This is a genomic window from Nocardia sp. NPDC058480 (genome assembly GCF_042720495.1).
Taxonomy (GTDB): Bacteria; Actinomycetota; Actinomycetes; order Mycobacteriales; family Mycobacteriaceae; genus Nocardia.
Genome location: NZ_JBHXMN010000012.1, coordinates 111,615 through 166,204, shown reverse-complemented (window position 1 = coordinate 166,204; position 54,590 = coordinate 111,615). Strand labels below are relative to the sequence as shown.

Sequence of the window (54,590 nt, the reverse complement as noted above, 5' to 3'; positions counted from 1 at the left end):
CCTTGTTCTTGGCCTGGCGGGCCTTGGCTCCGGACCGCACCCAGGCCAGTTCGTCCTTGAGGCGCTTCTGCAGCTTCTGGTCCTTCTTGCCCTGGACCTCGAGTCGCTGCGCCTTCTTCTCCAGGTAGGTGGAGTAGTTGCCCTCGTAGCCGATGGCGCGGCCACGGTCGAGCTCGAGGATCCACTCGGCGACGTTGTCGAGGAAGTACCGGTCGTGGGTGACGGCCAGCACGGCGCCCGGGTAGTCGGCGAGGTGCTTCTCGAGCCAGAGCACACTCTCGGCGTCGAGGTGGTTGGTCGGTTCGTCGAGCAGCAGCAGATCGGGCTTGCTCAGCAGCAACTTGCACAGTGCGACGCGGCGACGCTCACCACCGGAGAGGTTGGTGACCGGCTCGTCCGGCGGCGGGCAGCGCAGCGCGTCCATGGCCTGCTCGAGCTGGGAGTCGACATCCCACGCGTCGGCGTGGTCGAGGAACTCCTGCAGCTTGCCCATCTCGTCCATGAGCTCATCGGAGTAGTCGGTGGCCATCAGTTCAGCGATCTCGTTGAACCGGTCCAGCTTGACCTTGACCTCGCCGAGACCCTCCTCCACGTTGCCGCGGACGGTCTTCTCCTCATTCAGGTCCGGTTCCTGCATGAGGATGCCGACCGTGGCGCCCGCGCCGAGGAACGCCTCACCGTTGTTCGGCCGGTCCAGTCCCGCCATGATCTTCAGCACGCTGGATTTACCCGCGCCGTTGGGACCCACCACACCGATCTTGGCGCCGGGAAGGAAGTTCAAGTACACGTCGTCGAGGATGACTTTGTCGCCGTGCGCTTTGCGAACCTTGATCATCTGATAAATGAACTCAGCCATACGCGGAAGCCTATCGGTGGGAGAAACGGGAACGGGATGCGGAAGGGTCGAGTGCCGCGGAAACGACCCTCATGCGTCGACCTGCTCGGCGCCGTTGGTGCTCGACACCACGTCCGGCGATCGCGCGGCGAGAGGATCCGCCACGGTCGTACAGGCTACGGCAACAGGTTCGGTCGACGCATACCCGGTGGCAGCGTCGTCGACCTTCGGTAGCGCAGCGCCGCGGGGGTCGGAAATATTCCGCACCGCCGCATGCGGCAGCGATCGCATGCCCTCGGACCGGCGAATAACGCTCGCGTGGCATCGCGCCAGATCGGGCCCGACCGCGGCGGCACGCATCTCCAGATCCCGCCGCTCGGTGCCGTCCTTGCCGCGGTACTCATGCGAGCGGAGTTGCCCGTAGGCGATCACCGGATCGCCACGATGCAACGATCGATCCACCCCGGCCACCAGCCTGCGCCAGCACGAGACCGTCAGATACAACGTCCCGTTGTCGGTCCAGTCCCCCGTTTTGGCGTCGAATCGGCGTGAATTGCTCGCCATCCGGAATGTCAGCATCTGCTCGCCGTTGCTGAGATCGCGCCGCACCGGATGGGTGATGACGGTCCCGACCACCGTCGTGTGTGCCTCGTACATCGAAGTTCGCCCCCCGCTCGAATCCACCGTTGTTGCTCTGACCACCCAAGGATGACCTGGCACACGGCGGTACGGGCGATGCCGAGTGAATCTGTGGATGAATCGGGCGGTTGTGGATATCTACCGTGTCAGAGCACGGGGAGCTCGGTGTTCGCCCCGCACAGCACCACAATCGGGCGTACGCCGGGCTCGGGCGTGTACACACCGCTCTGCACGGCGGCCAGCGCGGCGGCACCTTCGAGCTCGACCACCACGCGGAACTCACGCCAGAGGTATTCCCGAGCGGCGGCGACCGCGTCGTCGGCGACCGCGAGCGCGGGCATCTGGTGCCGCTGGGCGATATCGAACGCGATATCGCCCAGTCGAGTCGCGCACAGCAGCTCGGTCGCGCGCGACGGCGCATCGATATCGACCGGCTTGCCCGCCGCGAGCGCCGAGGAGAGAACCGGGATGTGCTCGGATTCGATACCGACGATCTCCCTGCGCTTGCCCAGCGCCGCGCCGAGGCCCGCGATCAGCCCACCACCACCGACCGCGGCCAGCACCGGTGGCCTGCCGCGCACCTGCTCTTCCAGCTCGAGCCCGATGACACCCGCGCCCGCCACCACGGCAGGCATGTCGTAGGCGTGCAGATGGTCGGCCCCGCGCTCGGCGGCCAGGGTGCGGGCCCGACGTTGCGCCTCGGCGTAACTCGTTCCGTGCCACAGCACTTCGGCACCGTGCGCCCACATCGCGGCAACCTTGGTGTGCGGCGCGGATTCGGGCACGACGACCGTGCATTCCTTGCCGAGCTGCGCGGCGGCCAACGCGACCGCGATGCCCGCATTGCCCGCCGAGGCGACAACCACATGGCCGGCCCCGCTGTCGGTGGTGAGCAGGGCGTTGAGGGCGCCACGCACCGTGAATGTGCCGCCGTGCTGCAGGAATTCCATCTTCAGCGATACCGGCACCGGTCCGTCCGGCCCGTCCACACTTGTATGGAACACCGGCGTCTTTCGCACCCGCCCGGCCAGCCGTCGCCGCGCCGCCCGCACATCGGTGCGCAGCACCCGCTCCGGTTCGGCACGCTCGGTCGAATCGTTCGACGGCACACCGAATCGGCTCACCGGCGGACCTCGCCGTCACGACGAGCCAGCTCGGCGTACATCGCGTTGTAGGCGGTCAGGTCGGCGTCGTTGTCGCGATCGGCGGCCCGGTCAGTGCGCTTGGCCAGCTTGGTATCGCTGCGTGACCACTGGATCAGCAGGGCGAGCATCACCACTACCAGCGGAACCTCGCCGCTGGCCCAGGCGAAACTGCCGCCGTTGCGCTGATCGGCGAGCAGGTCGATGTTCCAGCCGAGGTCGAGGGTGCGATAGAACCAGTCACCGAGCACGGTCGTCATGCTCATCAGCGCGATGCCGAAGAACGCGTGGAACGGCAGCGTGCCGAACACCATCGCGAGCTTGGTCAGCGGCGCCACCTCACGCGGCTTGGGATCGATGCCGATCACCACCCAGTAGAACAGGTAGCCGCTGAGCAGGAAGTGCGTGTTCATCATCAGGTGGGCGGCGTGCGAGTCGACATAGGTGTCGAAGATGCCGCCGAGATACAGCGCGTAGAAGCCGGCGACGAAGATCAGCGACGCCACCACGGGCTGAGTGAGGAACCGTGAGACCGGGTTGTGCACGGCCGCCAGAATCCACTCGCGCGGGCCCGGCACCCCGCCGCGCCCGGCGGGCGGGAGCGCGCGCAATGCCAAGGTCACCGCGCCACCGAGGGCGAGCAGGATCGGTGCCAGCATCGACAACGCCATATGCGCGCCCATGTGCACGCTGAACATCGCCGGTGCGTAGCGCCCGACGCCCGACGACGTGGCAAGCAACAGCACCAGGCAGCCACTGCACCAGGCGATGGTGCGCCCGATCGGCCACGCGTCCCCGCGCTTGCGCAGCCGACGGACACCGAGCAGGTAGAGCGCGGCGAGCACGATCGCCAGGGTTCCGAAGATCAGATCGAAGCGCCAGTCGAACAGCAGGCGGCTCACCGTGGGCGGGCCCGCGAGGTTGTAGCCCAGCTCCACCTCGACCGGTGTCGGCACCGCGGTCGGCGGCGGTGGGGGCGTACGGCCGAGGCCGACGGCCAGGCCGATGGTCGCCGCGAAGATCAGCATCTCCACCCCGGCGAAGCGGATGAGCGCACCGCGGTCGCGCGGGTCGGCGGCCAGCGCGGGCAGCGAGGCCCGTCGCTGCAGGTAGCCGATGGCGCCCAGCACCAACAGCGCGGCCGCTTTCGCGAGTACCAGCCTGCCGTACGTGGTGGTGAAAAGGTCCGACACGGGCACCCGCACCCAGGCATTGACCACGCCGCTTATGCCGATCACCACGATCGAGATGGTCGCGGCCACCGAGAACCGCCGGGCCGCGACATCGGTATTCGCGCCGCCGCGCATCGCGTGTGCCAGCACCGCGACCAGCCCGCCCACCCAGACCGAGGCCGACACCATGTGCAGGATCAGCGAATTGGTCGCCACGTCATGTGAGCCACCGGAGGACGAATGCCCGGTCAGTGCCAGCGGCATCATGGTCACCAACGCGCCGACCAGCAGCACCGGCGTCCAGCCCCAGCGCAGCGCGCACCGGCACCCGATTGCCACGATCAGCGCGAACAACACCGTTGTCCGCCAGGCACCCGCCACCTCGACCTGCGTGATCACCGGCCACAGCACTTCGGGTCGCCAGATCGCGCTCACCGGCTGACCGGTCGTATCCGACACCGTCAACGGCACCAGCAACGCCGCACTCGCAGCCCACATCAGCGCGGCGTCCGAGGCCCGCCGCACCGCCCGATACCCACCGACGTCGAGCAGACCGCCGTCCCGCGGGGGCAGCAGAAACGCCGCGAACAACAGCGACCCGACAGTCACCGCGGCAGCCAGATCGGCCACCGCACGCAGCGCGGGCAATCCATATGTTGTCAACGCCCCCGGATCGGGTATACCGAGCAAACTGAGCGCGTGCGCCGCCGACAACCCGACCACTATGGCCGCGACTACCGCGGCGATACACCCGGCCACGACGCTGAGCACACCGAACGACGCCGCCGGACCCGTCTCCGCCGGGGGTCCGCCGTCGATGGCGGGTCCAGCGGAGGGGTCCTGCGATAACGACATGACAACGAGGGTAGTTCGACGTGCCCGGCCACGCCCCGATGGGGCGCCACACCCGAGCCCCCGCTCGACGATCCGGTCGGTCGCTATACTTTTCGAGCTGGACAGCGTGGCCGACTTCGGCCAAGGTGGATGCGACTGCCTCCGTAGCTCAGTTGGATAGAGCAAGAGCCTTCTAATCTCTAGGTCGCAGGTTCGATTCCTGCCGGGGGCGCAAATGGCTCCTGACCTGCATTAATTGCCGGTCAGGGGCCATTCCTGACTTCACCACAATGCTCAAACAGCTAGAAACTTTGCAGGTAGAGTGGTCTCATGGGCCAGGACCTCGACGACATAGACGAGCTGCTCGAGGACTTCACGAGCGAACTGCGGCAGCAAAACAAGGCCAAGGGAACAATCGACCTCTACGCCAGGGACGTCGGATACTTCCGCAAGTACCTGATCAGCGAGAACCTGCCGCCGACACTCGAATCCCTGACGCGTCAGCGGCTCGGCGGATACATCGAACACACGCTCAATCGCCTGAATCAGCGCACAGGAAAACCCGTGACACCGGAGTATGCGCACCGCCAGTACCGCAGCCTGCAGCAGTTCTGCAAGTACCTCGTTCGCGAGGAACTGCTCGAGGTGGACCCGTTCGCGAAGATGTCGCCTCCGATCGTTCCGGAGAAGAAGATCCCAGTTCCTCCCCTGGACGCACTGCGCAAGATGCTCGCCGACTGCGACGGCACAACCTTCGAGGACCGCCGCGACACCGCGATCATTCGGCTTATGGTCGACGCCGGCCCCCGAATCGGCGAGGTGGCCAACCTCGACATCGATGCACTCGACTTTGCCGAGAACACCGTGACAGTGCTCGGCAAGGGACGCCGACCGCGCACACTTCCGTATGGCGACAAGACTCGCACCGCCCTACGGAGATACCTGCGTATCCGGTCGAAGCACACATTCGCGGTAAACGACAACCCCGCCCTGTGGCTCGGCAAGGCCGGTGCGATGACAGCCTCGGGCATTCAGCAAATGATCGAGCGGCGCGCCCAAGCCGCGGGAATCGACCACATCCATCCGCACCAGCTCCGCCACTTCTTCGCCCACAACTGGCTCGCCAACGGCGGCCAGGAGCAAGACCTGATGATGCTGGCAGGCTGGCGATCTCGTCAGATGATTAGCCGCTACGGTGCATCAGTCGCCGATGAGCGCGCCCGAGATGCCCATCGACGCGCCCGGCTCGGTGATCAGCTGTAGCTGCTGATACAGGTCAATCAAGCCCCTACCAGCTGATTCATGCCTCGACAGTGGCGAATCATTCGCCGCGAATTGGTAGCCCTTTTCGCGCCGAGTGCGACAACCACCCAGCACTGCAGGAAGGTCCGGTCAGCGCCGGCGCATGCTTGCACGGTAGGGAGAGACGTCTCGTTCCTCGATGTCCCACTTGGCAGGGGGATACAACTGACGGACAGTGTCGATCTCACCCGTCACGCCCGATATGACCACCGGGCCATCACCGAGCGCGATCTTTGAGGTGAGTCGGTACTCGGTACCGAAATCAGCGAGCCCTTCGGCCGTACCGATCGCGTAGGCGCTGATCGCGCGGCGGATTACGGCGGATAGCGTCTCGCCGTTGCGGCTGGCGGCAGCCATCGCCGCGGCCCATTCCTCGTCGGGCACACGGATTGTGCGCCGCGCAACGCCTCCCTCATCGATAGCCATGGCGCCAATTCTCGCATCCGTCATGACGCAGCCGAGTGTTCACGGCCTGCACGATGGTGCCGTACTCGGCACGAGCCGGAGCAGAAGCGCCGCGGCCTGCCGGTTGTGGGCTGCACGATCGGGGCGGCACATCCTGGTGCCTGGCAACGGGTTTCGTTACACGCCTCGACGGCGGAAAGCTCGGCGATGAGTTGGCGGCCGAGGAATTCGGTGTAGGCAGGTGGGATGGCTTCGGCGAGTTCGACGCGATCGGAGGTCCAGTCGATGCCCATCGCCGACTGCCATTGCCGGACAGTGCCTTTGCCACCTCCCTGCCCGTAAACGGCTACATAGGGGCCGTCGAATCGTTCCCCATGTCGGTAGCCCGCAACCCTGCCGCGGTGCGCGACGTGGGCCGGCTGCGGCATCGACCAGCCGCCCAATTCGAAGTAGCGGTGCCGGATCACCCCGAGTCCGAACATTTCCCCACACAGGGTGAGATCGCGACGCAGCTTAGAGCCCTGCACGTTCTCGATCACGGTCGGAACGTTCAGTCGGGCCAGGGCTTCCTGGGTGTTCGGAATCAGCTGTGGATACTCGCGGCCTTGATTGGTACCAGCAGTGAGGGTGCACGACGCCTGACACGGCGGACTGGCGTGGACAGCGTCGAATTTGCTTCCATGTCTGGCCAGAAACTCAAGCGCGTCGGCCCTGTGGAACTCGAACGGATAGTTCGGCTGCGGTTCGATATCGACACCGACCACGTCGAAACCCGCCCGGTGATACCCCGCCGCTGCACCACCAGCACAACAGAACAGATCCAGCAATCGCGGTCGGCGCCTGTTCCGAACAGACAACGCAGGGACCGAAAAGAGCCGGTTCGTCATGACGTAATTTTACCATCTGTCATGACGGCTCGTGCGGAATCGTGGCGATTCCGAGTCAGATTCACCAGCGATGACAACACAGTTTCGTTACATCAACGAATGCGAGAGTTGCTGGCTCACAGGCATTTCCGGAGCGCTGCGAAAGATCACTAACCGGTAGCTGCCCTCGTGCCGCAAGGTTGCCGACGGACACGACACCCGACGGGGGCGCCACCTCGGGCCGCCTGCTCGTGGCTGCGGTAGACCGCTTATCGGTCCTTGCCTTGCCCACCCTCTTGGGCGGCCTGCCCCCGCGGCGAGCGGATGCCTTTCCGCGGCCACGGCCGCGATCTCCCGATCCTGAGCGCTGCTCGGCCTGTGTGGTGTCTGTCCCTCTCGGTGTGGCCTGATGGCGTCACATCACCACGGCGGCGGGCGTCAAGGGTGGCCCTTGGGCCATCGGCGTGCCGACGCCGAAGGCGCCCTTGATGCTTGTTGCCGTGGTGATAGCCATCGAGCAGGCCGCGCCGAGAGGGACAGACACCACGCCCCCGCGATGGACCGCGCGACCTCCGGTCGCGATACCCGCCACCCGGCGCCAGCCCGCGCCGCACAGCTCCCGCTGACACACGAGCCAGCGCACCACGCACCCACGCACACGCGCTACACCACCACACCCACCACGACAACCGCGGCACTACACCGCAGCCACGCACACACGACGCCACCACCGTCACCGACTCCCAACGCACCACGCACCCAAACCCACCGATGTACTCCCAACGCAACCCATGTCTTTTTCTTTTTTCTTTGTCACTACCTACCACCCACCCTCCCTGACTTCTTTTTCAGATTTTTGATTGATTCCCCCCACCCCCTTCCACATCTCACTTTCGTTTCACGTAGTGAAAGTGAGATGTGGAAGGGGGTGGGGGGAATCGAGCGAAAATCTGGGCGCGAATGCGCAGGTCAGGGAGGGTGGGTGGTAGGTAGTGACCCGCCAGAAACTAGCCACAACTTCTGACACTTATTGTCTCGGCGTTTGCTGAGCCTTTGGCTACTTTTTCGCACCACTGACCTGCACCAAGATCGAATCTCCGTGGCAAGCGAGCGCAGCGAGTGCGGCAGCACCAAGAACCCGACCACGCTCGAACCGACAGCCGAAACACGAGACCCGGCCCTTCCTCGGCTGGACATTGTCCGCCCGACTGCCGGGCCCCTCAAGGGCGCTGCGCGTCGCCTCCGGCGATGGCCCAAGGGCCACCCTTGACCGACCCAACAGCCGGGCTAAGCAATGCCTTCGGAGGAAGGGCCAGGGGAACAGTCGGGGGAGCAGCAGGCCGAGGACAGTTCCACGACTGCCGACCGAATCCGGACACGAAAAAGCCCCCGACCCGTAGGTCAGGGGCTTTTCGTCTGGGCTGCGGTTACGCGGCGGGCGGGATGTAGGCGCCCAGGTCATAGATCCGGCCGTAGCCGCCACCGGCGACCGGGCCGACGTAGAGCAGCCCTTCGAGGCGACCGCCGACAGCGACACCGGCCACCCGCGCCCGGCGCAGACCAGCGCGAACCGCGCGCTGCACGTCACGGTCCAGGGTGACCACGCGCAGCCCTTCGTCCTGATCGTCGACGTAGTTCTCGGGCGCGATCTCCACGACCAGCTGCGAGTCGATCACCGGGTCGCCGGCCTCGGCCACCATCGGCTTGCGGTCGATCCAATACAGAGGCAGACCCTTGCCGTTGCGGCGGTGACGGCGGATCACGGCGATGATCTCGCCCGACACCCCGGCCCCAGCCTCGATGTCCTTTCCGAACGGGTTGGTCGCGCCCGCGCTCATGATCTCGGCGTTGATCTGGTCCAGGTCGGTCAGTGCGTTCGTCATTGTTTCTGTCCTTCGTTCGTGTGTTGGTTGAGGTGAGAAGTAGGCGGGGCAGGCTCGACACCTGCCCCGCAGTAACCGGTCAGCGAATGAACGTGAGCACCTCCGCTCCGGTGTCCACCGGCTCGGTAGACGCCAGGATCTGACCGACCCGAGCTTTGGACAGACCGACCGCGTCAGCGATCTCGCGGTACGACTCGCCCTCGGCATGGCGGCGCCGGATCTCCGCATCACGCTCGGCGAGCGGGTCCAACACCGGGGCGCTGTCCAGTGCGGCCAGTGCGGTCGTCAACCCGCCGTCCAGTGCTGTCCGGTCGCTGTCCAGTGCTGTCCACTCGGCGTCTACCGGTGTCGAGCCGCCGTCTAGTCCGGTCGCGGGGCTGTCTACCGGGCTCGGCGGGGTCCGGGGAACCTCGATCAGCGCCGTCAGGCCGTGCGTGGCGGCCAGACCGAACAGCGGGGCGGCACCGGCAACGGCCGCCGCGATGGCCGCAGGCAGAAGCCGCTGACCTGATTCCGCAGCGTGTAGACCATTTCCGACCACCGAAATCAGCTCGGCGGCGAACAGCTCACCCCAGAAGAACCACTTCGTCGCCACGGGGATCTCAATCTCCAGACGGGCCCGGCGCTGGAGCGAAACCAGCGCCACAGCCGACTGGACAATCGCTCCGTCGACGAAAATCGGGCCCGCCCACGCTAGACGGCTGTCAATCCCGGCCATGACAGCCAGCTCGGTCAACGCCGCGAACGACCACGCGAACGCCCCAAAAGCAATAACGATTGTCATCGCCAGTGCTGTCAGTTCGGCAGCGTCTCGCTTGTCACTAGACACCGGCTTGACCGGCTGTACAGCGGTTGTACGGGTGGTGCTCATCGGTCGTGTCCTTCCCACTCGATCGCGGCGAACGCGTTGACAGGCACGTGCACCAGGCGCTCCTGGTGGTCGTGCAGGGCGTGCCCGGCGAGCTGATCCAGGGCATCGTCCAGGTCGGTGGCCATCTCCCGGTTACGGTCTTCAAGGTCGGCGACCTGCTGCTCCAACACCGCGATCCGGGCGTGCAGATCGGTCTCCGGATCTGCGACGACCTCGGCCTGCGGCGAGCGGTGCAGCGGGATCACCTTGGCCAGCGTCACGGCCTGGCCGTGCTCGGCGACCGCGGTCGCCGGCATCGTCGACTCGACCGCTGCCGCGCTCACCTGTCCATCCCTTCTCGCTCCATACCGGCAGCGAATGCGTTCACCGACTGGGCGGCGTTGCCGAATGCATTCACCGCGCTGGTGCGGTCTGCGACACTGGCCGCGAAGGCCGGGACCGGGCGTGCTGGATCGTTGCGGGAGGCATCCCAGCTCGGTAGCCCAGCCTCGAAGTGAGTCAGCGGGTTCGCGACCGGCGGGAGCTCGGGGATCGGGGAGCTGCTGTCCGCGGTCGCGGTTACACGGTCGATGACCTCGTCGACGTCACGGACGTAGATCCCGCGCGACATGTCGCGACTGTGTTCGAGCGTGCGGCGCTGCAACGGCGTGGTGCTGGTGTCTGCCAGCTGGGCCGCAGCGGCGTCGGGATCGGTGTGCCACAGCTCCTCGGCCTTGTTGATGGCGACCCACTCGTCACCGAACCGGTGGTCTTCGTGATCCAGCCACACCCCCTCGTACTCGTTGGCGTCGAGCTGATCGGCGGGGTCGTACTCCTCCGGGTCGCCGCGGTAGAGCTGCGCGACGCGTTCGTAGTCGGTGCGCATCTGGGCCTCGATCTCGCTCTCGGTCTCGGAATCGAGGACGTGGGCGGCGGGGGTAATGTCGGTCATCGGTTCGTGCCTTTCGAAACTGCTGTTCAGGGAAATGGTTGGTTCGTGGCCGGGCCAGTAGCCCTTGTCGGCCAGCTCGCGTGCTTGCATGTGGGAAGACCAGCGAGTGGTGTCCATGTCGGGCGGCCGCAATCCGCCCGGCATGGTCTTCTCGTGGGCCTGTTTCATCGCTTCCGGCGCGAAGATCCACGCGCTGTAGATCTCGTCGAGCTCATGCCACCGGGGCCCGACCTGTGCATCGGTCGCCCATCGGGCGCGGACCTCGGCCGCCTGCAACTCCGGCAGCACCGGGTCTGCGGTGAGCCGGGCGAAGTCGGCCCGCCACAGCACCTCGTTCTCGTCGGCAACCCGGTCGGCGTAGCGGGCGATGAACGGGTCGTCCAGGTCGTCGGTGCTCATCGCTCATGCCCGTCGCGCTCGGTCTCGGGGGCGAACGCGTTCACCGACGTGCTGGCGTTGTTGAACGCGTTGACCGGCGTCCCGACTTCGGCGGCGGATTTAGTGGGGCGGTCGACTTCCTTTTGCTCCGGACGCGGGCTCTTGGTTACTGAGGTGGTCTCGGCGCCGACCGGATCGGCCAGACCAGCGTCCACAAGCCTGTCGTGTGTGAACACCGCGTCCCGTACTCGGGCCCGGGTCTCCTCGGAAACACCGATAGTCGCCAGCGCGCCGTCCAGGGCACCCCTTCCCGCCAACAGGGCCATGACCTCGTCGATCTTCTTGTTCGACTCGGTATTCGTCCCTTTTGCGGCGGCAGTCGGGGTAGTACTCGCCTGACGCGCCGCGCTACCGAAACGTTCCTTCGCCGGCGTCATCGACGCGACCTTCTGCACCGCCTGGTCCCGCTCGCCACGGAACTTGTCGCGGTCGGCGAGGGCCTGGTCCCGCTCGGCGGTCAGCGCTGAAAGCTGCCTGGTCAGCTCAGCATTGCGGTCGGTCAGGTCGCCGTTGTGCTCGATCGACAGGTTGTGCCGCTGCCGCAAACTGTCGCGGTCACCCGCCACCCGCGCGGCGGCGGAACGGGACTCCTCAACTTCCCGATGCCACAAGGTCACCTGCTCGTTGAGCGCCCGGTTCTGGACACCCGCCGGTGTACCGCTCATGCGGTACAGGCTGGTGCTGCCGGGGTATTCCCAGTCGACCTCGGCATCGTCGATATCGAGCTCGACTCTCTCGCCGGCATTCCATTCGGCGCATTCGATGGTGCGGTCCGCGTATTGGAGTGCACCATGCTCATCGGTGCGCACGAGGACGCGCTCGGCCCGCACTTCGCGGCCGGTGACCGGGTCGGTTCCAGCAATCGAGATCTCGGTGCGGTGACCGGCTCGTGTGGTGCCCGACTCCACCTCGATTTCGTGATCGCCTCGCCACCAGGAGACAGCCTGGGAAGCGAACATGTGGTCACCGTGAACCGACCGGGTGTTGCCCCCGGGATCCTGGCCGTACCGCGGGGCGACCTGCACGCCCACCGATTCAGTCGTGGCAGGCACCCGCGCCACGGCCGACTCGGCGTGTGCCAGCGCCACGGTCTCGCTCGGGTGCCAGCTCGACGACGGCTCCCACCCTGCATAGACCGTGACCTCGTACTTCGAGTTCGCGACGATGTTGTCGCGTTCATGGGCGACCTGCCGCAACGGAAGGCCAGCCGCTCTGACTTCGCGGGCAGCTGCACGCATTTCACGGTCGCGACGTGCCATCGTCACCGCATCCGCGGTGCCGACTCGACGCAACGCCAGCTCCGCACCACGCAGCTGCTGGACCGCGTCCTGCTGTACTGGGTTCATGTCCTCCCACGCCAGCGGCGGGCGGGCGTTGAGGCGGGCCTGCTCGCGGTTGCGCTGCGCGACCAACACGCGTTCGTTGGCCTCGCGGCGCCCCTGAACCCAGGTCTCCGACCGCACCGCCGCGGCTCGCGCGTTGCGCGCCTCGTCGGCGTCCATCGGCTTGAACACGGCCCCCAACGGGCGGGAGGGGTGAGCCTGAACCTGCGACAGCGCCTGCGAGACCTGCCCACGCTGCTCGAACGAGAGCGGCGAAGCGTGCGCTCCGGCCTCGATCGCGTACCGGATCCGCGCCAACCGCTGATGATCGACCTCGGCCTGGTCTGAGGTATAACCAGGCGACTGTCGGCGCTCCTGCTCGGCGAGGACTTCGGCGTGATAGTCGTTGACTCGTTTGGTGCTCCACGCCTGCGCCATGCGCTGCTCGCCGACCTGCGTACGCAGGGTCTCGACCAGTTCGCGGCGCTCCTTGCGCGAGAGCTTCGGCATCTTGGTCTTACCCTGACGGCCACTGTGGGAGGCAATGAATGCCCGTGCAGCGGCCATGATCTGGCCTAGCGCGCGACCGGTGTCGCGGGTGATCTCGTCCTCGGTGGACGGGCCGCCGTTAGCGTGGCCACTATTGCTTTCTGACGTCATGAACATTGGTGAATCTCCTTCTTGGGGTTGGGGTTAGAACTCGTCGCAGTAGCAGTCGCCGTCATGGCCACCGCAGCTGGAGCAAACGGAGTTGGCGTCGCGGTAGGTCGGTTCGGCGCAGTAGCACTCATCGGGTGGGCACTGGCGGCGGCATGAACTCTGGACGTTGTTGTCGGGCATCAGTTCTCCTTCTTGATGGGGTTGGGGTTTGCGCGGCGGGTCTCGTAGCTGGCGCGACGGTGCGCCAGCTGCTCGACATGCCGACGGATCCAGCTGCCGGTATCGGCGACGGCGTAGTAGGCCATGCGGGCGGTCTCGATCGCACCGGGCCGACCTGCGCAGTGCCACCACCCGAACGCCGCTACAGCCAGCACGTACAGCGACAGCGGACCGGGCAGCGGCAGCACCGTCACCGCGGTGGCAGCGACCGCGGTACCGGCCACAGCCGGACCCCAGATCCGCGCCCAGTCATGGACCCGGGTGGCACGCTTCACGTGCGGCTTGGCGACGCGGCCGAACTGGCCACCGTCCTGGGCGACTGGGACCAACTTCGCAGCGAGCTTGGCCGCCGCACTGCCGTCCAGGTCGTCTTCGAGGGCTGCGAGCTGGGCCTGCTGCGGGGCGGTCAAACCGCCGCCCAGCAGGTCTTCGCCGTGCTCGTCGGGACCAGGTAGCGGATTCGGTGTAGACATGATGAATCTCCTTTCAGCTCAGGCGGTTTCAGGCCGGACGGCGCTTGGTCATCGGGATAACCGGCGCCAGTTCGGCGGTGTCCGCCTCGGCCGGAGCGGGAGCCAATGAGGCGGTCATGCCCGGCAACGGGCGCTGACGTTCGAGAGCGGCGTCGTCGAGCATCGACACTCGGCCCCACCGGGTGCGGCCACCGGCGACCCACACGACGTCGCCTTTCTGCATGGCGCGCAACCGGTTCGGTGGGGTGATGTACTCGTCGTTGGCCTGGACGTTGCCTTCGTCGCCGACCTTCGAGCCGCCGATCAACTTGCGGCTGAAGTCGAACTTGCGGCGGGTGCCGTAGATGTTCGCGATCTGTTCGGGATTGGTCGTGCGACCGATCAGCGAGCCACCTGAGGCCGCCGAGACCAGACCGGTGCGGGCGTCGTCGTCATAGCCCAGGCCCTGCCAGGTCTGCGCGATCCACCACGAACCGACACCTGCTTTGCGCAGGCGTTCTACCCATTTCACCGCGCGGGTTTTGCCGTCGGCGACCGCGCTGAATTCATCTACGGCCATGAGGATCTGGCGTCCGTGCTCGACGTCGGCGAGCTGTTCGAGCATGCAGCCGATCGCACCGAACTGGCCGCGGGCGCGGTCCGGGGTCTTGACGCCTTCCAAGACCACGTAGAGGAAGTCGTAGTCGGTGATCGACTTGCCCTCGTCGAATTTCTCGCCCAACGAGCGCCACAGGTTGCCGAACTCGGCACGTGCCGAGTGCAGCACCTTCTGCTTGCCCGCGATCGTGGAAGCGATCTCGTGATCGACACCCGGCACACCAGCCCACGGAATGTCCTGGTCGTAGATGCCGCCCCACAGCTGAGCGAGCTTGCGCTCGTCGAAGCGGGACATGAACTCGAACCAGTCACGCGGCGGGTTCTCACCCTCCGCCGTGGGCACGCCGTCCTTGATCACCACCCGCGCCGGCGCATCCACGATCAGGTGGATCAGCGTCTCGCGGATCTCGTAGAAGTACTTCTCGGTGTCGGTCGTCGGCGTGGAGCCGCCGGAAATCATCGACGACAGGATCGAACGCAGGTCATCGCGCTTTTCGGTGCCCCACATGTTCAGCGACACCTCAGGGAAGATGCCGATGCGCTCGTCGGGCACACCCATCGCCTTGAACCACGCGGCCATGCTGCGGGCGACCTTGAGGCTCTCCGGACCGCCGTTGCAGTCGAGCACCAGCACCTGCGGGCGGCCCGGGCGGTTGCTGCTCCACCACCGACGATGACGAACCCAGGTCGCCACGAACCAGCTGACCAGCACCCGGCGCATCAAGGTCGTCTTGCCCGAGCCCGACGACGCGACGGTGGTCATGTGCTCAGACAATGCGATCCACGGCACGATCAGGCGGGTCTCGTTGCGGCCCAACAGGGTCCGCACCATCGACTTGGTCGGAGCCTGGGTCTGCTCGTGCGCCAGGCGCCCGATCACCACATCAGGGCTGAACCCACCCGTGGTGAAAGGCAAGCGACGCTTGGCCATGCGGGCGGCACCGCGCTGCTCACGCTGGGACTGGGCCCACAAGGCGCGCTCGGTGCGGGCGGGCGACTGCAGACCGACCGTGGACAACTGCACCCGAAAGTGCGTGTACGCCAACGTCGCAGTAAGCCACGCGGCCGGAACCAGGACCACGGCCATACCCAGCAGACCGGCCACATGCTGACCGGCCATGAACTCCCGGCTGGCCTCGGTCGCCATCGTGCCCGGCGCCAGGATGTCCCAGTGCCACAGCGCGGTCGCGCCCGGCATCACCGCCAGCGACCCGAGCAACCAGTTACGCAGCTTCGTCGGATTCCAGGCGTGCAAGGTGGCCGGAACCATGATCATCACGGTCAGCACCAACACCGCGACCAGGCACGTACCGGCCAACAAGGCCGCGTCGGTCACACCGTCGAGGGAAACCTCCGACAGCTTCGGCAGCCACCCGATCGGGTCGGACTTCAGCCCGATCGGCGGCATCGTCGGGTCGACCTGGATTTGTGGTGCCTCGGTCGGTGACGGCTGGGCCGACAGCACCGGTGTCGGAGCGTAAGGGGCGCAGTCTTTCGGGGTGATCATCGGCGTGCAAGTCATGACGACACCGCCTCTCCATGCTCGTTCGGGTCTGTGACCTGGTAGATTTCGTGATCAGCGGCTCCGCCCGCGATCACCCGGAGACCGGGTCGCAGATCGGAAGCGGGCTTGGTGGGCTTGAGCAGCTCTGCGTCGAGATCGGCCAACCGCATCCGGATCGGGTTCTGCTCGAACAGGCCGGCCGCTTTCAGCTCGGCCGCGGCCTTGGTAATGACCTTCTTCACGCGGTCACCGCGGTAGTAGTAGATGAGCCCGGCGCAGTCGGCAGCACGCGCGGCCTGAAAGGCTTGGGCAACAGCGGTTTTCGCTGCCTTGAGGTTCTTGTCGGTCAGCTCGACCTCGACCGCGATCAGCTCGCCCGACGCGTTGATGTAGCGGCCGTCGTGGATATGTGGGCGGGTCTCGCCCAGCACTGCGGGCGCGACTTCCGACCGCAACTGACGCTCTGAAATCCAGCGCTCCAGATCCATCCCGACCAATGCAAGCCGCACCTCAAGGACCGTGCGGGTGTGGTTAGCCATCTTCGGCGACGGCATCCAGTACTTCGTCGACCGGCCCAGCAGCGCGTCAGCGGTCGAGCGGGTCGGGGTGATCCACGACGGGCCCGGAACCGGGCGCATCCCCAGCTCGGAAACCACCTTGGCCTTGCGCAGCTTCTTGACGATCCGGTACGCGCGGGACTCACTCACGCCCAGCATTTGCGCCACCAGATCCAGTGGGGCTCCGTACATGTCCGACAGCACCGTCAGCAGCACCATCTCGCGAGAAGTCAGATTCACCTCTCCATCTCCTCTTCTCGTTCGTGTTCAGCGACGGCCGCAAACGCGTTCACGGAAGCGGTCGCGCCGAACGCGTTGACTGACTCGTTGGTGTTCCATGCCGGACCTGGATCGCCGGTTGGCTCGTCGAACTCGGCACGGTCCACGCCGCGGCGTTCCGCGGCCCGCAGCTGGCGCTCGCGGGTGGCCTTCGCCAGCGCCACGCGCTGCGCCTCACTCGGCTGACGCTTCGGCGCGGCCTTCGCCACGTCGAATAGGTGCGCCACCAGCGGTTCTTTGCGGCTGCCGCGTGAGCGAGTGATTCGGCCTGCAATGTCTTGGCCGTTCGGGCGCAAACCCTCAGCAGCCAACTGGCGACGAGTGCGCAAATGCGCTGGCGCGGAACGCCACTCGTAGGTCGGGATTCCCTCGCTCATCACGGCACCTGAGTGGGCTGCGCACGCTGCACGTGCACGCAATCGGTCCGCGTGGCCTCGTGCGCCCGGCAGATATTCGGCGACGGCACGTAGCTTTGCTGGTCAACCCATGCGATCGAGCAGCCAACCATCCCGATCAGGACACATACGGCCAGCACGATCAGACGCAGAGCAGGCGGCAGGTGGTTCACCGGGGCGTAGACCGCGCCGATACCAGCGAACTCCGGCCGAGACATCGACCCGAGTGCGCTGCGCCCGACCTGGTTGCGGTCCTCGTGAGGCGCCCGGAACACTCCGCCGCTCATCGCTCGACGCCGTCCCGCTCGACAGTGCGGGCGATCGCATCGGCAATCGTGTTGTCTGGCTCGCGGGCGACCTGCTCGCGATTGACCTGCGGATACTCGCGGATCTTCCACGCGCTGTCACGGGCCGACGTCAACCAACTGGTAAGGCCGGGGGCGTATGACACGGCGGCATCGAGACGCCTTGTCGCAGACTCGACGTTCACGCTGCCGTATGTGAGCGAGAGGTAGTCGATCTCCGGGTCGGGCTGGTTGTATCGCTCCGCGTACGGCTCCAATGCCGCGTAGCGGGCCTGCAATGCGACCGTGCGACGCTGCAGGATCTCCTGCTCAGCGATGATCGAGTCCAACTCGTCCAGCAGGTCATCCGGATCGAAGAACGGTTCGTCGATGGTCATCGCCGCACCCCTGCCCGCTTCGACGAACGCCACAGCCACACTGCACCGACGACCATCAGGACGAATCCCAGGACGTCCGGCGCGATCAGCACCATGCAACCGACTGACAACAGCGCGACCGCGGTCATGAATGTCTTGCCGCGCATCACCGCTCACCGCCGTTGGCGTTCCGTGCCCGACGCCGGCGGGATTGAGCCGACTTCAGCGCAAGCCGCGTGTAGTGCGCCTTGCGGGCCTGATCGGATCGATAGGCGCGCTCCTCAGGGCTCAACAACCCATCCGGATCGACGAGGCGGTCGAACTTGCTCAGCATCGCCGCGCGAGCCTTCGCAGTACGCTCAGCGCGATCGCCAGTACGTGCCCAGGACTCGTGAGCTGCGATCCGCGCCTGCAATGTGCGTTCGGTCGGAGTGCTCATGCCACACCGCCCGTGGCCAGCTCTGCCGGACGCACCAGCGCGAGCAGCTCGGAACGCTCGACGCGGAGCAAACGGCCGTTGATCCGGTACCCGGCGATGTCGCCGGAAGCGATCCAGTTCCGGATCGTCTTCGAGTCGACGTCGATCAGCGCTGCAGCCGTCTTCAAGCTGATCAGGTTTCGCGTCTCCGATGCGGATTTATCCACGTTCCATCTCCTTGCAAAGTGGGAAAGTTCCTGTCTTTCACCACTTTTCGGGAATTTGGAGGACTTCTTCACCGCATAGGTGGACGAACGTAGACGTCTGACGTAGATTTAAGACGTCCCTAGACGTCCCCTGGAGGAATCATGGCGAACGAACGACTTCGCGAGGCGCTCCTGCGCAATGGCCTCGACATTTCCGACGTCGCCGAGCGCGCTGGCGTGGACTCGAAAACAGTCGAGCGCTGGATCACCAAGGGGCGCGCGCCGTATCCACGCCATCGGCACGCCGTCGCGGCGCTCGTTCGGGAGACCGAGAACTACCTGTGGCCGGACGCCGTGTCGTCAGAACGACGAGCGGAGGTAGGCGAGTCCGAGGTGATCACCGTATTTCCTCACCGCAACGACATCCCTTCGGACCTGTGGAAGCGGCTGCTGGCCTCTGCGACGGAGCGGCTGGACATCCTCGTGCTCGCAGGACTGTTCCTCGCCGAAGAGCCCGAGTTCACCAAGGCCGTCCGGAAACGCACCCGCGAAGGATTGAAAGTGCGGATGATCTTCGGTCGGCCGACCGCACCCGAAGCCGACAAACGCAGCGCGGAAGAACGCCTGGCATCTGGAACTGTAGGGGCACGAATCAACAACGCCCTCGCGTTGGTGCGGCACCTAGGCGATGTCGACGGCGTGGAGCTCCGCTATCACGACACGACGCTGTACAACTCGATCTTTCGATTCGACGACGAGATGGTCGTCAATATGCACGCCTACGGCCTCCCCGGCGCCCACGCCCCCGCCATGCACATCCGTCAACTGCCCGCCGGCGACCTCTTCGATACGTACATGACTAGTTTTGAGTACGTGTGGGCAACCGCGACGGAGGACGACGGCAATGGGACGAACCGACTACTTCCATGACCCAGCAGCACCGCAGCCGAACGCCATCAAGGTGGCGGTCAGCGCGGTCGTGCTCGACGAATTGGGCCGGATCTTGATGATCCGGCGTACAGATAACGACCTGTATGCCATACCCGGCGGCGGACTCGAAGCAGGCGAGACCGTCAGCGAAGCCGTGGCGCGCGAAGTCCTCGAGGAGACCGGCATTCGGGTGGAGGTCACCGACCTCGTTGGTGTCTTCTCGAACCCGGAGCACGTCATCGCCTACGACGACGGCGAAGTCCGGCAGGAGTTCTCGATCTGCTTCCGCGCGCGACCTGTCGGCGGATCGCTGCGCACCAGCGAGGAGTCCAAAGAAGTGCTGTGGGTCGCACCGACCGCGGTCGAATCGCTCAACGTTCACCCCTCGATCAAGCTGCGAATCAGCCGAGGCATGGAAGACGCAACACCGTACTTCACCTGACCTCTACGCCTGCGAGCCGCACGGCGGCCTCTGTGCGCTCGGCAGCAGCCACCAATTGAGGCGCCGATTCCGCGACAGACGCCGACACGACGTGATCGGGACCATACCGGTCAAGAACCTCCGCGATACGGCTGTGAACGTTGGTCGGCTCGCCCGTCGGCGTTGTGGACATGTCCGCCCACCACAGAGCATCCCGCAGCGGCGTTCGCTCGTCCTCCCAGAGCAGCGGAACCCCGCGGCGTCGGGCTTCCACGCACGCACACGAATGGTTCGCGACAAGCGCGCACAGCCTGTGTGACGCCCCCTGTGCACGTAGGAACTCGGCACCATCGACAGGATGGAACCCCGTCGTCGCCAGCTCGGCGCTGTAGCCGATGTCATGTAGCCAGGCCGCCGCGACAAGCAGCTCCGCGTCGTCGACCGCGTCGGCAACAGTCGCTGCTCGACGCGCCACACCCTCGACATGCTGTAGTCGCCGGGGAAGGTCACGCAGGTACGCTCGCGCGAGTTCCTCAGCTCTGGTAACGATGTCGTCGGTCACAACTAATACGGTATCGAGCAGGGCAAGCTCGGGGTGTTCTCAGCCACGTTGGGGCGGTTTCCACCACCTAGAGACTTTACGATTTTGCTCGCGCCTGACTTGCATATCCACAGGTCAGCACAGTGTTCAGTGCCAAGGAACTTCTAATCTCTAGGTCGCAGGTTCGATTCCTGCCGGGGGCGCAACCCTCCACCTGCATTTTCGCAGGTGGAGGGCTAGTTTTGGCGTCGCAGGTTCGATCCCTATTGGAACCGTGACTTCGTTGACCCCGCCGCACACCGCGTCCATCACCTGAGACTTCCGTGGACCCATAGCTGTCACCCGACATCTAGGGCGTGGTGCCGTCAGGACTCGGTGGGCAGCGCCAAGGCGGCGTCGATGGTGGTGTCCAAGAAGGCGAGGGTGTCGCGGCGGCGGGCCAGCGGGTTGCGGTAGCTGCGATAGCCCTCGGCACCGTTGGTGCGCAGGGACAGGCTTTCGGCGATAACTGGCTGCCAGCGCGGATCGAACACCTTCTGGGCATACCGACCGGCGCCGGATTTGGAGGTCATCGTTCCGGTGGCGAGCAGATGGTGCAGCCGACTCACACCGAGAACAGCCCAGACCGGGAACCACGCGCTGAGGCCGATGATGAGAGGCAGCGGACGCCGCTGCTGGTTCTGTTGCCACCACGGCCGCCAATAGGCGCGGAGGTTATCGATAGTGAACTCGTGCAACGCATTCCGGTCAGCCCAGAGGTCGATATCGGCCGGTTGTGGGCCGCGTACTGCGATCCCGTGCCAGGCCAGCTCGCAGAATGTGACCGGGTTGATGCCAGACCGTCCAGCCGGTGCGAACCGGCTCTCCTGGGCGCAGGGGACGTCGGGGCAGACGCTGGGTCCGGCAGCGAGGTCGGCCCAAGTGAGAACCACGCCATCGAAATTCGGCCGAGGAGAAGCGGCCACTGTCGCGGCGTGCGCCCGGGCCAGCGCCTCCATCTCTCGAGATTCCCTCTCGAGGCGCTGGTCGGTCACCGCGACGAAGTCGATATCGCTGGCCGTAGTGAGCCGGCCGCGCCCGGCCCCGTGTGAATGGAAGTCGCCCAAGGCGACCGATCCGACAAGATAGAAGCCGGTGACCAGGCCCGGTGCCAACTCGTCGATGGCATTCAGGAACAGTTCCACACTCCGACCGACCTCGGCCGGAAGATCGTCGCCAGACATGCCAGACAACCTACCGGCCGACCGCATTTCTTCGAACTCAATCTCATGGGGCAGAGGCCTTTCTGGAGATGGCATCGAATCCCACATCCTCGAACAGTGCGTCTTCGACATCGGCATACAAGCGATCCTCGGCTACACCTGCGGAGACCGCGACGAACGCGAATACAACCCTGAACCCGCCGCGTTCGGCGGACTCATCCTTTTCGGGTGAGCCACGTCCGCTCCCGATATGTGAATCTGAGCATCGTCCTAACCTTCGGCCGTCTGGTCACAGAAGCGAGGCCCCGAGATGCCGGCTCATGAGTTCGCGCGGCCTGTCGAGAACGGTGGCCGCCGGTTCCGGGGGCTGCTCGAGTATCACCGACCCAAGGCCCACTTTCCGGCATCTACAGATCAGGAGAATCCGATGAAACTCAGAAGCAGCATCTGTGGGATCGCATCGATCGCGATGGTTGCGCTGATGACCGCGGCTTGTGGATCCGACGATGACTCCTCCGCCCCGGCAACCACCTCGACCACCCAGACCGACGCCGTGCGCAGCAGTGTCGCCGCGACGGCGTCCTCAGTGGTGAGCTCCGTGCGCGACACCGCGCAGCAAGCAGTTCAGGACGCGATCAACACGGTCTTGGCGGCCGCACCGATCACCTTCGACGCCGGTAGTTCCGACCTTGGCGCAGGCGCCGTCGCGACCCTCAAAGCGGTAGCGGTCCCGTTGCAGGGCAACGACACCGAGATCCAGATCGAGACCTACGCCGAGGATTCGAATGTCGTCACGGCAAAATCGCTAGCCGAGGCCCGCGGTGACAACATCGCGGCCGCGCTCGAGGGCGACGGCATCGACAAGTCGCGGATCACGGTGAAGTCCGATGCGAATCCCTCCGACCCGGCGGTCGATGCCGACGAGGCCACGATCACGGTGGTCAACGAATAATCGATATCAGCGCCGACGGCCCGTTCGCCTTGTGCGGCCTCGCGCGTACGGCGAGCCGCGCGTAGATCTGGAGGAATGCTCGGTGCAGAGCCCGCGACCGCTTCGAAGCCGCGCGGCGTGTCCAGAGGAGGGTTTTCTCGGGCCGTGTGCCGGAGTGAAGCGTCACAGGCTGCAGCGTGCGTCGGCGGGCGGGGTTTCGAGGTCGAGGAGATAGGCGTTGACCACGTCGTCGACGCACTCGCTACCGCCGAGGAGGTAGGCGCCGTGCTGGTTGCCGTCGACGGTGAGCAGGCTTGCTCCGAGGGCTTGCGCCATCGCGATGCCGCCCTCGTGTGGCGTCGCGGGATCACCGGTGGTCGACACGACGAGCGTCTCGGGGAGACGTTCGGCATCTGCGAGCCAGGGCTCGTCACGCGTGGGCGGTGCGGGCCACGCCTCGCACTCGCTGTGGTAGTTCCCCGCCGTGAACACGTCGAGGTCGAACATCGGCGCGATATGCCCGATCTCGCGTGCGAGCGCTGTGTGTTCCGCGGGCGTCAAGCGGGGCCAGTCCATGCACCGCACGGCGATGCTGGTGTCGAGGTCAGGGAAGCCGTCGCGCAGGGCGAGCACTTCGTCGGCGCGCCCTGCCGCGAGCGCTGTCAGGGCGGAGATGACTTCGGGCCATTTCGCCTCCGCGTACAGGCCGCCGCTGATGCCGAGGTAGACGTCCCAGACGCTGGCGGCTCGGCCGCCGGCCGCCTGCGTCTCGATGAGAGGCCGCACGATCTCGTGCAGGCGATCGTTCGTGGCCGCGGGATCGGTGCCGAGTACACAGTCGGGCGATTCGGCGCAGAGCGCGGCGAGGTCGTCGAACCGGGCCTGCAGGCCTTTGAATTGAGACAGGCGGAATTGGCTCGCCGTCAGGTCGGGCGCGACGGCTCCGTCGAGGACGATCGCGCGGACCTTCTCGGGGTAGGTCGTTGCGTACATGGCGCCGAGCTCGGAGCCGTAGCTGTAGCCGAGGTAGGTCAGCTGGTCGTCACCGAGCGCCGCTCGCATGATGTCCATATCGCGCACAACGTTCGTCGACCCGGCGTTCACCAGGTTCGCGATGCCGCCGGAGCCGTCGGTGCAGCGCTGCGCGAGCTCGACTGCCTGCTCGGCGCTCGTGATGTCGTACACCGCGCCGAATCGCGGCCCGTCGCCGGCGTCGTATTCCTCGTCGGTGTAGCAGTCGAGGGCCGGGGTCGACGACCCGGTCCCGCGAGGGTCGAAGCCGACGATGTCGAAGCGCTCGCCGACGGGGCTCGCCTGCCACAGCGGCACGGTCGACGCGACGAGGCTGGTGCCGGATCCTCCCGGGCCTCCCGGGTCGATCAGCAACGAGCCCTCGGCCTCGCCCGTGGCGGGTAGGCGCAGGAGCGCGACCCGTACCCTCTCGCCCGCTGGCTCGTCGTAGTCGAGCGGCACGTCCACCGCGGCGCATTCGAGCGCGGGGTTCGCGAACAGCTCGGCGTCCGCCGCACTCGTCGCGGTGGCCTCGCACCCGCCCCAGTCGAGCTGTTGCCCGCGGTAGGCGCCGAGGTCCGCATCAGCGCCGGAGCCCGGTGCAGGAGAAGCGGACGTACAGCCGGCGAGTAGGAGCGTGGCGGCCGCGACGAGCCCGGCCGTGAGGCGCCGGGATCGATTCGGGAGTCGAAGACGTGATCGCATGCGTTTCCTTTGTCGTGTACGGGGCTGGATCTGGGGCCTCAGCTCCCGATCCCGTCGTGCGATCCCTGCCGCACCGTCCCAGGGGTCGCACCAGTCGCTCACGTCTGGCCTCGTCCAAGGCCGGGACCACCGCCGCGAGCTTTTCTAGCATGACCATGCCAGAAAAAATAGCATGCACATGCTAGAAGCGCTACAGTGAGGTTCGTGCCCAAAAGAGTTGACCCGGATGTCCGCCGGGAGCAGATCGCCGACGCCGTGATCGACGAGATCGCCGAGCACGGGCTCCGGTCGGTGACCCTCGCCCGGATCGCCGCCCGCACCGGCTTGGCCATCGGGAGCATCCGGCACTACTTCGGCGACACCATCCGCGAGGTCATGCGCTTCGCCTTGGGCGTCCTCATGCAGCGCGCCATGGGCCGCGCCGCGACGATGTCCGACGACCCGACGACACGGATCGTGGACGTCATCGCCTTCGCCGCACCCACCAGCGAGCAGGAGCGCAAGGAGAACATCGCCATGGTCGAATACCGCGTCATGGCGCGCACGGACCCCGAGCTCGCGGCCGACGTCGCCGCAACCTCTCTCGCGGGCGCGGAAGTGATCCGCTCGCTGCTGCGTGATGCGCTAGCCGACCGCGCGGTCGACGAGGAAGCGCTGCACCGCGAGGCGCTCCTGTTGTTCGCCCTGATCGAGGGCTTCTCGTTCAGTTCGGCGCTGTTCTCCGCCCCGTTGCGCGAGACGGACATCCGTGCCGTCGTGACGGCCACCATGCACCGCCTGCGCGGCGCTTATCCGGCTTCCGAACAAGACGAAGGAGATCCACGATGACCGTGCACCTCAGCCACCCCGACGGCCTGCTCCAGCAGAAAGACTATGCGCCCGTCGCCACGACCACCGGCTCCCGCCTGCTCCTGCTGGCCGGCCAGCTGGCCGTCACGCCCCTCGGCGAAACGACGGCGACCGACCTCGCGGCCCAGGTCCATGACGCCCTTCGCAACGTCGCGACAGCCGTGAGGGGCGCGGGGGGCGCTGTCACCGACATCGCGCGATTGACCTTCTACGTCGCCGGCTGGACCACCGACATGGCCGACGAACTATGGGAAGGGACCTCACGCGCCCAGGAATCCGACGGCTTCAGCGCGCCTCTGCCTCCTGTCACCGTCATCGGCGTACAGACCCTGTGGAGGCCCGACCTCCTCGTGGAGATCGAAGCCACTGCAGTCCTGGACTGACCCATCGGCCACCAAGCGTTGTCCAGCTCCTCGACGGCGCCCGACGTCGACTATCTCGCATTGATTGACCAATCGAGTTCTGTTGCTGGACAAGTTCTTTCATAGGTCGTCGACAGAGTACAGCCAAAGAACATTACATAGGTTAGGCTAACCTGATTTATTAGGCACCGTGGTGCACTTGCACCACCACGGGTCCGGATTCATGCCCGGCGCGACGCAACTGCTCTATTCGGCGTTGTGCTGGGCCACCGCCAACCAGAGGAAGACATGCTGACAGTCCTCGAATCGGGTACGCCGATCGATATCTCGTTCACCGACCTGATGAAATACCACGGCCCGCACTTCCCCGGCGGGGTGGCGCACGCGTACTGCGCGATGCGGCACGCTGTCGCGGTGCTCGGCCCCGTCGAGCGCCGCGAGGTCACCGTCCGCACCGCGTTCCCCGGTCCCGGCGGACGAGACGCGATCGAAATGGTGTTGCGAGCGGTCACCGGCGACCGTTTCGTCGTCGCGCCCGAACTCGCCGCGACCGACCGTGGCACCACCCTGGCCCGCTACGTCTGGGAATTCAGCTATCGCGACCGGACCGTGTCGGTGCGATTGCGCGACGCGGGATTCGTCACCGACGAATTCATCGCACTCGGCGCCCGGAGCGACCGCACCCCGGCGGACGACGAACGACTGACCGTGCTGAAGCAGGAGATGACCGACCGGTTGCTCGCCGGCGAAGTGGGCGAGGTCTACGAAGAGGTGCCGGGGGTCCAGGCACGATAGATCCGGCGTTGCTGCCACACGACAAGCCTGTTTCGGCAGGTCAGGCCGTGAGACGGCGGTCACGCCGATGCGATGCCGGGCGGAGCCGCGCAGACAGGTAATCTTTCGCTTCATGTGGATCATCCTTGCCAGCTCCGTGGTCAGCTCGGTCGCCATCGCGATCTTGTTCGCGACGGGCTTCCCCAAGGACTGAGCATGTCCCGGTAGCTCTGCGCGCGGCGAGCACCAGCGATCCGAGCCGTTCTCGTCCTGATTCGTGGTGATCGGCCTAGAGTTGACTGATTGTGCGGGGCAATGTGGCGGGGGATGGTGGGCTTGCTTTCGCGGTGCGGCGTCGTCGTAAGCCTGGGGCTTTCCGGGTGTATTGGACGCTGGCGCGGGCGGGATTCAAGCGGCAGGCGCAGTACAAGCTGGCGATGTTCGCCGGGCTGTTCACCAACTGTGTGTTCGGTTTCGTTCGCGCGGCCGTGATGGTCGCGGCGGTGCGTTCCGCCGGCGATTTCGGCGGATACGACGAGGGAACCATCGGCGCCTATGTGTGGTTGTCGCAGGCACTGCTCGGCGCCACCCAGTTCATGGGACCGCAGATCGACCTCGTCGACCGGATCAAGACCGGTGACGTGGCGATCGATTTCCTGCGCCCGATCGACGTGCAACTCGGCTACCTGGCCACCGACATGGGTCGCGCCGCCTGCACGATCCTGCCCCGCGGAGTACCGAGCATCGCCATCGGCGCTGCCACCTTCGGCTTGTCGATGCCGAGCACGCCGGTGGCCTATCTGCTCGGTCTGATCAGTGTGCTGCTCGCGGTGGCGTTGTCGTTTCTCTGCCTGTTCGCGGTGGCGCTGGTCGGGTTCTGGGTGGTCGAGATCCGCGGCATCCGGGTGCTGTACCAGATCGTCGGAACGTTTCTGGCCGGGCTTTTCGTCCCGGTGCACATGTTCCCCGACTGGCTGCGTTTGGTCGCCATGTCTACGCCGTTTCCCTCCATCCTGCAGGCCCCGATCGATACGCTGTCAGGGCGGGCCGCCGGGTGGGATGCCTTGATCATCGTTGCGATACAAGGCTTCTGGGTGCTGGTGATCGGACTGCTCGGCAGGGTGTTGCTGCGAGCGGGACAACGCAGGCTGGAGGTACAGGGTGGCTGAACCGGATTCCGCGCGCGTTGTTGCCGGGACCTGGTTCACTCCCTATCTCGCAGTATTGCGTTCGCGTGTGAAAGCACAGCAGGTGTACCGCCTTTCGTTCGCCACCGAGGTGTTCAGCGCCTTCCTGATCGGCCTGGTCGAGTTCGGCGAGGTGTGGGTGATCTTTCACAATGTCGGCACACTCGGCGGCCTCGATGTCGACGCGGCGCTGCTGCTGTTCGGGTTGTCCAACACCTCGTTCGCGCTGGCCCAGGTCGCGGTCGGGCATCTGGATTCGCTGCCGTCGATGATCCGCATGGGCACCCTCGACGCCTATCACCTTCGCCCACAACCGTTGCTGTTGCAGCTGGTGACCAGTGATATCTCGTTACGCAGACTCGCGCGGGCCGCGGTGGCGGTGATCGTGCTCGGGATCGGGCTGTGGCGCAACGATATCGACTGGGGCATCGCCCCGGTTACCTTGATCGTGATCACCCTGATCAGTGGAATCGCGCTGTTCTGTGGCCTTTTCGTATGCGCAGCCGGACTACAGTTCTTCCTGATCGACGGTGCCGAGCTCACCAACAGCTTCACCTACGGCGGTTCGTTCGCCGCGATGCAGCCGGCCTCGGTGTTCCCGACACCGCTGAAACTGTTGTTCGGGTTCGCGATTCCCGTCGCGTTCACGGCGTACGTGCCGACCATCGCGCTACTCGGACTGCCGGGGCCCGCTCTGCTGCCCGCGTGGTCGGCGTGGCTCACGCCACTCGCCGCGGCGTGGGTGTGGCTGCTCGCATCGGCGGCATGGCGGATCGGTACGAGGCACTATCAGGGAGGAGGGGGATAGCAGATGGACGAGCACGAGAACCGGGAACCGATCATCGATATCGATGACCTCACCCGGCAGTTCACCGTCTACCGCAAGAACGGCAGCCGCTGGCGCCGACATCGCGACACCATCACCGCCGTCGACCGGATGAGTTTCCGGATCGAACGCGGCTCGGCGGTCGGCTATATCGGTGCCAACGGCGCAGGCAAGTCGACGACCATCAAGATGCTCACCGGCATCCTCGTGCCGACCACCGGAACCGTGCGCACCTGCGGCCTCGAACCGGTGCGCCAGCGCAAGGAACTCGCCTCGCGCATCGGTGTCGTGTTCGGGCAGCGCTCGCAACTGTGGTGGGATCTGCCACTGCACGAGTCGTTTTCGATCCTGGCGGCCATCCATCGACTCGATCCCGACATCGCCGACAAGCGGACACACGAACTGGTGGAACAGCTGGAAATGGCCGATACCCTCGACACCCCGGTGCGCCAGCTCTCGCTCGGTCAGCGCATGCGCGCGGAAGTGGCAGCCGCACTGTTGCATTCGCCGGAGCTGGTGATCCTGGACGAGCCGACGATCGGGCTCGATGTGCTGTCCAAACAGCGATTACGTGAGTTCCTGCGCGCCGAACGCATCGAGCGCGGCACCACGCTGCTGCTCACCACCCACGATATGGGCGATATCGAACGGCTCTGTGATCGGGTGCTCGTCGTCGATTACGGCCGGCTGGTGTACGACGGTTCACTGACCGGGCTGGGCGCCACCGTGGGTGCACGCCGGGTGCTGGTGGTCGACCTGGCCGCTCCCACACCGGATCTCGACGATCTGCCGTGCGGGGCCCAGTTACTGTCCAGCGAGGCGGGCGGGATGCGCCAGCGCCTGGCCTTCGACGCCGAGAAGACCACCGCGGCGGCTTTACTGGCGGCGGTGTCGGACCGGGCGCAGGTGCGCGATCTGTCGATCGAGGAACCCGATATCGAGGACGTGGTCCGGCGGATCTACGAGTCGACTCGCTGAGTTCAGCTCGATCCGTCCGGGTGTCCGGCGTACATGCTCACCTCGCCGCCCTCGCCGAGGAAGGCGTTGACCAGCATGATCCGCTGTGCGCGCAGGTCCTCGTCGTCCGGGGCTCCGGTGGTGATGGAAATCTGCGGGATGGCAGTCCAGTTCACGACGTAGCGCTCCGGTGGGCCGTCGTCGTCGGACAGGCGCGCGAGCCGGAACACCGACACCACATGACGTTCCATGAGGCCGCGCACGACATCGGCGATGCGCTCCGGGGATTCCAGGGCGAACAGGAACCCGAAGGTCAGCTCTGGCGAGGACACGTAGGCGGGCACAATTATCTAGGTTAGTGCATTCGGCGCCGAAATGATTGCCGGAAATGTGCCACCGCGGTTACCGGGGAGTGCTCGCGGGGACACCCGGCCGTAATGGTGGATAACAATTTCCACCGACCGCCGAGTTTGTACACCATACTATTGCGCGCCACGGCCGGATCGCGCTTTCCTGAAAGGGTCCCGATTTTCCCCGGGCCGTCTTCTCCACCCGCAGCGTCGCGGACTCTTGTCGACGTCCGGGCGGGGCTACGCCGGTGCCGGGGAGTGCACCCCCATACATCCTCCTCGGCTCTGGCGTATCCATGCACAAGTGCGTTATCAGGGGGGCAACCACCATGCCGATCGATCACGGCCATCGTCTGGATGCCGCACAACTGCCGACTCCCTCGGCACTGTTGCGGGCTTTTCTGGAAACCGATCACCCCGACCCGACGCGACACCGGGTTCTCGACGCGGCCAGCGGGCTCGCGAACTGCCACGATCGTCGGCGCAGAGTCCTCGAGCAGGCACGCGACCCCGCCGCGTCGAGCAGCACGGGCGCGGCGTGCGGGCGCCTGGTCGACGACATCGACAACGACCGCAACGCGCTGATCGCCCGCATCGACGACTGGGTCGCCGCTCATGTCGAACACCGCGACGGCGCCTCGCTGCACACCGAGACCCTCGGCGCGGTGATCGACCGGATGGCCGCGAAATGGGTTGCCGCCCAGCAGGCCATGGCCGGACCGGCACCAACGACGACGACACCACGGCAGCGGGAGGCTCGCACCCATCTGCAGTGGTGTCGTCTTGCCGAATTGACCGACGGCTACCGGGATCTGATCACCGATGTCACCGAACGCCGCAGGCGGCTGCCGGTGTGGTGAACCTTCAGGCCTTGTCGCCCGGCTCGGCGAACAAGGGCGCCGCGCCGACCTCGCCCTCGGCCGGAGCGTCGAGGTCGACCGTGTCGGTCTCGACGACCCGCTCCTTCGCGAACTCGGCCTCCGCCCGGTCCTGCGCCGCATCGCGACGAGCAGCGGCCGCGGCTTCTTTCATCTCGATCGCGTCGGTGACGAACTCACCGATCTCCCGGGCAACCTCGGCGACGGTTCCGGTGATCAGGGTGGCGATCTTGCCCACCCGCTGGGCACCGGATGACGTCAGTTCCTGGACCAGATCCTTATTGCTTTCGAATTTGCCGACCATTACACGCCCACTTCGGTTGCCTTCCGATTACGCATAACGATAACACCGGGCTCGGGCGCCCTCTTGACGAAACGATCCGGCACCGAGAGCAGGAAGATCTTGGCCCAGACCGACCCGATCTGCTTGGAGAAACGGCCGGTGTTGTAGGGCAGGCCGTACTTCTCGGCCAGCGCCTTCACCTCGGGCGCGATCTCCGGGTACCGGTTTGCCGGGATATCGGGGAACAGGTGGTGCTCGATCTGGTGCGACAGGTTGCCCGACATGATGTGGAACAGCCGCGAGCCCTTGATGTTGGCCGAGCCGAGCATCTGCCGCACGTACCACTCACCGCGGGTCTCGACCTCGGTCTCGTCCTTGGAGAACGTCTGTACACCCGATGGGAAGTGACCGCAGAAGATGATCGAGTAGGTCCACACATTGCGCACCAGGTTGGCCGCCGCGTTGCCTGCCAGGGTGTGCAGGAACAGCGGACCGGTCAGCGCCGGGAACATCACGTAGTCCTTGAGGACCTGCTTGCCCGCCTTCTTGCCCTGCCCCTTGAGCAGCGGCTTGAGGTCGGACCACTTGCGCTTGCCCTTGATGATGTTGTCGGCCTCGAGGTCGTGGAGCATCACACCCCACTCGAAGAAGGTCATCAGCAGGAACGCGTAGAGCGGGTTGCCCAGGTAGTACGGGTTCCACTTCTGCGCGGGGTCGATTCGCAGGATGCCGTAACCGATGTCGCGGTCCATGTCGACGATGTTGGTGTAGGTGTGGTGCATGTAGTTGTGCGAGTGCTTCCACTGGTCGGCCGGGCAGACCGTGTCCCAGTCGAATTCGCGGGAGTTGATGCCGCGCTCACGCATCCAGTCGTACTGGCCGTGCATGACGTTGTGGCCGATCTCCATATTGTCGAGGATCTTCGACACCCCGAGCGCGGCGACACCGGCCAGCCAGAACGGCGGCAGGAAGCCCAGGTACATCAGACCGCGGCCGGCGATCTCGAAGCCACGCTGGGTCTTGATGATGTTGTAGATGTAGTCACGGTCGCGTTCGCCGAGGTCGTCGACGACGCGGGCACGGATCGCGTCGAGCGCGGCGCCGAGTTCTTCGACCTGCTCCGGGCTCAGGATGACCGGGCCGTCTTTGCCTTCGGTGAGGATCGTCATGGCTATATCTCCCCTTGTGGTTGGTCGGTGTGATCTAGAGGGCGATGTCGACGTCGCCGACAGGAGCGTTGATGCAGATCTGGATCTGCTTGTCGGGATCGGCGTTGAGCTCACCGGTACGGAGGTCGCGAGTGCAGCCGGAGAGCTTGGTCGCGGTGCAGGTGAAGCAGATCCCCATCCGGCAGCCGTGCAGCGGCGTCAGGCCCGCGGCTTCGGCCTGTTCGAGCAGCGAGGCTCCGGTGTTGTCGGCGGCGACGTCGCTGTCGGAGAAGGTGATGGTGCCGGTGGCCTCGGACGGATCGGTCGGGATCGTGGTGAGCGTGAATTCCTCACTGAGCACCCGATCTTCGAGGCCCTCGGCGGCGAAGATCGTCTGCACGGCCCGCATCAGCGGCGGCGGCCCGCAGACGAAGGTCTGCGCGTCGGCGAACCAGGGCGCGACCCGCTCGAGCTCGTCGTAGTCGAAGAATCCACTGCCGGTGGAGGTTTCACCGTCGATCACCGTGCCCGGCTCGACCGGGTAGCGGTATTCGATGCGGAAGTTGGCGCGGCGCTGCGCGATCGAGGACAGTTCGGCCCGATGCGGCACCATCTCGGGCTGTCGGGCGTAATGCAGGAACGTGACCTGCCCGCGGTAACCCTCGGCGTCGAGGGTCCGCAGCATCGACAGTACCGGCGTGATGCCACTGCCGCCGCTGACCAGCAGCACCTTGTCGGGTCGCTGCTCGGGTAGGTGGAACACACCGGAGGCGGGCGCCAGGTCGACGATCATGCCGGGCTTCGCGTTGGCGTGCAGGTAGTTCGACACCAGCCCGCCCGGGTGGGCTTTGACGGTGAGCTGCAGGTAGCGCTCGCCGCGGCTCTCCGGGTCGATCGGCGAGTAGCAGCGGGTGTGGCGCACGCCGTTGATCGAGACACCGATCTGCACGTACTGACCGGCGGCGTGGCCGCGCCACTGCCGCGAGGCGCGCAGGGTGAGCGTCACCGAGCCGGGCACCGCGTGCGAGACATGGGTGACCTCGGCGCGCAACTCCCGAGCGGTGAGCCCAGGGCGGACGAGCTCCAGGTACCGGTCCAGCGGGTGCGGCGTGGTCAACGTCTGCACCAGATCGATCAGTCCCACCATGTCGTGTTGCCCCTTTTTGCGCGGTACGGGAAGTCCTTAGACGCGCTTCGAATTTCAGTGCACGTCTGTACACTCACCAGTGTGCCTGACGACCCCGGGCCACTGTCAACCGGCAATGATGTGAGGCGGACAACATAATGACGAAGGCCGCTATGGTGAACGGATGTATGCTCACCGATGTGACTGAGCAGGCAGGAACCCGCAACGAGCGCAAAGCGCATACCCGCGCGGCTCTCCTCGACGGCACCCTGACCTTGGCCTCGGAGCGCGGATTCGCGGCATTGAGCCTGCGCGAGATCGCCCGTTCGGCGGGCATCGTGCCGACCGCCTTCTACCGCCACTTCGCCTCGCTCGACGACCTCGGCGCGACGATCGTCGACGAGGGCGTCACCGCACTGCGGTTGGCATTGCGCGAGGTCAGGCGCAAGCCGGACGCCCATCTGGCCGATACGGTCCGCTTCGTCTTCGAGCAGGTACGCGTCAAACGCGCACTGTTCGGTTTCCTCATTCGCGAGCGTCACGGTGGGCCTGCCCCGCTGCGTCAGGCGATCGCGATGGAGATGCAGTTGATCGTGCGCGAGATCGTCGCCGATCTCTCGCGCCTGCGTGCACTGGATTCATGGAGCACCACCGAGCTGGAGATCGCCGCGGATCTGCTCGTCACCACCGTTACCGACGGTATTGCCGCGTTCGTCGCGTCCACCCCCCGTGAGGAATCGGCGATCGTGGAGCGCACCGTCATGCAGATGCGTCTGATCGCTTTGGGTATCGCAGGCTGGTTACCCAAAAACGCGGACTGAACTCAGAGTACGGGCGTTCACACAACTCGATGACGCCCTATCAGTGACGCCTCACATCCCGGCGGACACCGCACGCGACGGCGCGCGCACCGGGAGAAGTACCAGCAGACCGACCGCCAGCACGACGAGCAGTCCGGCGATTCCGGCGCGGTCGCTGTGGAAAACAGAGACGAACACACCGAACAGGGCAGGCGCCAGGAACGACACCGCTCGGCCGGTCGTGGTGTACAGGCCGAACAGCTGACCTTCCCGTCCCGGCGGTGCGAGTCGCGCCAGGAACGAACGCGCCGAAGCCTGCGCGGGACCGACGAACACGGTGAGCGCGAGCCCGAAGATCCAGAACATCGTCGAGCCCGACACCAACAGCAGCGCGACACCGCAGGCGAGCATCCCCGCCAGCGACGCCACGATCACCCGCTTTGGCCCGATCCGGTCGTCGAACCGCCCGGCCAACACCGCGGCCGCCCCCGCGACGACATTCGCGGCGATCCCGAACAGCAGCACATCGGCGTCGGCGAATCCGTACACCGTCACCGCGAGCACTCCACCGAAGGTGAACACGCCCGCCAGTCCGTCCCGGAACACCGCGCTGGCCAGCAGGAAATAGACCGTGTGCCGATCCTGACCCCACAGCACGCGCACGTCGCGCCACAACACCCGGTAGGAACCGAGGAAGCCGACCTTCGCCGCGCCGGGGTCGGCACCGGTGCGCGGCATCTCCGGCACCGCGAACAGCACCGGCAGCGCGAACACGGTGAACCACACCGCCGCGAGCACGATGACGAGCCGGACATTGAGGCCCTGATCGGTGGGCATCCCGAGCAGACCGCGGGTGTCACCGTCACCGGCGAGGAATCCCGCGTAGCAGATCAGCAGCAGCACGATGCCACCGAAATAGCCCATCGCCCAACCGAATCCGGAGACCCGGCCGACCGTGGCCGGGGTCGACACCTGCCGCATCATCGCGTTGTAGGGCACGCCGGCGAGCTCGAAGGTGGCCGAGGCGAACGCGAGCAGCGCCAAGCCGAGCCAGAGATCGTGGTAGTCGTCGCGGACGAAGAACATCAGCGACATCGCGCCGACCGTCAGCGCCGTCAAGGTCGCCAATGCCCGTTTACGTGAGCCGACCGCGTCGAAGTACTGCCCGCAGACCGGCGCCGTCAGCGCGACGACCAGCCCTGCCCCCGCCAGCGCCCAGCCGAGCCAAGCACTCGCCGGTGTCGTGCCCGGCAGATCGTCTCCCACCTTGTCGGTGAGATAGACCGAGAACACGAAGGTCAGCGTCACAGCCTGGAACGCCGACGACCCCCAGTCCCACAGCCCCCATGCCAGCACCTGCCCGCGCCCGGCCGCCTCGCCAACGGTTTCGGCCGCGTTCACCTCGGTCATAGGCCGAAGAGTAACGGCGATCAGACCCATACGCCGCCGATAACGCGCGCACCATGTCTCCGCCGAAGAGGAACGGCGAACCAACACCCACGCCGTCAATTACATCCGCGCCAGAAGTTCATATGAACCTGGTTGCATAGTACCCAGCGTTCCAGATATCCTCGTGCCATGGCATTGGAGCACGCGCTACTGGTCTCGCTCACCGAGCGGGCCGGGTCGGGGTACGAGCTCGCACGTCGATTCGACAAGTCGATCGGCTACTTCTGGAGTGCCACCCACCAGCAGATATACCGGGTGCTCAAGCGGATGGAGTCCTCTGGCTGGGTCACCGTCGAATCGGTGACCCAGCAGGGCAAGCCCGACAAGAAGGTGTACTCGGTAGCGCCGGCCGGCCGGACCGAGATCGCCCGCTGGCTCGCCGAACCCACCGACGCCACCCCCGCCCGCGACGAACTGGGTGTGAAGATCCGCGCCGCCGCGTACGGCGACATCGATGCCATCTGCGCCGAGGTGGCGCGCCATCGCGCGCAGCACGCCCAGCGCCTCGACGAGTACCGCCTCAGCGAGAAGAAATTCTTCCCGGCGCCGGACCAGCTCTCCGGCACCGCTCTGCACCAGTATCTGGTGCTTCGCGCGGGCATCCGCGCGGAATCCGGCTACCTCGAATGGTGCGACGAAGTACTGCAGGCCCTGCGACCGCGAAAAGGTGAAGACCGCCCATGACTGCTTATCCCCATCTGTTCGAGCCACTCGACCTCGGCCACACCACGCTGCGCAACCGTGTGGTTATGGGCTCCATGCACACCGGTCTGGAAGACCGTGCCTGGGACACCAACAAGCTGGCCGCCTACTTCGCCGAACGGGCCCGTGGCGGCGTCGGCCTGATCATCACCGGCGGCTACGCCCCCAACCGCACCGGTTGGCTGTTGCCGCTCGGCGGCAAGCTCACCAACAAGACCGAGGCCTACCGGCATCGCACGATCACCAAGGCGGTGCACGCCGAGGGCGGCAAGATCGCCATCCAGATCCTGCACGCGGGACGTTATTCCTATATGCCGACCAGTGTTTCGGCGTCGGCGATCAAGTCCGCGATCAACCCGTTCAAGCCGAGGGCATTGTCGTCGAAGGGTGTCGAGCGCACCATCGACGATTACGCGCGCTGCGCGGGCCTGGCCAAGTTCGCCGGGTACGACGGCTGCGAGATCATGGGCGGTGAGGGCTATTTCCTCAACCAGTTCCTCGCCCCGCGGGTGAACAAGCGCACCGACAAATGGGGTGGCACACCGGAGAACCGCCGTCGGCTGCCCGTCGAGATCGCCCGGCGCATCCGGGCCGAAGTGGGCCCCGATTTCATCATCGTGTTCCGGTTGTCGATGGCCGAACTCGTGGAGAAGGGGCAGACCTTCGACGAGATCGTCGCCCTGGCACAGGAATTGGAGGCTGTCGGTGTCGATATCCTCAATACCGATATCGGCTGGCACGAGGCACGGGTGCCCACCATCGTCACCTCGGTGCCGCGCGGGGCGTTCGTGGAGTTCACCGCGAAGATCGCGCGCAAGGTGAACATCCCGGTCTGTGCGTCGAACCGCATCAATATGCCCGAGATCGCCGAGGAGATCCTGACTCGTGGCGACGCGGCGCTGATCTCGATGGCCCGCCCGCTGCTGGCCGACCCCGAATGGGCCAACAAGGCCAAGGGTGACCGTGCCGACGAGATCAACACCTGCATCGCCTGCAATCAAGCCTGCCTCGACCACGCCTTCGGCAACAAGAAGGTGTCGTGCCTGGTCAACCCGCGGGCGGGCAGCGAGACCACCCTCAACCTGCTGCCGACTCGCCGTGCCAAGCGGGTTGCCGTCGTTGGTGCGGGTCCGGCCGGTCTGTCGGCCGCGGTGAGTCTGGCCGAGCGTGGCCATCACGTCGACCTGTTCGAGTCCGACGACAAGATCGGCGGCCAGTTCGACATCGCCCGCCGCATCCCGGGCAAGGAGGAGTTCGACGAGTCGATCCGCTACTTCCGCCGCAAGATCGACCTCACCGGCGTCACCCTGCATCTCGAAAAGCGGGTCAGCGCTGAGGAATTGATCGCGGGCAAGTACGACTCGGTGATCCTGGCGACCGGTGTGCGCCCGCGCATCCCCAACATCCCCGGTATCGACCACCCGATGGTGCTCTCGTACGCCGAACTGGTGAAGGAGGAGAAGCCGGTCGGCAAGAAGGTCGCGGTGATCGGCGCGGGCGGTATCGGTTACGACGTGAGCGAATACCTCACTGTCGAAGGACATCCCACGCTCAAGCTCGACGAGTGGAAAGAGGAATGGGGCGTCGATTCCGAGAACGAGCAGGTTCCCGGCCAGCTCCGCAAGCCCAAGCCCTCCCCCGCGGCCCGCGATGTCGTACTGCTGCAACGCAAGTCGACCCCGTTCGGCAAGGACCTCGGCAAGACCTCCGGTTGGGTGCACCGCGCGGCCCTCAAGGCCAAGGGTGTCGAGCAGGTCGGCGGCGTGAACTACGACCGCATCGACGACGCGGGCCTGCACATCAGCTTCGGTGAGAAGCACGAGAACCCGCGGGTGATCGAGGTCGACAATGTGATCGTCTGTGCCGGACAGGAATCCGTGCGCGAGCTCGAAGAACCCCTGCGCGCCGCGGGCGTCGACCTGCACCTCATCGGCGGCGCCGACCTGGCCGCCGAACTCGACGCCAAGCGCGCGATCGACCAGGGCACCCGCCTGGCCGCTGTGTTGTAGGAGCGCTGGCGCGCTCGAGCGCGGCCCCTGAGGGCCGCGGGGGGGGGGGGCCGGGGGGGGGGGGGGGGGGGGGGGCGCGGGCGCGCCCCGCGGCGGCGGGGCGGGGGCGGCGCGCGCGGCCCCGCCGGCCCGCGCCTCAGCCCCCGCTCCGGCCGGCGGCGCCGCGGACGCAACGGCGGCTAACTCGCGGCCGGGCCGCTACCGCCGCTGCGCGGCGGGACCCTCCTCGGGTCGTGCGGGGCTGGCAGTGCGGTCATGGCGGACTTGGAGTTTGTGGGTGTGGTTGGGAATACGGTCGGCACGGACGTGGTGGTGCCGGGCAGTCAGCGCAGGGAAAGGTCGCGTATCACATGACATAGTTCGCGACCCTCCGCTGCTTCGTACCAGCGCAGATGTCCGAGAAGCCAGTCGTGGTAAGCGATTTCGGCGTTGCGTGGGTCGTGGGCGACGGTGAGGAAGTAGTCGATCTCGGAGAGTTCGTAGCCGATGTGGATCAGTGGGAGCAGGTCGGGAAGCAGGTTCTGCTCGGCGATCGAGGGTGATCGCACGGATCGATACCCCTGGATCAGCGCGGTGATCTGGTCCTCGCGAATATTCGCGGGACCGCCGTCGCGCAGCGAAACCCAGTCGACCGCAGTGCGTTCGATGGCGGTGGCGAGGTCGAACACAGCGGTCGTGCGGTCGGCTAGCCCGAAATCGAGCACCGAGGTCACCTCGTGGTCTTCCCACAGCAGGTTGGTCCCGTGCCAGTCCCCATGCGTCCACATCGGAGCGACGCCGGTGAGGTCGACAGACTGCCCGGGAACCTCAGCGCGCCAGTCCCTTTCACCGAGGAACCGGGCGACCGAGGGACGGCGGGCGATGTGCCATTCGAACGCGGAGATCACGTCGTCGTGCATGGTCGCGATCAGTGGGCGGGCCGGGCGAGCCGGTGCGTCGAAACCTGCTGCGGCGCGGTGTAATCGGGCCAGCATCGCGCCCGCGGCTTGCGCGTCGTCGGCGTCGCGATAAGGCGACCAGGAGAAGTCGGCGCGGTAGCGGTCGTACCCGGAGCCGACACGATGGACCTCGTAGATGAACCCGTCCGAGCCACCGTCGCCCATGGCGGCTCGGACTTCGGGCACCGGAATCCCGCGCTCGCGCAGATGCGCCATGAACCGGTGCTCCTCGGCCAGCGCCACGCCATCGCGCAATCGCATCGGCATTCGCTTCACGACGAGCCGCTCGCCATCGTCCAACCGCACACCCACCGTCGACGACAGCGGCCGCGCACCACGCCATTCGATCGCGCAGAGCGCCGACTCACTCCACGTCGCGCCGACAGCGCGAGCGATCTCGTCCTCGGTCAGCGCGGGCCATGTCGGTTCGGCCAACGGGTCATCACCCATCCCGAACACCTGCGCGTCAGCCACCGCAACGCCCGCCCACGCTGCACGGCCCACACCCCGCATCGGTCCAGCGGTCGGCCTGATCGGCGAATCCGAAGGTGCGCGGTGGTTCGGTGCCGAGCAGCAGCGGCACTTCTTGCCCGGTGCGCGGCTGCGTCGAGTCAGTGGTCATGGCGTCACTCATGCTATTGCCGGGGGCCCGGTTTCCGGCGATCCCCTAAACTCCCCTCGTGAGCTTGCCCTCCCCCACTGCAGACAATCGTGCCGTCGTCACCGGCGCGTCCTCCGGCATCGGCACCGCGCTGGCCGCCGAACTGGCCGGGCGCGGCTATTCGCTGATCCTGGTCGCGCGCCGCGGTGAGATCCTCACCGAACTGGCCCAGCGGCTGACCCTGGCCCATGGCATCACCGCCGAGGTCCGCGCGGTCGACCTGGCCGATCGCACGCAGCGGGCCGGCCTCGTCGACGAGCTCGCGGTCCGCGATATCGCTGTTCTCTGCAACAACGCGGGTGTCGCGACCTTCGGCCCGGTCGCCGAACTCGACTTCGCCTACGAGCGCATGCAGATGGAGCTCAACGCCACCGCCGTGCACGACCTGACCCTGGCCGTGCTGCCCGGCATGATCGAGCGCACAGCGGGCGGGATCCTGATCAGCGGTTCGGCCGCGGGCAATATGCCGATCCCGAACAACGCGACCTACGCGGCGTCGAAGGCATTCGCGAACACCTTCTCGGAGTCGCTGCGCGGTGAGCTCAAGGGCAGCGGCGTGAACGTCACCCTGCTGGCCCCCGGCCCGGTGCGCACCGAAATCCCCGCCCCCGAGGATCAGTCGATCGTCGACAAGATGGTCCCTGACTTCCTCTGGGTGTCCTCCGAATACACCGCCAAGGTCTCCATCGACGCGCTGGCCCGCAACAAGATGCGCATCGTCCCCGGCCTCATCAGCAAGGGCATGAGCGTGGCGGGTAACTACGGCCCCCGCGCGTTGACCGCCCCGGTCGCGGGCGCGTTCTACAAGAAGCTCGGCAGCTGAGCCCCGCCTGACGGGTTGGCCTGTCAGCAACCCGTCAGGAAGGCCCCGCTGGTGGTCAAGGACCCGTAAACACCGAGTTCAGCGGTCCGGAAACGGCGTATTTCTTGAGTCGGCCCCGCCATTCCGAACGCGGGGAGCGTCCCCAGGAGACCACCGTGACGTTGCTCGACATCTTCCCGTCGTTGCGTGCGACCACCGTGCCGCGGCTCGATCCCGCGGTCTGGCCGGCCGATACCCACTACGACCCCGACGGCCGGATCACCCTCGGCGCGGTGGCGCTCGCCGATATCGCCGATCAGTTCGGCACCCCCGTCCAGGTGGTCGACGAAGCCGAGGTGCGCGAGCGCTGCCGCGCCTACCGCAAGCACTTCCCCGAGGCCGAGATCGTGTACGCGGGAACCGCGCTGATGGTCGGCGCGGTGGCGCGCTGGGTCGCCGACGAGGGTCTGTCGGTGCAGGTGGGCTCCAGCGGTGAGTTATCGGTCGCGCTCGCCGCGGGCATCGATCCGCGCCGGATCGTGTTGCACGGCAACGGCAAAACTCTCGACGAACTGAAGTCCGCCGTGCGCGCCGGTGTCGGCCGCATCGTGGTCGGCTCGCTCACCGAGATCACGCTGCTCACTGCCTTGGCGACCCAACCGCAGCAGGTGCTGCTCCGGGTCGCCACCGGGATCGACGTTCCCGGTGGTGACCAGTTCGGCTTCCCGCTCGGCAGTCGTTCGTTCGAGACCGCTGTCGCCCGGATCGCGGGTAGGTGCAATCTGCAGCTCGTCGGCTTGCACTGCCACCTCGGCCCGCAGATCCACAACCCCGACCACTACGGCGAGGCGATCCGCCGGATGATCGGTGAGATGTCCTGGATCGACCACGAATACGGCCTGCTGCTGTCCCACCTCGATATCGGCGGCGGGCACGCGGTGGCCTATCGCAGCGGCGACGCGGAACTGAACCTGCACGACCTCGCCGACATCCTCGATGACGCATTGGATGCCGGCTGCGCGCGGCACCGTTTCCCCCGTCCCGTGCTCACGATGGAACCAGGACGGGCGATCGTCGCCAGGGCGGGTGTCACCCTGTATCGGGTGCTGGCCGTCACCGAGACCACCGACGGCGGCACCCGGGTGATCGTCGACGGCGGTGGCTGCGGTCGAAGTGGCGGACACAGCGGCGCGGTGGTCGTCAATCGGCATCCGACCGGCGCGCAGCTGAGGGCGTCCATCGCGGGAAAGCACAGCGAATCCGGGCAGCTCATCGCCACCGACGTGCGCCTGCCTGCCGATCTGCGGCCGGGCGAGATACTCGCCGTGCCCTGCACCGGCGCCTACCATCACGGGCTGGCCTCGACCTACAGCACCGTCGGCAGGCCGCCGATCGTCGCCGTCGCCGCCGGCCGCGCCACCCAGCTGTTGCGCCGCGAGACAACCGCCGATCTGCTGATGCGCGAAATTCTGGAATAAGCCGGGTTACCGCCGCCACCGGTCTGGTGGCGGCACCCATCGCGCGCCTAGTATCAGATGGGTCGGGGAAAATCAACCAACTCGACCGACGGTGCGTTGAGTCCGGTGACGAGCGCGCCGGAAGAGGTAGCCATGAAGACCAACAGAACACGCGAGGTCGGCCTGCGCCGACTGCTCATGAGCTTGGCGGTGGCCGGTATGGCGGTCACCTTTCCGATCACAGTGGCGGCGCCCGTGACCGCCCTGCCCGCAGCCGCGCCAGACCAGGTACAGACCAACCGCCCACGGTGCGACGACCGGCACTACCGGGACTACGACTACTGCGACCGCGACCGCGGGCATCGCTGTGACAACGACTGGTACGGCCGCAACCACTGGAACGACCGTGACTGGGACCGCTGCGACCGCGGCCGCGGCGGAAACAACTGGTTCCCCTGGGGCTGGTTCGGCAGCAGCTGACGCGAACCGACCTCCCGCTAGCGCCGCCGGGTGCCGAAGATGCTGCGACTGATCTCGCGACCGGCGGCACTCGCCGCTGATCGCAGGAAGCTCTTCACCGCCGGGTTCTTCATCATCCGCTCGGCCGCCGAGTCCTCGTCCTGCGGTGCCTGCGATCGGCCGGGCGCCTGCGGGGCCTCGGGCGCTGGATCGGCGGCGGCCACGCTGGCCAGCAGCATCTCGTAGGCCGATTCCCGGTCGATGCTCTGCCCGTATTTGCCCTGCAGCGCGCTCGACAGCGCCTTGGACTTGATCGCGTCCTCGCCGATGGTGTCCATCAGCGAGCGCGGTGGCGCGATCTTGGTCCAGGCGACGGGCGTCGGTGCGCCGGTTTCGGAGAGGACGGTGACGATCGCCTCGCCGGTGCCGAGCGAGGTCAGTGCCTCTTCCAGGTCGTACACCGACGACTTCGGGTACGTCCGCACCGTCTTGGACAGCGCCTTCTGATCGTCGGGGGTGAAGGCGCGCAAGGCGTGCTGGACGCGGGCGCCGAGCTGGGAGAGCACCGGGTTGGGGATGTCGGTGGGCAACTGGGTGCAGAAGAACACGCCGACGCCCTTGGACCGGATCAGCTTCACCGTCTGCTCGACCTGCTGCAGAAACGCCTTGGACGCCTCGGCGAACAGCAGGTGCGCCTCGTCGAAGATGAACACCAGCTTGGGCTTGTCGACGTCACCCACCTCGGGCAACGTCTGGAACAGATCGGCCAGCACCCACATCAAGAACGTCGAGAACAGCGCGGGCCGCGCCGCCTGCTGACCGAGCTCGAACAGCGTGATCACGCCGAGCCCGCCCGCGGTGCGCAGCAGATCGGCCGGGTCGAGTTCGGGTTCGCCGAAGAAGGTATCGCCACCTTCGGCTTCCAGATTCACCAGTGACCGCAGGATCACCCCCGCTGTCTGCGAGGACACACCACCGATGCCCTTGAGGTCTTCCTTGCCTTCGGGGCTGGTCAGGTGGGTGATAACCGCGCGCAGGTCCTTCAGATCCAATAGGGCCAGGCCTCGCTGATCTGCCCAGTGGAAGATCAGGCCGAGCGTCGATTCCTGGGTGTCGTTGAGGCCGAGCACCTTGCTGAGCAGGATCGGGCCGAACGAGGTGATCGTCGCCCGGATCGGCACCCCGATGCCGCCGGTGCCGAGCGAGACGAACTCGGTGGGAAACGCGCCAGGCGCCCAGTCGGTCGCACCGGTCTCCGCCGCGCGCGCCCGGATCTTCTCGGTGTCGGCGCCCGGCTCGCTCAGGCCCGACAGATCACCCTTGACGTCGGCCATCACCACGGGAACGCCCGCGCGGGAAAGATGTTCGGCGATGCCCTGCAAGGTCTTGGTCTTGCCGGTGCCCGTCGCGCCGGCGACGAGTCCGTGCCGGTTCATCATCCGCAGCGGAATACGCACGCGCGCAGCGGGATCGGCTACTCCGTCGACCATCACCGTGCCGAGTTCCAGCGCAGGACCGCTGAAGGCGTAGCCCGCGGCGATCTCCGCGACCGCGCCTGCGGATTTCGGATCGCCGGATGCCGGTGGCTTCGTGGCGGATTCGCTACCGTCCGCCGTGGTGGCTGGTTCCTCGCTCGCCGCCTGGGCTTCCCGCTCGGCGGCCTCCGCGGCGGCCATGGCCTCGGCGGCAACCCGGGCCGCGTCTTCGGCCGCCTTGCGTGCCGCTGCCGCCTTCTCCTGTGGGGTGGTCATTCGCGCGTCCTCCGTCTGCTCACTGGCACGTACGCAAGAAATGCTCGAAACATCTGCGGGGAATTCCAGGCAAACTGTATCCGGGCCGGTCACCTGGGCGGCGAACATCCACGGATGTCGGGCGGCAAACCCCGCCCGCCTCGCCCGCGCGACACACCTGCCGACCAGGTTGCCGGACCCACCGTTAGGGTGACTCCCGTGTCAGACAAACTCCTGGTCTGGATGGATTGCGAAATGACGGGGCTCCGTCTCGACAGCGACAAGCTGATCGAGATCGCCGCGCTCGTAACCGACAGCGACCTCAACATTCTCGGTGACGGTGTCGACATCGTCATCCACGCCGACGACGCCGCCCTGGCCTGCATGCCACCGGTCGTCGCCACCATGCACGCGAAATCCGGTCTGACCGAAGAGGTTCGGCGTTCCACCGTCACCCTCGAGCAGGCCCAGCAGCAGGTACTCGACTACATCCGCGAGTACGCGCCCACCGCGCGCACGGTGCCGCTGTGCGGTAACTCCATCGGCACCGATCGCGGCTTCATCGCCCGCGACATGCCCGAACTCGACGCGCACCTGCACTACCGGATGGTCGACGTGAGCTCGATCAAGGAACTGTGCCGCCGCTGGTACCCGCGCATCTACTTCGGTCAGCCGGAGAAGGGCCTGGCCCACCGCGCGCTGGCCGACATCAAGGAATCCATCCGCGAACTCGAGTACTACCGTCGCACCGCGTTCGTACCGCTGCCCGGACCCTCCACCACCGAGATCGCGGCCGCCGCGCAGGAAGCCACCGAGGCCGTGGATGTCACCGGTTCGAGCCATCTACCAGCGGATTAGGGGTTGACACTACACACACGCTAATATCGACGGCGCCGGTGATTCACCGGTGATGGTGACCGTAGTTCAGTTGGTAGAGCACCAGGTTGTGATCCTGGATGTCGCGGGTTCGAGTCCCGTCGGTCACCCCGAAGAGAAGGCCCGGTCCCCAGGACCGGGCCTTCTCGCTTTCTTCAAGCATGTCACACTCGCCGCCCCCACATCGTCTATTGGTTATGAGCATCAACGACCTGCGTACCGATATCCGGGGAAACGTTCTCCTGCCGGGTGATACCGCCTTCGACCTCGCCGCCCGCCCCTGGAACACCGCGATCGCCCAGTCGGTCGCCGCCGTCGTCGAGGTCGCCGACGCCGACGACCTCGCGAACGTCGTGCGCTACGCGAACAGAGCGGGTCGTACGGTCCTCACCCAACCGACCGGCCACGGCGCGACCGGCGACATCGACGACGCGATCCTCGTGCGCACCGGCCGCCTCGACACCGTCGACATCGACCCGGCCCGGCGGGTGGCCCGCATCGGCTCCGGCGCCCAGTGGGGCGCCATCCAGCACGCGGCCGCCGCGCACGGCCTGAGCGGCCTGGCAGGCAGCAACCCCGTGGTCGGTGTCACCGGATACACCCTCGGCGGCGGCTTCGGCTGGCTGGCCCGCAAACACGGTTGGGCGGCCGATGCGGTCCGCGCGTTCGAGATCGTCGACGCCGACGGCCGACGCGGCCGGGTGAGCGCCGACGCCGACCCCGAGCTGTTCTGGGCGCTGCGCGGCGGCGGGGGCGACTTCGCGATCGTCACCGCGCTCGAGATCGAACTGTTCGAACTGCCACAGCTCTACGGCGGCCGGGTGAGCTGGTCGGCCGAGCGCACCCGCGACGTGTTCGACGTCTTCACCGAACTCACCACCGACGCGCCGCCGGAACTGTCGGTGTGGCTGCAGCGCTACCAGATCCCCGGCGTCGCACCGACTGTCGCCATCGACTTCGCCTATCTCGGCGACGAGGCACGAGGCCGTGAACTGACCAACCGCCTCGACACCATCACCGGCGCGCTCGCCGACACCCGCACCACCATGACCCCCGACCAGATCGGCACCATCACCGCCGAACCCACCGACCCCAGCCCTTCGCTGTCGCGCGGCGAACTACTCACCGATCTGGGCGACGCGGTCGTCAAAACGCTCATCGCCGCCCCGGTCGCGCCCCTGCTCAATATCCAGATCCGCGGCCTCGGCGGCGCCATCGCCGAAACCACCCGCGAACACGGCGCCCGTGGCCCGCTCACCGAGCCCTACGCCCTCTATCTACTCGGCCTCGGGCTCCCCCACCTGATCGACGATGTCAAGGCGGCCTTCGGCACCATCGTCGACAACCTCGGCGCCCACGTCACCGGCAAGAAGCCGTACACCTTCCTCGCCCCGGGCGAATCGGCCGCGGCCGCCTTCGACACAGTCACTCTGGACCGCCTCCGCGAGATCAAGCAGGCCCGCGACCCGCGAAACGTCTTGCGCGCCAACTTCCCTGTCCTTGGCTGACCGCCGACCCGTGCCGTCCACAGCCGACGGCGCGGGTCGAGCGTGTCGGCCGCACAGGCCGTCATCGCGAGTTCGGATTGTTCGCCGCGACGACGAAGGGCGCGCCAGGGAGTGACCTCCGCCGGACGACTGTCAGGCGGAGGCGCGGTTCGCCCGGTGACGTCGGACGGCCGACCGGTTCGCACAGGTCGGGCTACAGAAGCGTTGTCTGCCGTTGCGCGAGGTGTCGGCGTACACCTGCGAGCACCCGTCCGCCGCGCAGGCGCCGAGGCGATCCATCCCCAACCCGGTCAAGTGCAAGGCGGTGCCGACGGTGATCAGTGCCGCGATCCGACGGTCCGTCGCCACCCCAGGGTCCCGGAAATGCAGGTGCCAACCGTCGCCCACATGGTCGGTCAGGCGGGGTGCCGACGCGTACTCGGCCAGCAACACGTTGAGCCGCGTCGCGCGCTCGGTACGGTCCACGCATTCCACCACGCCGCGCCAGCGCCCCAGAAAGGCCGTCACCGACGCGAGATCACCGTCGGACACCGGTGCGGGCAGCACCAAACCCGCCGCCGCACAGCGCCGCGCCAACTCCGCGGCGCTCGCACACGGATCATTGAGCAAGTCGACGCCGAGCAGCACCGGCTCCCGCCCGTAATGGTTGTAATGCACAATGCCATTACATCAGACTCGAATCATGAACAGCCACCCCGCACACTCCTGGCAGATCGAGTCTCGCCACCGGACCAGCGAGGGCCTCGTGGCCTATCAGCGCTGCCGCTGCGGCGCCCGCAGGGTCGTCGTCGACCACCTGAGCGTCGCGTCGGAGATCCACCGCGACGAGCCCGGCCTCGCTACGGCCGGATAACTCGCACCACCATGACGAACGTCACGTTTGACCGCTACACTTTGGACCGCTGCCCAGATGTGGGGCAGATCTCGCCATAGCGTCAGCGCTCGACCGGAAAGACCCCTTGATGAAGCGTTCCACCGTCGTCGCCATCCTCGCGGCCGCCACCGTGCTCGGGCCCGTCGCGGGTACCGCGGCAGCCTCGCCCGGCCTGCCCCTCACCGACTTCACGGCGGAGACCCCCATCGGCGACTTCGCCCTGCCGAGCGATCAGCCCGAATCCGGTTCGGCGCAGAGCGGCTCCACCACCGGCCTCGAGACCACCGGCTCCTCCGGCACCGGCTCGGCCGGCCTGCCCAACCTCGACCGTCTGCTGTTCGGCGGACGCATCCTGTGCGGTGCCTTCGGCAGCGCGCTCGCCGTCGCGGGCGAGGCCATGATGGACTGCAGCGAGCTCCCCACACCGGCCTGAGAGGGCCACAGGCACAACGAAGGGGCACCGGAAACTTCCGGTGCCCCTTCGTTTTTCGTGTGTCGCGCGCCTACGGAGCGTCGGCGTTGCCCGCCTTCCATTCCGGCCACGCGATGTTCCAGTCGCCCAGCCCGTCGACACCGGACAGGGTGCCGCCGACCGTGTTCTTGATGACGGTGATGTCGCCGCGCTTGGCGTTCTCGTACACCCAGCGCGCGTTCGCCGGACTCAGATTCAGACAGCCGTGACTCGCGTTGGAGTAGCCCTGCTGCCCGACCGACCACGGCGCCGAGTGGAAGAAGATGCCGCTGTAGGAGATTCGCGTCGCGTAGTCCACCGGCGTGCGGTACCCGTCCGACGAGTTCACCGCCACACCGTAGGTCGAGGAATCCATGATGATCTTCTCGTGCCGGTCACTGACGATGTAGATGCCGTTGTCGGTGGGCGTGCTGTCCTTACCCATCGAGGTGGGCATGGTCATGATCACCTCGCCGTTGCGCTCCACGGTCACCTGGTGGGTGTTGTCGTCGGCGGTGAAGATCACCGCGTCGCCGATGGTGAAGAACGAGTGGATGTTGTCCTGGCCGAACAGGCCCTTACCCAGGTCCTTGCCGTAGACGTTCACATCGATCGTCACCTTGGTGCCGGGCTTCCAGTAATGCTCTGGGCGCCACCGCACTTCGCGATTGTTCACCCAGTAGAAGGCACCCTCGACAGCAGGCTCGGTGGTGATCTTGATGGCCTCCTGCACGGCACGACGATCGGGGATGTTCTCGTCGAACTGGATCGCCACCGGCTGACCGATACCGACCACCTCGCCCTCGCCGGGCATCAAGTACGGCTTGGTCTGATTGTTCGGCGAGCTGGTGGTGAAGCTCATCGTCGAGGAGTTCGCGCCACCGAGCCCGATAGCCGAGGCCTTGAGCTGGTAGGTCTTGCCGTAGCCGAGCACCTCGGCGGTCGACCAGGAGCGGCCGTCCGCGGCCAGCTGGCCTGCCACCGCGTTGCCCTGCTGATTGGTCAGCGTGACGTCGGTGAACTTGCCGTCTTCGACCTGGAAGGCCATCGGCATGCCGGGCGAGACGCCGACCTGCCCGTCCTTGATGGTCGAGACCAGCTTCGGCTTGATCAGCTCGGCGAGAGGGTTGCGATCGATCGCCACCTCCACACCGGCACCCTCCGCCGCCGAGCACGCCGACGCCCCGAGGGCGAACACCGCCAGCAGCACCACCGGAACGATCGTCCGTAGCGACCGAGGTCGCCCCCGCTTCTTACTCATGTCAACCCCGTTTCCGTACCGACGCGATTACAGTGCGCCGCAGATCCCACCGACCCGAATCGCTAGAGCCATCCGTGTGAGCGGGGGGCGTTACGAACTCGACGTCTCGCCCATTCTGCCAGCTGGCCCGGCCGGTTCCAACGGGAAATACCCCGCGACACGACCAAGTCACAATCGTTAGATACGTACAGAGGCCGCTGGCGTTAACAACGCCAGACATGCCGCATTGTTGCTGGTCAGAGCCCGATTTCACTTTCCGGCCCACGGCCTGCTAATGTTTGTTCCGCACCGGAGACGGGGCAAAGAACAAAGACACGCGCCATTAGCTCAATTGGCAGAGCAGCTGACTCTTAATCAGCGGGTTCGGGGTTCAAGTCCCTGATGGCGCACCACAACGAAGCTCCTGACCAGGTCATACGGTCAGGAGCTTCGTTCGTTACATCTGCTGGATCGGGTCGTCACCGAGCAGATGCCAAAAGTTCGCCACCAAAATCTTCGTCGGCGCCGAGTCAGCCGTCAGATCACGATATTTCGTTGCGCGGCGGCGAGGTTGGCGATCAGCTCCGCACGAGTCTGGGACTCGTGCGCGACCCAAGCGGGCTGGCCGGGACCACTGCGCCAGGATTCGCTGAGCGGGCTGTTGTCGACGGTGTCGAAGCCGAACTGGTCGTACAGTCGGGTCACGAGATCCACCGCCTCGGGAAAGTCGCTCGACGCCGACAACGCCAGCCGCCCCGGCGCCCCCGCGGGTCGACCCGCGGTGGTGATGCGGGGAGCCTGGATATGCGTGAAAGCCTTGACCACCTTGGATGCCGGTAGATGATCCTGGCGCAGCTCGTGAACGGTCTTCCCGCCTGATTCGACAACCGGGAACCGGCCGTCACGCCAAGCCATGTAGTTGTTCGTGTCGAGGACAACCTTTCCCGCGAGCTGGTCGACGGGCATGTTGTTGATCAGCCTGAGCGGGACGGCCACCACGGCGAATTCACCGGCCGCCGCGGCCTCGGGCGCAGACGCGGCGCGCGCTGATGGGCCGAGTTCGGCAATCAAGTCGTGGAGGGTCTCGGGTCCGCGCGAGTTGGCGATGACGACTTTGTAGCCGTTCGCGATGGCCGCACGGGCGATCTGGCTACCGACCTCGCCTGCGCCGATGATGCCGATTGTTGTCACGATGCCTTCCCGGTGAATGGTGTCAGCGGCTGTGTGAGTCGTCAGCGCAGACGGCGCGGTCGATCAGCTGCAGTACCGCGCTCTTCGCATGACGCAACTCGTCCGCACCGATGCCTGACTTGTGCAGGAACTCGATCCCCTGCATGACAGCGATCAGTGCGCGGGCTGTCTGTTCCGCATCGACGCCTGCATCGATTTCACCCGCCTCCTTGGCCAGGGTGATCTGCCGAACGAACAGTTCGAGCGTCCCGGCGTATGCCTGGCAGGCCATAGCTCTGACCTGCTCGTCTTGTGAGCTCAGCGCCGCTGCACTGTTGGCCATCAGGCAGCCTTGCGGTGGAAGATCCAGGCGGCCGCCGTCCTCGAAGGTGACCGCCGAGGTGAGTCCGTGCCATGGGCTCGGATCGGCAGCCAGGGCAGCCTCGAGCCCAGCGGACTGACGGGCGCAATAGTCCTCCAGAATCCGGATAAACAAGTCGTGCTTGTTGCCGAATGCCCCGTACAGGCTCTGCGTCCCGACCCCGGTGGCGTCCGTCAGGTCCTGGACCGACGTGGCCGCATAGCCATCGCGCCAGAAACTCGATCTCGCGGCAGTGAGCACAGCCTGCTCATCGAACTTTCTCGGCCTGGCCATTTCTCGATCGTATCAGTTATGGAGGGAACACTCAATAATTGACAAGACGAGCCACCTCTGCAATTTTTGAGGGACCACTCCATAACTCGATACCAAGGATGACGCACATGGTGACAGGACCACTCGAAGGCAAGACCGCGCTGGTGACAGGCGGATCCAGGGGCGTCGGCGCGGGCATCGTCGCCCGATTGGCCGCTGATGGGGCACGGGTGGCATTCACCTACGCGAACTCCAAGGAACACGCGCAAGACGTGGTCGCCGCCGTGACCGCGGCAGGAGGCGTCGCACACGCGATCCGCGCCGACAGCCTGACCGAAGAGGATGTCGTGTCCGCGGTCGCGCACACCGCCGATCGGTTCGGCGGCCTCGACATCCTGGTCAACAATGCCGGTGTCGGTAGTTTCACCGAGATCACCGACCTGACGATGGCCGAGATCGACGCGATGCTGACGGTCAACGTGCGGTCGGCGATCGTCGCGATCCGAGAATCGCTGGCGCACTTGGGCGGGGGCGGGCGGATCATCAACATCGGCAGCATCAACGCCGATCGCATGCCCTTCCCCGGCGGGTCGATCTACGCCATGACCAAAGGCGCACTGTCCAGCCTGACCCGCGGACTCGCCCGGGAGCTCGCCCCGCGCGGAATCACTATCAACAACGTGCAGCCAGGCCCGGTCGACACCGACGCCAACCCAGCCGATGGGCCTGCCGCGTCGGCCATGCTCGGCGTGATGGCGGTTGACCGATTCGGGACCACGGCGGAGGTCGGCGCTTTCGTTTCCTTCCTCGCCGGGCCCGAGGCCGCCTACATCACCGGCGCCAGCTTGAACATCGACGGCGGATTCGGCGGCTGATGCGGGCTCGGGGCCGCTGACCGTTCCGACTGCGGGCTTCTGCTGCGCCGGGCGGCACCAGCCGAGGGGGACCGCGAGCAGGCGCTGCCGGCCGGGGACCTACGGCCCGATCCAGCGGCTCGTCGCGCCGAAAAGTCGTGTGGCCAGGTGTTTGCGATTCATCCGGAAGGGATGAGGCGGTCAGGCGGTCCCGGGGCCAGAGTGGACGGGGATGTCCGGCCGGCGCAGCAGTCGAGTCCGGAACCACCGATCCGATTCCTTCGCGCAGGAGGCCTTCATGGGCGAGCCGGTTGATCAGCAGTTGATCCATGACGCATTCCTTTACGTGCAACCGCTGGTGGAGACCCGGCGTCAGCACCGGATGCACAACGCCAGGTTCGGCCCCGATAACGCGCTGACCGCATTCCGGCACCTCCTGGACGACACGGTGCGCACGGTGCCCAGTCCCAACAGCGACACCCTGTACACCGCCTTCGGATATACCCTCGCCGAGGGTCCGCTGGTGGTCGTGTTCCCCGAGGTCGAACCCGACCGCTACTACGTGCTGCCGTTCTACGACGCGTTCACCAACGTCTATGCCTCCTACGGCACCCGAACCGGCAAGTCGGAGCCCGGCCCGCACCTGATCGTCGGCCCCGGTTACGACGGCGAGGTCCCGGACGGAATGCCGGTGATCCAGTCACCGACCGAGCGTGGTGCGATGCTCGGCCGGTTCCTGGTCTACGGCCCGGACGACCTGTCCACCATCCACGCCATCCAGGACACGATGTCGGTCACCACCTTGGCCGACTGGAAAGCGGGCAAGCGCGGCATCACCTACACCGAGGCCGGAGATCGGTCATGGCCCGAACGCGGATCGGTGGTACCCGACGTCAAGGCCGACCCCGTCGAGTTCTGGAAAGCCGTCGGTGAGATGGTCCCCGGCACCCCGATCCCCGAACGCGACCGCGCCTTCTTCGACCGGTTCGCCGAACTCGGCCTGACGCGCGACGGATTCACCGAACCGACGGACCCAGCCATCCGCGACACGCTCTATCAGGGCACCCTCGACGGCTGGCAGTTCCTCACCGACATGGGCGCCGACCAATCCAAGGCCGAGGAGCTCGGCGTCCATTTCCTCCACCAGAACGGTTGGGACTGGTCCGCGGTCGGCGGCGACCCGGACAACACCGGCGTCCGGGACTACGGCACCGACTACACCTTGCGAGCCTGGGTGAACCTGCTCTACTACGGCATGCTCCCGCCAGAGGAAGCGCTGTACCCGACCGCGTTCTCCGACGAGCAGGGTGTGCGGATGAACGGCACCCACACGTACACCGTCACGATCGACACCGCGAACCTGCCCAACCACCCCGACGGGTTCTGGTCGGTCACGATGTACGACCTCGACGGCTATCTGGTGCGCAACGCGCTGAACCGGTACAAGTTGAGCAGCCACAGCCAGCTCAAACCCGACCCCGACGGGAACATCACTCTCACCATCGGCCACGACCAACCGGCCGACGAGAAGACGAACTGGCTACCAGCTCCGGCAACCGAGTTCTATCTGATGTTTCGCGCCTATCTGCCGGTCGCCACCGTTGTCGACGGCACCTATCCCTTCCCGATCATCCGGCGCCCCTCGTGAAGTAAGCGGCGAGGGTGGCCCGACGACAGCGGCACCCGCCTGGGACGGAAAGGTGGCCAACCGGGTGCCGCTTGCTCAGCCGGAATCCGCGAGCCGGGTGGCGTCGCATCGGGCGCGCATCACCGCATCCGCTCGGGGTTCCGCCGGGGTGTGCGGGTGGTGCGCGCGGTTGACGTCCATGAGTCCGTCGAGGGCGTCGCGGGCACGGGTGAGTTCGGCGATGTGCTCGGTCAGCCGGTCACGTTCCTGTGCCATCCGCTCGAAGGCGAGCTCCGAATTCTGCTCGCTGGGGGCGTCCACACAGCGCAGCAGCTGGGAGATCGTGCGGCTGGACACCCCGGCCGCGTACAGCCGTCGCAGCAGCAGCACCCGGTCGACGTGGTCGAGGGCGTAATGCCGTTGGCCGCTGGGACTTCGAGCGCTGGTCAGCAGACCCTGCTCCTCGTAGTAGCGCAGCGACCGGACGCTGACTCCCGTGCGCGTGGACAACTCCCCGATCCGCACAGCTTTCCTCCTCGTGATCTGCGACACAGACCGTTGCCTCTCACATCCATGTCAGCTTTTAGCGTAGATCTATCGCCGGTAACCCGGCGAGTCGGACTATCTGGAGAAGCGACATGGCATCCCTATTCGAGAGCTCTCAGCTCGGTGACCTGGTACTACCCAACCGCGTGGTGATGGCCCCGATGAGCAGGGTCCGCGCCACCGCGGGCGGCCTGGCCACCCCATCCATGGCCAGTTACTACGCCCAGCGGGCGACCGCCGGCTTGATCGTGAGTGAGGGAACGCACCCGAACCCGGTGGGGCAATCCAATCCGGGCACCCCCGGACTGCACACCGACGAACAGGTCGCGGCGTGGCGGCAGGTGACCGATGCCGTGCACGTCAACGGTGGTCGTATCTTCGCCCAGATCATGCACGGCGGACGGGTCTCCCACCCGGACACCACCGGGATGCGGCCGGTCGGCCCGTCTGCCGTGCCCGCGACCGGCGAAGTGTTCACCCCCACCGGGCCGCAGCCCGTGCCCGTCCCGCGGGCCCTGGATATCGCCGAGATCCCCGAGCACGTCGAGTCCTACGCCGAGGCGGGGCGCCGGGCAATCGACGCCGGTTTCGATGGAGTCGAGCTGCACGGCGCGAACGGATATCTGATCTCGCAGTTCCTGTCCTCGAACGCGAACCTGCGCACCGACCGCTTCGGCGGTTCGATCCGCAACCGCATTCGGTTCGCCGTCGAG

62 protein-coding genes and 4 tRNA genes (2 of these 66 cut by a window edge) are annotated in these 54,590 nt (G+C 66.4%); 29 read left to right on the top strand and 37 right to left on the bottom strand.

Going from position 1 to position 54,590, the window contains the following annotated elements; all coding sequences use genetic code 11:
• The 4 genes from ettA to ACFWO8_RS25295 all read right to left on the bottom strand — a co-directional run.
• A protein-coding gene (gene ettA / locus ACFWO8_RS25310; protein ID WP_378963543.1) for an energy-dependent translational throttle protein EttA crosses the window boundary here: on the bottom strand, positions 1-856 show its 5' portion. 821 nt of this gene lie to the left of the window's left edge; the window shows 856 of its 1,677 coding nt (coding positions 1-856); its start codon is at positions 854-856; its stop codon lies beyond the left edge, outside the window.
• Between the two features lie 69 nt (positions 857-925).
• Complete coding sequence (locus ACFWO8_RS25305; RefSeq protein ID WP_378963541.1) at positions 926-1,492, bottom strand: single-stranded DNA-binding protein; 567 nt, start codon at positions 1,490-1,492, stop codon at positions 926-928.
• A 128-nt stretch (positions 1,493-1,620) separates the two neighbouring features.
• The gene (locus ACFWO8_RS25300; protein ID WP_378963540.1) at positions 1,621-2,598 is read right to left on the bottom strand and encodes a serine/threonine dehydratase; all 978 of its coding nucleotides are present in this window, start codon (positions 2,596-2,598) and stop codon (positions 1,621-1,623) included.
• Entirely contained in the window at positions 2,595-4,643 is a 2,049-nt protein-coding gene (locus ACFWO8_RS25295) for a cytochrome c oxidase assembly protein (RefSeq protein WP_378963539.1), read from the bottom strand. The genes ACFWO8_RS25300 and ACFWO8_RS25295 overlap by 4 nt, the downstream gene beginning before the upstream one ends.
• Before the next feature lie 137 nt (positions 4,644-4,780).
• Between ACFWO8_RS25295 and ACFWO8_RS25290 the strand changes: the two genes are divergently transcribed.
• Positions 4,781-4,854: transfer RNA gene (locus ACFWO8_RS25290), tRNA-Arg, on the top strand.
• Positions 4,855-4,952: 98 nt separating this feature from the next.
• On the top strand, positions 4,953-5,885 hold the full coding sequence (locus ACFWO8_RS25285) for a tyrosine-type recombinase/integrase (protein WP_378963538.1): 933 nt from the start codon (positions 4,953-4,955) through the stop codon (positions 5,883-5,885).
• A 129-nt stretch (positions 5,886-6,014) separates the two neighbouring features.
• On the opposite strand, the gene ACFWO8_RS25280 is transcribed toward ACFWO8_RS25285, so the two are convergent.
• From ACFWO8_RS25280 to ACFWO8_RS25200, 17 genes are all read right to left on the bottom strand, one after another.
• Positions 6,015-6,350, bottom strand: a complete 336-nt coding sequence (locus ACFWO8_RS25280) for a hypothetical protein (RefSeq protein ID WP_378963537.1) — start codon at positions 6,348-6,350, stop codon at positions 6,015-6,017.
• Positions 6,351-6,370: 20 nt separating this feature from the next.
• Positions 6,371-6,868 (bottom strand): hypothetical protein, encoded by a 498-nt coding sequence (locus ACFWO8_RS25275; protein WP_378963536.1) that lies wholly within the window; start codon positions 6,866-6,868, stop codon positions 6,371-6,373.
• Positions 6,869-7,610: 742 nt separating this feature from the next.
• Positions 7,611-7,742 carry a hypothetical protein gene (locus tag ACFWO8_RS25270; RefSeq protein ID WP_378963535.1) on the bottom strand — a complete coding sequence of 44 codons (132 nt, stop codon included), beginning with the start codon at positions 7,740-7,742 and terminating at the stop codon, positions 7,611-7,613.
• An 880-nt stretch (positions 7,743-8,622) separates the two neighbouring features.
• Entirely contained in the window at positions 8,623-9,078 is a 456-nt protein-coding gene (locus tag ACFWO8_RS25265) for a hypothetical protein (RefSeq protein WP_378963534.1), read from the bottom strand.
• Between the two features lie 79 nt (positions 9,079-9,157).
• Positions 9,158-9,862 carry a DUF2637 domain-containing protein gene (locus ACFWO8_RS25260; protein WP_378963559.1) on the bottom strand — a complete coding sequence of 235 codons (705 nt, stop codon included), beginning with the start codon at positions 9,860-9,862 and terminating at the stop codon, positions 9,158-9,160.
• 83 nt (positions 9,863-9,945) lie between these two features.
• A complete protein-coding gene (locus tag ACFWO8_RS25255; protein WP_378963533.1) occupies positions 9,946-10,272 on the bottom strand; it encodes a hypothetical protein in 327 nt (108 codons plus the stop codon).
• Positions 10,269-11,279 carry a hypothetical protein gene (locus tag ACFWO8_RS25250; protein ID WP_378963532.1) on the bottom strand — a complete coding sequence of 337 codons (1,011 nt, stop codon included), beginning with the start codon at positions 11,277-11,279 and terminating at the stop codon, positions 10,269-10,271. The genes ACFWO8_RS25255 and ACFWO8_RS25250 overlap by 4 nt, the downstream gene beginning before the upstream one ends.
• Entirely contained in the window at positions 11,276-13,300 is a 2,025-nt protein-coding gene (locus ACFWO8_RS25245) for a hypothetical protein (RefSeq protein ID WP_378963531.1), read from the bottom strand. Before ACFWO8_RS25245 ends, ACFWO8_RS25250 begins: the two co-directional genes overlap by 4 nt.
• Before the next feature lie 179 nt (positions 13,301-13,479).
• Complete coding sequence (locus tag ACFWO8_RS25240) at positions 13,480-13,992, bottom strand: hypothetical protein (protein WP_378963530.1); 513 nt, start codon at positions 13,990-13,992, stop codon at positions 13,480-13,482.
• 28 nt (positions 13,993-14,020) lie between these two features.
• Positions 14,021-16,111 (bottom strand): AAA family ATPase, encoded by a 2,091-nt coding sequence (locus tag ACFWO8_RS25235; RefSeq protein ID WP_378963529.1) that lies wholly within the window; start codon positions 16,109-16,111, stop codon positions 14,021-14,023.
• On the bottom strand, positions 16,108-16,890 hold the full coding sequence (locus tag ACFWO8_RS25230; protein WP_378963528.1) for a hypothetical protein: 783 nt from the start codon (positions 16,888-16,890) through the stop codon (positions 16,108-16,110). Before ACFWO8_RS25230 ends, ACFWO8_RS25235 begins: the two co-directional genes overlap by 4 nt.
• Complete coding sequence (locus tag ACFWO8_RS25225) at positions 16,887-17,306, bottom strand: RRQRL motif-containing zinc-binding protein (RefSeq protein WP_378963527.1); 420 nt, start codon at positions 17,304-17,306, stop codon at positions 16,887-16,889. The genes ACFWO8_RS25230 and ACFWO8_RS25225 overlap by 4 nt, the downstream gene beginning before the upstream one ends.
• On the bottom strand, positions 17,306-17,611 hold the full coding sequence (locus ACFWO8_RS25220; protein WP_378963526.1) for a hypothetical protein: 306 nt from the start codon (positions 17,609-17,611) through the stop codon (positions 17,306-17,308). The genes ACFWO8_RS25225 and ACFWO8_RS25220 overlap by 1 nt, the downstream gene beginning before the upstream one ends.
• Entirely contained in the window at positions 17,608-18,006 is a 399-nt protein-coding gene (locus ACFWO8_RS25215; RefSeq protein ID WP_378963525.1) for a hypothetical protein, read from the bottom strand. Before ACFWO8_RS25215 ends, ACFWO8_RS25220 begins: the two co-directional genes overlap by 4 nt.
• A complete protein-coding gene (locus ACFWO8_RS25210; protein ID WP_378963524.1) occupies positions 18,003-18,152 on the bottom strand; it encodes a hypothetical protein in 150 nt (49 codons plus the stop codon). Before ACFWO8_RS25210 ends, ACFWO8_RS25215 begins: the two co-directional genes overlap by 4 nt.
• Positions 18,152-18,424: a hypothetical protein gene (locus ACFWO8_RS25205; RefSeq protein ID WP_378963523.1), complete on the bottom strand. Its 273-nt coding sequence runs from the start codon at positions 18,422-18,424 to the stop codon at positions 18,152-18,154. The genes ACFWO8_RS25210 and ACFWO8_RS25205 overlap by 1 nt, the downstream gene beginning before the upstream one ends.
• On the bottom strand, positions 18,421-18,630 hold the full coding sequence (locus tag ACFWO8_RS25200) for a helix-turn-helix domain-containing protein (RefSeq protein WP_378963522.1): 210 nt from the start codon (positions 18,628-18,630) through the stop codon (positions 18,421-18,423). The genes ACFWO8_RS25205 and ACFWO8_RS25200 overlap by 4 nt, the downstream gene beginning before the upstream one ends.
• Positions 18,631-18,771: 141 nt before the next feature.
• Here ACFWO8_RS25200 and ACFWO8_RS25195 point away from each other — a divergent pair, with 141 nt between their 5' ends.
• Together ACFWO8_RS25195 and ACFWO8_RS25190 are read left to right on the top strand one after the other, a co-directional pair.
• Positions 18,772-19,539, top strand: a complete 768-nt coding sequence (locus tag ACFWO8_RS25195) for a helix-turn-helix domain-containing protein (protein ID WP_378963521.1) — start codon at positions 18,772-18,774, stop codon at positions 19,537-19,539.
• Complete coding sequence (locus ACFWO8_RS25190; protein WP_378963520.1) at positions 19,514-19,981, top strand: NUDIX hydrolase; 468 nt, start codon at positions 19,514-19,516, stop codon at positions 19,979-19,981. Before ACFWO8_RS25195 ends, ACFWO8_RS25190 begins: the two co-directional genes overlap by 26 nt.
• Here ACFWO8_RS25190 and ACFWO8_RS25185 read toward each other — a convergent pair.
• Positions 19,974-20,522, bottom strand: coding sequence for an HD domain-containing protein (locus ACFWO8_RS25185; RefSeq protein ID WP_378963519.1), 549 nt, complete (start codon positions 20,520-20,522; stop codon positions 19,974-19,976). The two genes, ACFWO8_RS25190 and ACFWO8_RS25185, sit on opposite strands and share 8 nt — an antisense overlap.
• A 116-nt stretch (positions 20,523-20,638) precedes the next feature.
• Between ACFWO8_RS25185 and ACFWO8_RS25180 the strand changes: the two genes are divergently transcribed.
• Positions 20,639-20,701 (top strand) — tRNA-Arg (locus ACFWO8_RS25180).
• 165 nt (positions 20,702-20,866) lie between these two features.
• Here ACFWO8_RS25180 and ACFWO8_RS25175 read toward each other — a convergent pair.
• Positions 20,867-21,724, bottom strand: coding sequence for a hypothetical protein (locus ACFWO8_RS25175; protein WP_378963518.1), 858 nt, complete (start codon positions 21,722-21,724; stop codon positions 20,867-20,869).
• Between ACFWO8_RS25175 and ACFWO8_RS25170 the strand changes: the two genes are divergently transcribed.
• Entirely contained in the window at positions 21,723-21,935 is a 213-nt protein-coding gene (locus ACFWO8_RS25170; protein ID WP_378963517.1) for a hypothetical protein, read from the top strand. The genes ACFWO8_RS25175 and ACFWO8_RS25170 overlap by 2 nt on opposite strands.
• Before the next feature lie 195 nt (positions 21,936-22,130).
• Entirely contained in the window at positions 22,131-22,655 is a 525-nt protein-coding gene (locus tag ACFWO8_RS25165) for an OmpA family protein (protein WP_378963516.1), read from the top strand.
• A gap of 162 nt (positions 22,656-22,817) precedes the next feature.
• On the opposite strand, the gene ACFWO8_RS25160 is transcribed toward ACFWO8_RS25165, so the two are convergent.
• Positions 22,818-24,350: an alpha/beta hydrolase gene (locus ACFWO8_RS25160; RefSeq protein WP_378963515.1), complete on the bottom strand. Its 1,533-nt coding sequence runs from the start codon at positions 24,348-24,350 to the stop codon at positions 22,818-22,820.
• A gap of 204 nt (positions 24,351-24,554) precedes the next feature.
• On the opposite strand from ACFWO8_RS25160, the gene ACFWO8_RS25155 reads away from it, so the two are divergent.
• The 6 genes from ACFWO8_RS25155 to ACFWO8_RS25130 all read left to right on the top strand — a co-directional run bounded on the left by ACFWO8_RS25155 (position 24,555) and on the right by ACFWO8_RS25130 (position 29,326).
• Entirely contained in the window at positions 24,555-25,178 is a 624-nt protein-coding gene (locus ACFWO8_RS25155) for a TetR/AcrR family transcriptional regulator (protein WP_378963514.1), read from the top strand.
• Positions 25,175-25,582 carry a RidA family protein gene (locus ACFWO8_RS25150; RefSeq protein WP_378963513.1) on the top strand — a complete coding sequence of 136 codons (408 nt, stop codon included), beginning with the start codon at positions 25,175-25,177 and terminating at the stop codon, positions 25,580-25,582. The genes ACFWO8_RS25155 and ACFWO8_RS25150 overlap by 4 nt, the downstream gene beginning before the upstream one ends.
• 267 nt (positions 25,583-25,849) lie before the next feature.
• A complete protein-coding gene (locus ACFWO8_RS25145; RefSeq protein WP_378963512.1) occupies positions 25,850-26,356 on the top strand; it encodes a hypothetical protein in 507 nt (168 codons plus the stop codon).
• 284 nt (positions 26,357-26,640) lie between these two features.
• On the top strand, positions 26,641-27,504 hold the full coding sequence (locus ACFWO8_RS25140) for an ABC transporter permease (RefSeq protein WP_378963511.1): 864 nt from the start codon (positions 26,641-26,643) through the stop codon (positions 27,502-27,504).
• Positions 27,505-27,571: 67 nt separating this feature from the next.
• Complete coding sequence (locus ACFWO8_RS25135) at positions 27,572-28,330, top strand: ABC transporter permease (protein ID WP_378963510.1); 759 nt, start codon at positions 27,572-27,574, stop codon at positions 28,328-28,330.
• Between the two features lie 3 nt (positions 28,331-28,333).
• Positions 28,334-29,326: an ATP-binding cassette domain-containing protein gene (locus ACFWO8_RS25130; RefSeq protein WP_378963509.1), complete on the top strand. Its 993-nt coding sequence runs from the start codon at positions 28,334-28,336 to the stop codon at positions 29,324-29,326.
• 2 nt (positions 29,327-29,328) lie between these two features.
• Here the strand turns inward: ACFWO8_RS25130 and ACFWO8_RS25125 are convergent, their stop codons facing one another.
• Positions 29,329-29,649, bottom strand: a complete 321-nt coding sequence (locus ACFWO8_RS25125; RefSeq protein WP_378963508.1) for a hypothetical protein — start codon at positions 29,647-29,649, stop codon at positions 29,329-29,331.
• 335 nt (positions 29,650-29,984) lie between these two features.
• Here ACFWO8_RS25125 and ACFWO8_RS25120 point away from each other — a divergent pair, with 335 nt between their 5' ends.
• Positions 29,985-30,515 carry a DUF4254 domain-containing protein gene (locus ACFWO8_RS25120; RefSeq protein WP_378963507.1) on the top strand — a complete coding sequence of 177 codons (531 nt, stop codon included), beginning with the start codon at positions 29,985-29,987 and terminating at the stop codon, positions 30,513-30,515.
• A gap of 4 nt (positions 30,516-30,519) precedes the next feature.
• Here ACFWO8_RS25120 and ACFWO8_RS25115 read toward each other — a convergent pair whose 3' ends face one another.
• The 3 genes from ACFWO8_RS25115 to ACFWO8_RS25105 are packed head-to-tail and all read right to left on the bottom strand — an operon-like array spanning position 30,520 to position 33,111.
• Positions 30,520-30,837: a hypothetical protein gene (locus ACFWO8_RS25115; RefSeq protein ID WP_378963506.1), complete on the bottom strand. Its 318-nt coding sequence runs from the start codon at positions 30,835-30,837 to the stop codon at positions 30,520-30,522.
• A complete protein-coding gene (locus tag ACFWO8_RS25110) occupies positions 30,837-31,985 on the bottom strand; it encodes a fatty acid desaturase family protein (RefSeq protein ID WP_378963505.1) in 1,149 nt (382 codons plus the stop codon). Before ACFWO8_RS25110 ends, ACFWO8_RS25115 begins: the two co-directional genes overlap by 1 nt.
• Before the next feature lie 34 nt (positions 31,986-32,019).
• On the bottom strand, positions 32,020-33,111 hold the full coding sequence (locus tag ACFWO8_RS25105; protein WP_378963504.1) for a ferredoxin reductase: 1,092 nt from the start codon (positions 33,109-33,111) through the stop codon (positions 32,020-32,022).
• 152 nt (positions 33,112-33,263) lie between these two features.
• Here ACFWO8_RS25105 and ACFWO8_RS25100 point away from each other — a divergent pair, with 152 nt between their 5' ends.
• Positions 33,264-33,911, top strand: coding sequence for a TetR family transcriptional regulator (locus ACFWO8_RS25100; protein ID WP_378963558.1), 648 nt, complete (start codon positions 33,264-33,266; stop codon positions 33,909-33,911).
• Between the two features lie 51 nt (positions 33,912-33,962).
• On the opposite strand, the gene ACFWO8_RS25095 is transcribed toward ACFWO8_RS25100, so the two are convergent.
• Positions 33,963-35,300: an MFS transporter gene (locus tag ACFWO8_RS25095; protein ID WP_378963502.1), complete on the bottom strand. Its 1,338-nt coding sequence runs from the start codon at positions 35,298-35,300 to the stop codon at positions 33,963-33,965.
• Between the two features lie 168 nt (positions 35,301-35,468).
• On the opposite strand from ACFWO8_RS25095, the gene ACFWO8_RS25090 reads away from it, so the two are divergent.
• Positions 35,469-36,023 (top strand): PadR family transcriptional regulator, encoded by a 555-nt coding sequence (locus tag ACFWO8_RS25090; protein ID WP_378963501.1) that lies wholly within the window; start codon positions 35,469-35,471, stop codon positions 36,021-36,023.
• On the top strand, positions 36,020-38,050 hold the full coding sequence (locus tag ACFWO8_RS25085; protein WP_378963499.1) for an FAD-dependent oxidoreductase: 2,031 nt from the start codon (positions 36,020-36,022) through the stop codon (positions 38,048-38,050). Before ACFWO8_RS25090 ends, ACFWO8_RS25085 begins: the two co-directional genes overlap by 4 nt.
• 323 nt (positions 38,051-38,373) lie before the next feature.
• Here ACFWO8_RS25085 and ACFWO8_RS25080 read toward each other — a convergent pair whose 3' ends face one another.
• Positions 38,374-39,438 carry a phosphotransferase enzyme family protein gene (locus ACFWO8_RS25080; protein ID WP_378963498.1) on the bottom strand — a complete coding sequence of 355 codons (1,065 nt, stop codon included), beginning with the start codon at positions 39,436-39,438 and terminating at the stop codon, positions 38,374-38,376.
• A gap of 16 nt (positions 39,439-39,454) precedes the next feature.
• Positions 39,455-39,610 carry a hypothetical protein gene (locus ACFWO8_RS25075; RefSeq protein WP_378963497.1) on the bottom strand — a complete coding sequence of 52 codons (156 nt, stop codon included), beginning with the start codon at positions 39,608-39,610 and terminating at the stop codon, positions 39,455-39,457.
• Positions 39,611-39,668: 58 nt separating this feature from the next.
• Here ACFWO8_RS25075 and cmrA point away from each other — a divergent pair, with 58 nt between their 5' ends.
• From cmrA to ACFWO8_RS25060, 3 genes are all read left to right on the top strand, one after another.
• Positions 39,669-40,472, top strand: coding sequence for a mycolate reductase (gene cmrA / locus ACFWO8_RS25070; protein WP_378963496.1), 804 nt, complete (start codon positions 39,669-39,671; stop codon positions 40,470-40,472).
• 155 nt (positions 40,473-40,627) lie between these two features.
• Complete coding sequence (locus ACFWO8_RS25065) at positions 40,628-41,929, top strand: diaminopimelate decarboxylase family protein (RefSeq protein WP_378963495.1); 1,302 nt, start codon at positions 40,628-40,630, stop codon at positions 41,927-41,929.
• A 132-nt stretch (positions 41,930-42,061) separates the two neighbouring features.
• Positions 42,062-42,388: a hypothetical protein gene (locus tag ACFWO8_RS25060; RefSeq protein WP_378963493.1), complete on the top strand. Its 327-nt coding sequence runs from the start codon at positions 42,062-42,064 to the stop codon at positions 42,386-42,388.
• 17 nt (positions 42,389-42,405) lie between these two features.
• Here the strand turns inward: ACFWO8_RS25060 and ACFWO8_RS25055 are convergent, their stop codons facing one another.
• Positions 42,406-44,118 (bottom strand): helicase HerA-like domain-containing protein, encoded by a 1,713-nt coding sequence (locus tag ACFWO8_RS25055; protein WP_378963491.1) that lies wholly within the window; start codon positions 44,116-44,118, stop codon positions 42,406-42,408.
• 198 nt (positions 44,119-44,316) lie between these two features.
• On the opposite strand from ACFWO8_RS25055, the gene orn reads away from it, so the two are divergent.
• The 3 genes from orn to ACFWO8_RS25040 all read left to right on the top strand — a co-directional run bounded on the left by orn (position 44,317) and on the right by ACFWO8_RS25040 (position 46,481).
• On the top strand, positions 44,317-44,955 hold the full coding sequence (gene orn / locus ACFWO8_RS25050) for an oligoribonuclease (protein ID WP_266298291.1): 639 nt from the start codon (positions 44,317-44,319) through the stop codon (positions 44,953-44,955).
• A gap of 55 nt (positions 44,956-45,010) precedes the next feature.
• Positions 45,011-45,083, top strand: a tRNA-His gene (locus ACFWO8_RS25045).
• A gap of 87 nt (positions 45,084-45,170) precedes the next feature.
• Positions 45,171-46,481, top strand: coding sequence for an FAD-binding oxidoreductase (locus ACFWO8_RS25040; RefSeq protein WP_378963490.1), 1,311 nt, complete (start codon positions 45,171-45,173; stop codon positions 46,479-46,481).
• A gap of 132 nt (positions 46,482-46,613) precedes the next feature.
• Here ACFWO8_RS25040 and ACFWO8_RS25035 read toward each other — a convergent pair whose 3' ends face one another.
• Positions 46,614-47,138 (bottom strand): CGNR zinc finger domain-containing protein, encoded by a 525-nt coding sequence (locus ACFWO8_RS25035; RefSeq protein WP_378963489.1) that lies wholly within the window; start codon positions 47,136-47,138, stop codon positions 46,614-46,616.
• 25 nt (positions 47,139-47,163) lie between these two features.
• Between ACFWO8_RS25035 and ACFWO8_RS25030 the strand changes: the two genes are divergently transcribed.
• Positions 47,164-47,334: a hypothetical protein gene (locus ACFWO8_RS25030; protein WP_378963488.1), complete on the top strand. Its 171-nt coding sequence runs from the start codon at positions 47,164-47,166 to the stop codon at positions 47,332-47,334.
• A 109-nt stretch (positions 47,335-47,443) separates the two neighbouring features.
• Positions 47,444-47,788, top strand: coding sequence for a hypothetical protein (locus tag ACFWO8_RS25025; RefSeq protein WP_378963487.1), 345 nt, complete (start codon positions 47,444-47,446; stop codon positions 47,786-47,788).
• Between the two features lie 70 nt (positions 47,789-47,858).
• Here ACFWO8_RS25025 and ACFWO8_RS25020 read toward each other — a convergent pair whose 3' ends face one another.
• Positions 47,859-49,067, bottom strand: coding sequence for an Ig-like domain-containing protein (locus ACFWO8_RS25020; protein WP_378963486.1), 1,209 nt, complete (start codon positions 49,065-49,067; stop codon positions 47,859-47,861).
• Between the two features lie 316 nt (positions 49,068-49,383).
• On the opposite strand from ACFWO8_RS25020, the gene ACFWO8_RS25015 reads away from it, so the two are divergent.
• Positions 49,384-49,459 (top strand) — tRNA-Lys (locus tag ACFWO8_RS25015).
• Between the two features lie 124 nt (positions 49,460-49,583).
• Here the strand turns inward: ACFWO8_RS25015 and ACFWO8_RS25010 are convergent.
• Together ACFWO8_RS25010 and ACFWO8_RS25005 are read right to left on the bottom strand one after the other, a co-directional pair.
• Complete coding sequence (locus tag ACFWO8_RS25010) at positions 49,584-50,237, bottom strand: NADPH-dependent F420 reductase (RefSeq protein WP_378963485.1); 654 nt, start codon at positions 50,235-50,237, stop codon at positions 49,584-49,586.
• A gap of 22 nt (positions 50,238-50,259) precedes the next feature.
• Positions 50,260-50,871, bottom strand: a complete 612-nt coding sequence (locus tag ACFWO8_RS25005) for a TetR/AcrR family transcriptional regulator (protein ID WP_378963484.1) — start codon at positions 50,869-50,871, stop codon at positions 50,260-50,262.
• A gap of 110 nt (positions 50,872-50,981) precedes the next feature.
• Between ACFWO8_RS25005 and ACFWO8_RS25000 the strand changes: the two genes are divergently transcribed.
• Together ACFWO8_RS25000 and ACFWO8_RS24995 are read left to right on the top strand one after the other, a co-directional pair.
• Positions 50,982-51,725 (top strand): SDR family oxidoreductase, encoded by a 744-nt coding sequence (locus tag ACFWO8_RS25000; protein WP_378963557.1) that lies wholly within the window; start codon positions 50,982-50,984, stop codon positions 51,723-51,725.
• Positions 51,726-52,002: 277 nt separating this feature from the next.
• Positions 52,003-53,352, top strand: coding sequence for a DUF1254 domain-containing protein (locus tag ACFWO8_RS24995; RefSeq protein WP_378963483.1), 1,350 nt, complete (start codon positions 52,003-52,005; stop codon positions 53,350-53,352).
• A 75-nt stretch (positions 53,353-53,427) separates the two neighbouring features.
• Here the strand turns inward: ACFWO8_RS24995 and ACFWO8_RS24990 are convergent, their stop codons facing one another.
• Complete coding sequence (locus ACFWO8_RS24990) at positions 53,428-53,856, bottom strand: MerR family transcriptional regulator (RefSeq protein WP_378963482.1); 429 nt, start codon at positions 53,854-53,856, stop codon at positions 53,428-53,430.
• Positions 53,857-53,969: 113 nt separating this feature from the next.
• Between ACFWO8_RS24990 and ACFWO8_RS24985 the strand changes: the two genes are divergently transcribed.
• Positions 53,970-54,590: the 5' portion of an alkene reductase gene (locus ACFWO8_RS24985; protein ID WP_378963481.1), read on the top strand. It continues 453 nt past the right edge of the window; 621 of the gene's 1,074 nt are visible here — the first part of the coding sequence; the start codon lies at positions 53,970-53,972; its stop codon lies beyond the right edge, outside the window.

Excerpts from the sequence above, each read along its gene's own strand:
- ACFWO8_RS25305 (WP_378963541.1), bottom strand. The coding sequence starts at position 1,492 with ATGTACGAGGCACACACGACGGTGGTCGGGACCGTCATCACCCATCCG.
- ACFWO8_RS25295 (WP_378963539.1), bottom strand. The coding sequence starts at position 4,643 with ATGTCGTTATCGCAGGACCCCTCCGCTGGACCCGCCATCGACGGCGGA.
- ACFWO8_RS25285 (WP_378963538.1), top strand. The coding sequence starts at position 4,953 with ATGGGCCAGGACCTCGACGACATAGACGAGCTGCTCGAGGACTTCACG.
- ACFWO8_RS25280 (WP_378963537.1), bottom strand. The coding sequence starts at position 6,350 with ATGGCTATCGATGAGGGAGGCGTTGCGCGGCGCACAATCCGTGTGCCC.
- ACFWO8_RS25265 (WP_378963534.1), bottom strand. The coding sequence starts at position 9,078 with ATGACGAACGCACTGACCGACCTGGACCAGATCAACGCCGAGATCATG.
- ACFWO8_RS25260 (WP_378963559.1), bottom strand. The coding sequence starts at position 9,862 with ATGACAATCGTTATTGCTTTTGGGGCGTTCGCGTGGTCGTTCGCGGCG.
- ACFWO8_RS25250 (WP_378963532.1), bottom strand. The coding sequence starts at position 11,279 with ATGAGCACCGACGACCTGGACGACCCGTTCATCGCCCGCTACGCCGAC.
- ACFWO8_RS25245 (WP_378963531.1), bottom strand. The coding sequence starts at position 13,300 with ATGACGTCAGAAAGCAATAGTGGCCACGCTAACGGCGGCCCGTCCACC.
- ACFWO8_RS25240 (WP_378963530.1), bottom strand. The coding sequence starts at position 13,992 with ATGTCTACACCGAATCCGCTACCTGGTCCCGACGAGCACGGCGAAGAC.
- ACFWO8_RS25235 (WP_378963529.1), bottom strand. The coding sequence starts at position 16,111 with ATGACTTGCACGCCGATGATCACCCCGAAAGACTGCGCCCCTTACGCT.
- ACFWO8_RS25225 (WP_378963527.1), bottom strand. The coding sequence starts at position 17,306 with ATGAGCGAGGGAATCCCGACCTACGAGTGGCGTTCCGCGCCAGCGCAT.
- ACFWO8_RS25220 (WP_378963526.1), bottom strand. The coding sequence starts at position 17,611 with ATGAGCGGCGGAGTGTTCCGGGCGCCTCACGAGGACCGCAACCAGGTC.
- ACFWO8_RS25215 (WP_378963525.1), bottom strand. The coding sequence starts at position 18,006 with ATGACCATCGACGAACCGTTCTTCGATCCGGATGACCTGCTGGACGAG.
- ACFWO8_RS25210 (WP_378963524.1), bottom strand. The coding sequence starts at position 18,152 with ATGCGCGGCAAGACATTCATGACCGCGGTCGCGCTGTTGTCAGTCGGT.
- ACFWO8_RS25205 (WP_378963523.1), bottom strand. The coding sequence starts at position 18,424 with ATGAGCACTCCGACCGAACGCACATTGCAGGCGCGGATCGCAGCTCAC.
- ACFWO8_RS25195 (WP_378963521.1), top strand. The coding sequence starts at position 18,772 with ATGGCGAACGAACGACTTCGCGAGGCGCTCCTGCGCAATGGCCTCGAC.
- ACFWO8_RS25190 (WP_378963520.1), top strand. The coding sequence starts at position 19,514 with ATGGGACGAACCGACTACTTCCATGACCCAGCAGCACCGCAGCCGAAC.
- ACFWO8_RS25170 (WP_378963517.1), top strand. The coding sequence starts at position 21,723 with ATGCCAGACAACCTACCGGCCGACCGCATTTCTTCGAACTCAATCTCA.
- ACFWO8_RS25175 (WP_378963518.1), bottom strand. The coding sequence starts at position 21,724 with ATGTCTGGCGACGATCTTCCGGCCGAGGTCGGTCGGAGTGTGGAACTG.
- ACFWO8_RS25165 (WP_378963516.1), top strand. The coding sequence starts at position 22,131 with ATGAAACTCAGAAGCAGCATCTGTGGGATCGCATCGATCGCGATGGTT.
- ACFWO8_RS25160 (WP_378963515.1), bottom strand. The coding sequence starts at position 24,350 with ATGCGATCACGTCTTCGACTCCCGAATCGATCCCGGCGCCTCACGGCC.
- ACFWO8_RS25150 (WP_378963513.1), top strand. The coding sequence starts at position 25,175 with ATGACCGTGCACCTCAGCCACCCCGACGGCCTGCTCCAGCAGAAAGAC.
- ACFWO8_RS25145 (WP_378963512.1), top strand. The coding sequence starts at position 25,850 with ATGCTGACAGTCCTCGAATCGGGTACGCCGATCGATATCTCGTTCACC.
- ACFWO8_RS25130 (WP_378963509.1), top strand. The coding sequence starts at position 28,334 with ATGGACGAGCACGAGAACCGGGAACCGATCATCGATATCGATGACCTC.
- ACFWO8_RS25120 (WP_378963507.1), top strand. The coding sequence starts at position 29,985 with ATGCCGATCGATCACGGCCATCGTCTGGATGCCGCACAACTGCCGACT.
- ACFWO8_RS25115 (WP_378963506.1), bottom strand. The coding sequence starts at position 30,837 with ATGGTCGGCAAATTCGAAAGCAATAAGGATCTGGTCCAGGAACTGACG.
- ACFWO8_RS25110 (WP_378963505.1), bottom strand. The coding sequence starts at position 31,985 with ATGACGATCCTCACCGAAGGCAAAGACGGCCCGGTCATCCTGAGCCCG.
- ACFWO8_RS25105 (WP_378963504.1), bottom strand. The coding sequence starts at position 33,111 with ATGGTGGGACTGATCGATCTGGTGCAGACGTTGACCACGCCGCACCCG.
- ACFWO8_RS25100 (WP_378963558.1), top strand. The coding sequence starts at position 33,264 with ATGGTGAACGGATGTATGCTCACCGATGTGACTGAGCAGGCAGGAACC.
- ACFWO8_RS25095 (WP_378963502.1), bottom strand. The coding sequence starts at position 35,300 with ATGACCGAGGTGAACGCGGCCGAAACCGTTGGCGAGGCGGCCGGGCGC.
- ACFWO8_RS25090 (WP_378963501.1), top strand. The coding sequence starts at position 35,469 with ATGGCATTGGAGCACGCGCTACTGGTCTCGCTCACCGAGCGGGCCGGG.
- ACFWO8_RS25085 (WP_378963499.1), top strand. The coding sequence starts at position 36,020 with ATGACTGCTTATCCCCATCTGTTCGAGCCACTCGACCTCGGCCACACC.
- ACFWO8_RS25080 (WP_378963498.1), bottom strand. The coding sequence starts at position 39,438 with ATGGGTGATGACCCGTTGGCCGAACCGACATGGCCCGCGCTGACCGAG.
- ACFWO8_RS25075 (WP_378963497.1), bottom strand. The coding sequence starts at position 39,610 with ATGACCACTGACTCGACGCAGCCGCGCACCGGGCAAGAAGTGCCGCTG.
- ACFWO8_RS25060 (WP_378963493.1), top strand. The coding sequence starts at position 42,062 with ATGAAGACCAACAGAACACGCGAGGTCGGCCTGCGCCGACTGCTCATG.
- ACFWO8_RS25055 (WP_378963491.1), bottom strand. The coding sequence starts at position 44,118 with ATGACCACCCCACAGGAGAAGGCGGCAGCGGCACGCAAGGCGGCCGAA.
- ACFWO8_RS25040 (WP_378963490.1), top strand. The coding sequence starts at position 45,171 with ATGAGCATCAACGACCTGCGTACCGATATCCGGGGAAACGTTCTCCTG.
- ACFWO8_RS25030 (WP_378963488.1), top strand. The coding sequence starts at position 47,164 with ATGAACAGCCACCCCGCACACTCCTGGCAGATCGAGTCTCGCCACCGG.
- ACFWO8_RS25025 (WP_378963487.1), top strand. The coding sequence starts at position 47,444 with ATGAAGCGTTCCACCGTCGTCGCCATCCTCGCGGCCGCCACCGTGCTC.
- ACFWO8_RS25020 (WP_378963486.1), bottom strand. The coding sequence starts at position 49,067 with ATGAGTAAGAAGCGGGGGCGACCTCGGTCGCTACGGACGATCGTTCCG.
- ACFWO8_RS25005 (WP_378963484.1), bottom strand. The coding sequence starts at position 50,871 with ATGGCCAGGCCGAGAAAGTTCGATGAGCAGGCTGTGCTCACTGCCGCG.
- ACFWO8_RS24995 (WP_378963483.1), top strand. The coding sequence starts at position 52,003 with ATGGGCGAGCCGGTTGATCAGCAGTTGATCCATGACGCATTCCTTTAC.